Genomic DNA, 55773 nt, shown 5'->3' on the forward strand with positions numbered 1-55773 from the left:
CCGTAGCCCACAACGAATGCGTCGGGAATGGTGAAACCGATCCAATCGGCGGTCACCTCGGCCTCGCGGCGTGAAGGCTTATCCAAAAGGGCGATGGTGCGCAGTTTGGCGGGCTGCCGGTTGCGCAGGAGCGTCAGCACATGGGCCAGTGTGTGACCGGTATCCACGATGTCTTCGACGACGAGAACGTCGCGCCCTTCAATATCGCCGCGCAAATCCTTGAGGATGCGCACCTCGCGGCTGGATTCGGTGCTGTTGCCGTAAGACGAGGTTTCAATGAAGTCCACCTCAACCTCCATATCCAGCCGCCGCACCAGATCGGCGATGAAGATGAAGGAGCCGCGCAAAAGCCCGACGACCACCAGCTTTCGGGTGTCTTGAAACTCTGATTTGATCTCTTGTGCCAGTTCTTCGATCCGGGAGGCAATCTCCGCGCTGCCGATCATCTGGTCGATTACATATGGCTGTTTACTCATCCCGCCCCCTTGAATTTCGCGGGCCAGTCTATGAAAAAGCCTCGGACTGTCACGCGAAAATCAAGGCCTGCTGCATCAATGCCCTCCCATTCAGAAAGCCGCCCGCTGCCTTATACGGCGCAACAGATGTATGACCTTGTGGCCGATGTGGGCAGCTACCCCAAGTTCTTGCCTTGGACAGCCGCGGCACGGGTGCGCAGCGTGACCGAACAACCCGATGGCTCGGAGGTGATGGAGGCCGATCTGGTCATCAGCTTCAAGGTCTTTCGCGAGCGGTTCGGAAGCCGGGTTGTCCTATGGCCCGAAGATCGCAAGATCGAAACCGAATACTTGGATGGGCCCTTCAAATACATGCGCTCGAACTGGCGGTTCGAGGAGGATGGCGAAGGCTGCATCGTGCATTTCGACGTGGATTTCGAATTCAAGAACATGATCCTGCAAAAAGCGGCGGGGTTGTTCTTCTATGAGGCGATGCAGCGGATCGTGCGCGCGTTTGAAGCCCGTGCGCAGGAGCTTTACGGATGAGTTTGGCCCGACAGATCGCGGCATTCGCCGTTGAGGCCCGCCCGACCGAGGCCGCGTACGGGGTCATGGCGCAATCGCTTTATGATTGGATGGTCTGTGGCATGGCAGGTGCGTCAGAGCCCGTGGCCGCGATCATGCGCGCGCAGGCGCTTGCGGATGGTGGCAGCGCGCAGGCGGTCATGTTTGGCGGCGGCCATGTACCCGCGCGCGCGGCGGCCTTGGCGAACGGGACGATTTCGCACGCTTTGGATTATGACGATACGCATTTCGCCCATATCGGGCATTTGTCTGTGGGTATCTTGCCTGCGGCAATTGCTTGTGCGCGCAAGGATGGGGCGGGACTGTTGGATGCCGCCTGTATTGGCTTTGAAGTGGCAACGCGTGTCGGCCTCTGGGTAGGGCGTGGGCATTATCAAGCCGGGTTTCACCAGACGGCCACGGCAGGGGCATTTGGAGCGACGGCCGCCGTGGCGCGTTTGCGTGGTCTTGATGCGGAGCAGGCGGCCCATGCGCTTGGATTGGCCACCACGCGGGCGGCGGGCCTAAAATCCCAATTCGGGACCATGGGTAAACCCATGAACGCCGGGCTTGCCGCTGAATGTGGTGTGATATGCGCCGACCTTGCGGCGCGCGGATTCCTGTCGAGCCCCGAGGCGCTTGATGGACCGCAGGGCTTTGGCCCGACTCATGCCGGTGAGGCGCAGGCAATAGCATGGGATGGGTTGGGTGACATTTGGAAGATGACCGAGGTATCGCACAAGCTGCACGCCTGTTGTCATGGGCTGCACGCGATGATCGAAGCCTTGAGCGCCTTGGAAACCAGCCCGGAGCGCGTCGAGCGGGTCGAAATCACCACTCATCCAAGATGGTTGAGTGTTTGCAATCAACCCGCACCGGATACCGGGCTTGGTGCCAAGTTCTCTTATGCCCATGTGGCGGGCATGGTTCTACATGGCTGGAACACCGCTGATATAGACAGTTTCTCCGATGCCTGCGCGCAGGATGCGACGCTTGTCGCATTCCGCGACAAGGTCCGTGTTGTGGCCCATGACAGCCTTGCCGAGACCGAGGCGCGCGTGAGGCTTGACCTGACGGATGGTACGCAGCTTTCAGGTCAGCATGATCTGATGGCGGCGCAAGACACAGACCAGAAGTGGCAAGCCCTGCGTCGCAAGGGAGCGGCTTTGTTGGGCGAGCGTGAGGCGCAGTTGTGGGAAGCCGTAAATCCGGAAGGCGTGCCCGATCTGGAGGCCCTTTCAGAATTGATGCAAATGGAAAGCGTCTAGTTCAGGGCCCGTTTGAGGAGCGCCAGAGCATGATCGCGTGACAGGCGGCGGACTTCTGCCCGGCCTTGTGCTCCGAACTCCTTGGTTTCGGTAAAGGTTTTAAGGCCGTTGCGGGCAAGGCCAAAGCAAACCCGTCCCTCGGGTTTGTGATCCGAAGCGCCGGGCCCTGCGATGCCAGTGATTGAGACCGCAAGATCGGCGTGGGAGTGTGACAGCGCACCCTCGGCCATTTCCCGGGCGGTCCGTTCCGAAACTGCACCTTGTGTTTCAAGGGTATCGGGGGATACGCCCAATTGCTCTTTTTTTGCGTTGTTCGAATAAGTTACGAAGCCACGTTCAAGTACATCCGAAGATCCGGGCAAATCGGTGAGAGCCGCTGATACCATGCCTCCCGTGCAGGATTCAGCGGTGGCGATCATCACGCCCTGAGCACGGGCGAGATCAAGAATTTCTTGTATGATCAAAGCCCGAAAACTCCATGCGATAGACCTGCAAATAATAACACACCGAGGGCCGCAAAGACACCGGCGATGATATCGTCAAGCATCACGCCCAACGCGTCGCCGCGACGGTCAGCCCAGCCGACCGGGCCGGGCTTCCAGATGTCGAAGAGGCGAAAGAGGACAAAGGCCGTGATCCAACCGGGCCAAAGCGCAGTGAGGGCGGCTCCGGTATGGGCGGCGCCGATGGAGACCGGCAGGAAGGCCAGCCATTGGCCCGCAACTTCGTCGATCACGATTTCCGAAGGGTCGTGATCGGATTTACCTTTTGTTTCCAACGCTGTGGCCCACCATCCTAAAGCAAATGACAGGATCACGCCAAGGGTCAGAAGGATCGGGCCGCCCAAGGCGTGCAGCCCCCAAGCCACGGGGATAGCGGCGAGAGAACCCCAAGTGCCGGGGGCTGGACGCAGGTGACCAACATAAAAAAACGTGGCTATAGAGCGGGTTACGGTCATATCTTCACCAAGCATGCACTGGCTTGGGCGGCGATGCCTTCCTCGCGGCCGGTGAAACCGAGGCGTTCAGATGTCGTGGCCTTGACGGAGATGCGGGAGGCGTCGAGGTCCATGATCTGTGATAGGGTCTCTTGCATGGCCTGTGCATGGGGCCCGATCTTGGGGCGCTCACATATAAGAGTGATGTCTACGTTGCTGATTTCAAACCCTTTTTCGCGCGTCATCTGAACCGCATGGCGCAGGAAGATGTGACTTTCGGCGCCTTTCCATTGCGGGTCACTTGGAGGGAAGTGACGGCCAATGTCCCCCAGGGCCAGCGCGCCATATATGGCGTCGGTCAGGGCGTGCATGCCAACATCTGCATCTGAATGGCCTTGCAGGCCACGGCTGTGTGGGATCTTGACGCCGCAGAGGAAAACGTGGTCGCCAGCGCCGAAACGGTGCACGTCATAACCATTGCCAAGGCGTATATCCATTTGAGATTCCAGTATTTTTTCAGCACGGGCAAAGTCGTGCGTGTGGGTGATCTTGAGGTTGTTTTCATCGCCTTCAATGATCCGCACGGGCAAGCCTGCGGTGCGGGCCACCTCGACATCATCGGCGGCGGGCGCATCATGCGCACGATGCGCTTCCAAAATGTCCCCAAAAACAAAGGCTTGCGGGGTTTGGGCGCGAAAGAGGCCAGTACGATCTTGGGTGCCTGACACCTCACCATCCTGACCGATCCAAAGCGCATCGGTGACGGGCAGAGCGGGTGCCACGGCGCGCTGTGGACCCTTGTCCAATTCGTACAAAACGTACGAAATATACGCCGGTTTCGTACAACTTCGCGCCACATCATGGATGGCAACGTACGAGTCGTACGAAAACCCGCTGTTCGACAGGTATTCGAGCCCAAGGCGTACCGAGTCGGACCGCTCCGCGCCGCCGGTTGTCACCTCGACCCCAACGGGCGGATCGTAGCGATCGAGATCGTCGGGGTGCAGAACCACGACAATGCGGCTGACCTCGGGGGTGGCTTGGAACGCGGCCACGGTCCAGTCAATCACGCGGCGCCCGGCGAGGGGTTGCCATTGCTTTGGCTGGTCCCCTCCGGCGCGAGTGCCGCGCCCGGCGGCGACGATGATGGCGGCGCTTTGCATGTCCGAAGACATAGGCGGAGGTTACGGCAAGCGCAATGCTACAGCGGGGTGCTTAATATTTAAGCATTTGCCTATCGTGTAACACGAAATCCCCTCGCAAATATTGTTGTAAACGAGGTAAACGCGTAGAGAGAAGGCATTGCACAAGGATTAAGCACAAGATGCTGCCCATCGCAGACAGACATCTGACACCACCGGTTCTACTGGCCCCGCTGGCGGGAATCACCGATTTGCCGTTTCGTAACCTCGTGGCGCGGTTCGGTGCCGGGCTGGTGGTCAGCGAAATGGTTGCCAGTCAGGAAATGGTGCAGGCCAAGCCGGGCGTGCGCGAACGGGCCGAACTGGGCTTTGGCGTGGAAAACACGTCCGTGCAACTGGCGGGTCGTGAGGCGCATTGGATGGCAGAGGCCGCGCGTATGGTCGAGGCCAATGGCGCACGACTGATTGATATCAACATGGGCTGTCCCGCCAAGAAAGTGACCAGCAGCAGCGGGGCCGGGGCCAGCGGCTCGGCGCTGATGAAAGATCTGGATCATGCGCTGAGCCTGATCGAGGCGGTGGTGGGCGCGGTTGACGTGCCTGTCACGCTCAAGACGCGGCTGGGATGGGATGAACAGCTTATGAATGCGCCGGAGCTGGCGAAGCGCGCCGAAGCGGTGGGCATCCAGATGATCACAATTCACGGCCGCACGCGCTGTCAGTTTTATAAGGGCCATGCCGATTGGAAGGCCATTCGTTCAGTCAAGGACGCGGTGAATATACCCGTGGTGGCCAATGGCGATATCGTGGATGGCGCAACGGCGCGTCAAGCGCTGGAGCAAAGCGGAGCCGATGGTGTGATGATCGGGCGCGGCGCGCAGGGTCGGCCATGGCTTTTGGCACAGGTGGCGGCCGAGCTTTGGGGCGCGCCCGCACCGCAGGTGCCGCAGGGTGGAGAGTTCGAGGATATGGTGGCGGAGCATTACGAAGACATGCTGCGATTCTACGGCCCGGAGTTGGGCAACCGTGTCTCGCGCAAGCATCTGGGGTGGTACCTGGACGTGGCCGGGACAGGTATAGAGATGCGCAAGCGGGTCTTGACCAGCCGGGATTGCGCCGAGGTATTGCGCCTGATTCCGCAGGCCATTCGTGACGGTGAAAGGATGGCGGCATGAGTGACGAGGCGATCTGGTCATCCTTGCCGGTGCCGGCGCTTGTCTTGGACGCCATGGACCGTATCCACCGGGTGAACCCGGCGGCAGAGGGTTTCTTGATGTCATCCTCCAAGGCGCTTCATGGGCAGCCTGTTTGGGACAAGCTGGCGGTGGATGCCCCGCTTGAGGAGGCCTTTGAGCGGGCGCGGCACAACGATGCGCCGCTGTTCGTGAATGATGTGGACGTCGGGACAGGCGACCGTGCACCGTTGCATTGCAACCTGCAAATCGCGCCCTTGGCGGGGGAGGCAGGGCATATGCTGCTCTTGATCTCGCCGCGGGAATTGGCAGGGCGGGTGACGCAGGGCCAATCGGTAAAATCGGCGGCGAAATCAGCGATCGGCATGGCCGAAATGCTGGCACATGAGATCAAGAACCCGCTGGCCGGGATAACCGGCGCGGCACAGCTTTTGTCGATGAACCTTGAGCCGCAGGATTTGGAACTGACCGATTTGATTGTCAGCGAAAGCCGCCGGATCGTGGGCCTGCTGGAGCAGGTCGAGCAATTCGGCAATGTCAGCGCGCCCAAGATTCAGGCGGTGAACCTGCATGATGTTCTGGACCGTGCGCGGCGCTCGGCCATCGTGGGCGTGGCGGCCGACATGACGATCATCGAGGATTACGACCCCTCGCTGCCCTTGGCACAGGGTGACCCGGACCAATTGTTGCAGGTCATTCAGAACCTTTTGAAGAACGCGGCGCAAGCGGCGGGCGAAGGCGGCGGGGTGATCCGCCTGCACACTTATTATGAGCAAAGCCTGCGGGTGCGGCGCGATGGCGGCGGCAAGAGCCTGCCATTGCAGATCGAGGTGATCGACGATGGCCCGGGCCTGCCCGAGGAGATCGCCGGTGATATTTTCGACCCCTTTGTTTCGGGGCGTGAGAACGGCACGGGGCTGGGCTTGGCCCTCGCGGCCAAGATCATTTCCGAACATGACGGCTGGATTTCCGTCAACTCGGTGCCCGGGCGCACGGTGTTTCGGATTTCCCTGCCACGGGCAGGCAAGGAATTGGAGGAAAGCTGATGGATGGCACCGTACTGGTCGCCGACGACGACCGCACGATCCGAACGGTTTTGACGCAGGCTCTGACGCGGGCGGGCTGCAAGGTGCATGCCACCTCGTCCTTGCATACGCTGATGCGGTGGGTCGGCGAGGGCAAGGGCGATGCGGTGATCACCGATGTGATGATGCCCGATGGCAATGGCCTTGAGATGCTGCCGAAGATCGCCGCTGACAGGCCGGGGCTTCCGGTGATCGTGATCTCGGCGCAGAACACGATCATGACGGCGATTCAGGCCGAAGAGGCGGATGCCTTTGATTATCTGCCGAAACCCTTTGATTTGCCCGACCTGATGAAGCGCACCTCGCGTGCCTTGGATGCAGGCGCGCGGCAGCCTGCGCCTGCACCCGCCGACGACCGGCCCGAGGAACTGCCGCTGATTGGGCGCACGCCTGCGATGCAGGGGCTTTACCGGGTGGTGGCGCGGTTGATGAACACCGATTTGCCGGTTCTGATCACCGGTGAGTCAGGGACGGGAAAGAGCCTGATTGCGCGGGCTGTGCATGATTTTTCCGACAGGCGGACCTTGCCCTTTGTGACCGTCACGCCGTCGGACCTGTCGGACCTGGAAGGGCCGGCCAAGGTGATGGCGCGGGCCAAGGGCGGGACGATCGTTCTGGACGAAGTCGGCGATCTGGACGCCGAGGCGCAGGCGCGCGTGGTGCGAATGATGGATGCGCCGGGCGATCACGTGCCGCGCTTCATGGCGACAAGTCAGGGGCGCTTGGCCGAAAAGCTGGAAAACGAGGGGTTCCGCGAGGATCTTTATTACCGGCTGTCGGGGGCTGTGATTGCCGTGCCGAGCCTGCGGGACCGCGTGGATGACGTGCCGCTGCTGGTCGAGCATTTCCTTTTGCGGGCCGAACGCGAAGGGCAGCCGCCGCGCCGGTTGTCGGACGACGCCTTGGAATTGATGCGGGCCTATAGCTGGCCCGGTAACGTGCGGCAGCTGGAAAATGCCGTGCGGCGGATCGGGTTGACCGCGCGCAACGAAGAGGTCAACCGCACCGAGGTCGAGGCCGTCCTGGGCAACCAGCCCGCCGCGCAGCCGGTGTTGAAACAAGGATCGGGGGAGACGCTGTCGGCGTCGGTCGAGCGGCACTTGCGGCGGTATTTTGATCTGCATGGCAATGTGATGCCGCCACCGGGCCTGTACAGCCGGATCTTGCGCGAGGTGGAGCTTCCGCTGATCGAAATCGCCTTGGATGCGACCGGTGGAAACCAAGCAAAATGCGCCGACCTTCTGGGCATTAACCGCAATACCTTGCGAAAGAAAATCACCGAGTTGGATATTCACGTGACACGCCGCCGCAAGTTGATGTAAAACTGCAACATCAGTGTGGCTTTTGGGGGCTGCCGCCCCAATCATGGCCATATCTTGCGGAGGCGCCCAAGGGCGCCACAACCTGATGGGGGACATGGGTGGCAACCCGGACACGTATACCGTCCATATTGACCTGGGAGGGCCTGACTCGGGTGCGGCGCAAGCGCCGGTTCCAGACCTTTGCCACGCTGGGCCTTGTGACTCTTGGGCCGATTCTTGCCGTTGTGACCTTTCTTGTGATGGGGCCGTTGGATCAGGGCGCGTCAAGCCGGGTGCTGCGCGGTGTGATGCTTCTGGACCTGGTCTATGTCATCATCGTCGCGGCCTTGGTCCTGCAACGGGTGGCGCGGATGGTTGCGGCACGGCGCAGGCGTTCGGCCGGGTCGCGCCTGCACCTGCGACTGACCGGGGTGTTCACCATCATGGCCCTGTTGCCCACGGTTGCGGTCGCGGTGTTTGCCACGCTTTCGGTCAACATGGGTCTTGAGGCGTGGTTTTCCGACCGCGTTGGCCGCGTGGTCGACAGTTCGGTGGCCGCAGCCCAGGCCTATGAGGAAGAACATCGCCGTGATCTGATCACCGACGCCCGGGCGCTGGCCTCAGTCATCAACGCCACCAAGCGGGCGGCGGTATTCATTGACGATGGCGACATCCGGCAAGTCCTGTCGCGTGGACAACGCGAAATTCAACGCGGGTTGCGCGAGGCATTCGTGATTGATGGAACCGGGGATTTGCGGTCGCGCGGCGAACGCTCCTACCTGTTCGACTATGAAAAACCGACCCCCGAGCAGATCGCCGAAGCACAAGAAGAGGGCGTGCTTGTCATTCAAGATTGGGACAACAACGAGTTTCGGGCCTTGATGCCGCTGCGGGAGCTTCCTGACCGCTATCTTTATGTCAGCCGCAATGTGGATGGCGATATCCTGAACCTTTTGGATGAAACGCAGGAAACGGCCGATTTCTACAAGCAGCGCGAAAGCGAGCGTGGTCGTGTCCTTTTCGAATTCGGCCTGCTCTACATCGGCTTTGCCCTGATCCTGATACTGGCCTCGATCTGGTTGGGGCTGTGGTTCGCGGAACGTCTGTCGCGGCCTGTGGGGCGGCTGACCAGTGCCGCGCGACGCGTGGGCGAAGGCGATCTGGACGTGCGCGTGCGCGAAGAGGAGGGCGATGACGAGATCGCCATGCTGTCCACCTACTTCAACCAGATGACCCACCAACTGAAAGGGCAGCGCGAGGCCCTTTTGGCCAATACCCGGCAAATCGAGCGCCGCCGGCGGCTGTTCGATTCCGTGCTTGGGTCGGTCTCATCCGGAGTTGTCGGCTTGGATGCGAAGGGGCGCGTGACCTTCGTCAATCGCTCTGCCGAGCGGCTATTGGATTGGCAGGATGATCAGCAATCGCTGGATATAAGCGTCGCGGTGCCCGAATTCGGAGCCTTGTTCCAGAGATTGCGTGTCTCGCCGGGGGGCTTTGTCCAAGAAGAAATTCGCGTGGCGCGGGCAGGACGGGTCGAGAACCTTCTGGTCCGGATGTCGACGCGGCACAGCGAGGAAGGCCGCCGCGAGGGCTATGTTGTGGCCTTTGACGATGTGACCGACCTGGTCACGGCGCAGCGCATGGCGGCCTGGGGCGATGTGGCGCGGCGCATCGCGCATGAGATCAAGAATCCGCTTACGCCGATTCAGTTGTCAGCCGAGCGCATCAAGCGCAAGTTCTCGCGCCAACTGGAGGCGGATCAGGCGCAATCGCTTGAGGAATTGACCGATGTCGTGGTGCGTCAGACCAACGACCTGCGGCGCATCGTCGATGAGTTCTCCAAGTTCGCGCGTATGCCCGAGCCGGAGACCAAGGAAGAAGACCTTGGCCAGATCCTGCGCGAAGCTGTCCTTCTTCAGGAGGCGGGCCAGCCCGAGGTGCGTTTCAACACCACGCTGACCAATGACGCGATGCCGGCGGATGTGGACGCCACGATGATCAGTCAGGCCCTGACCAACCTGATCAAGAACGCGGGCGAGGCGATCGAAAGCCTTCAGGAGGCCGGGGCGCCCGAAGGCCACAGCCCCGAGATCAGGATCGAGAGCCAGATCGACGGCGATAGCGCCATTATTCGGATTTGCGATAATGGCATTGGCCTGCCCGAGGACCGCACAAGGCTTTTCGAGCCATATGTGACGACACGTGAGAAGGGTACCGGCCTTGGCCTGCCCATCGTGAAGAAGATCATCGAAGAACACGGTGGGTCATTGGAATTGGACGATTCACCCGGTTTTGGAGAAGACGGGCATCGCGGGGCGATGGCCGTGGTGCGTCTGCCCTTGAAGGTGACAGGCGAGAGTACGAGTGACATGGAGCAACAGGCGGTATGAGGATAAAATGAGTGATATTCTGATTGTCGATGACGAACGGGACATTCGGGAACTGATTGCGGATATCCTTGAAGATGAAGGGTTTGGCACGCGGCTCGCGGGAAACTCGGACGAGTGCATGGCGCAATTCGCGGAGTCCCCGCCTGCGCTGTTGATCCTCGATATCTGGCTGAAAGACAGCCAGATGGACGGGATCGACATCCTGAAAACCGTCAAGCGCGATTACCCTGACGTGCCGGTGGTGATCATCTCCGGCCATGGCAATATCGAGATCGCCGTGGCGGCGATAAAGCAGGGGGCCTACGATTTCATCGAAAAGCCGTTCAATATCGACCAACTTCTGGTGGTCATCCGGCGCGGCATGGAAACCAGCCGGTTGCGGCGCGAGAACCAGCAACTCAAGCGGCGTGAAACCGGGCCGATGGAGATGCTGGGCGATAGCCCCGCGTTCCGGACCCTTGTCGGCCAATTGGACAAGGTCACCAAATCCAACGGTCGGGTGATGCTGAGCGGGCCGGCGGGATGCGGCAAGGAATTGGCCGCGCGGTACATCCATGCCAACTCGAACCGGGCCGAGGCACCATTTGTCACGGTAAGCTGTGCGGCGGTGGAGCCGGACCGGATGGAAGAGGTCCTGTTCGGTCGCGAGGGCGAAGACGGTGTGCAGCCGGGCCTTTTGGAAGAGGCCAATGGCGGGGTTCTCTATTTCGACGAGGTGGCGGATATGCCGCTTGGCACCCAGTCGAAAATCCTGCGGGTGCTGGTGGATCAGACCTTCTTGCGCGTGGGCGGCAGTGGCAAGGTGCAGGTGGATTTGCGCGTGATCTCTTCGACCTCGCGAGATCTGGAGGGTGAGATCGCCGCCGACAAGTTCCGGCGTGAGTTGTATCACCGCCTCAACGTGGTGCCGATCGACGTGCCGGGTCTGGAAGAGAGGCGTGAGGATATTCCGGCCTTGGCGGCGCATTTCATAGAAGGGCTGAACCGGACGCAGGGCCTGCCGCTGCGCGAGTTGAGCGATGAAGCGGCGGCGCTTTTGCAAACCATGCGCTGGCCGGGAAATGTGCGCCAACTGCGCAACGTGATTGAACGCGTGTTGATCCTTGGCGACAGCAGCGGTGAGATCGAAGCGCGCGAACTGCCGGGCGAAACCCAGGGTGCCACGGCCGAGGAGGGCCGCGTGGTACTGTCGGGGACGGTGGCCACCATGCCCCTGCGCGAGGCGCGCGAGGCCTTTGAGCGCGAATACCTGATGACCCAGATCAACCGCTTTGGGGGCAATATCAGCCGCACGGCGGAATTCGTCGGCATGGAGCGCAGCGCGTTGCACCGCAAGCTGAAGTCCTTGGGTGTTGTCACCGGGGCCAAGGCGGGGACGAAGACCAACGCCGAGGATGAAGAAACCGCGGCGGGGTGATCAACTTGCCAGTTTTGCCTGCGCCGCGAAGGGGCTGAGGCCAAGCCAGGACTGCATATTGTCGACCAGCACCCTGTCCCCGACCAACACGAGGGCATCGCTGTCGACGGCACTGGCGACACTTCTCAGGCCCATCCAGATTTCCGTCATCGTGCGCAGATCGACGGTGGCATAGAGGTCCACGTCGAACCCCGGGTCGATGTGGCACAGGTCGACCGTGCGGTCCGGTTCCACGATCAGCCACCACCTGCGTTGGGAACTGGGCAACTCGGGATAGATGAATTCGATCACCCTGCGCTGACGTGGCACGGGGTCGGTGTTCAGGTTGCGCCGCATGTCCCACATCAAGAGCTCGGGGTCGAGGTTTTCCAGCGAAGGCTCGGTTTCGACCCATTTTTGCCCCCACATGCCGATGGATTCCACCACGGGCTGTAGATCGCGCCCTGCCTTTGTCAGGCGGTAGGCGTCGATTTCGGGCGGGCCCGGGATGCGGTTGCGTTCGACGATGCCGGCGGTTTCCAATTCACTCAAGCGTTTGGAAAGCAAGGCGGGCGACATGCGCGGCACACCTCGGCGCAACTCGTTGAACCGTGTCGATCCGGCGATCAACTCGCGCAGAAGAACGATTGTCCATCGGGTGCACAGAACCTCGGCCGCCATGGCGACGGGGCAGAACTGTTTGTAGCTGGCGTTTGTCATGCTGGCCTCCTTTCTTAAAGGCAGGCCCAGTGTGCCACGCCCGGCCCGCATGCGGCCAGTTCAGATACTGTATCACCTTGGTTCACTTCGTGAACTGGCCCGACCGCTGCGCCATCTGTCAGCCTGTTCAGGCATCGGATGAAACCGGTGTTCAACGCAACCGATTGCAAAGAAAGGATAAATCAATGCCTCTTGTTGATATTCAACTCATCGAGGGTGTCTTTGACGACAGCCAGAAACAGAAAATGATCCACGACGTGACCGAGGCCATGATCGGCGTCGAGGGCGAGGCCATGCGCAGCGTGACATGGGTTAGGGTCCAGGAGGTTGCCAGTGGTGAGTGGGCGATTGGCGGCAAACCCCTGAGCGCTGCCGATGTCAGGGCGGTGCAAGCCGAACCCGCGTGACTGCACCGACGTCAAAACACCCAGAAAACTGAAAGGAGCGCGCGATGGCGCAATCACTTGCAAAAGACCTGTGCACGGTATCCTTGTTTGAACGGCTTGGCGGGGCGGCGGGAATTCGGCAGATCGTCGATGGTGCCGTTGCGGCGCATATGCGCAACCCAGTCATCAAGGACCGCTTTACGCCCTACGAGGACCAGCCGGACCGCGTTGAAGAGATCAAGCAGCACACCTGCGATTTCTTCGCCGCAGGCAGCGGAGGGCCTGACAGGTACCAAGGCCGCAGCATGGCCGACGCTCATCGCGACATGGATATCGACCCGGCGGAATACGAGGCCGCCTGTGACGATATCCTGACGACGATGCAGGCGCTCAACTACCGACGGGATGTCCGCGACGAGGTGCAAGGGATTTTACAGTCCTTGCAGGCCGAGATCATCCACAAGTAGCCCGGCAAGACAAAGGGAGGGCAGCCCTGTGACACCGCACGATTATTCGAGGCCATGATGCCTATGTTGAGGGCGTGGAACGGATTGAACTTATCCTGTTCGAAGCCCCCGCCGGGCCTCACTGACACGGCCTGACCAAACAGGTTGCGCGGGCATGTCCGGGGCCGCCTGCTACCCGGCTCCCGGTGTCACGATCTTCCAGCGGCCCGATTTCAGGCGGATGGCGCATGAGCTTTCGGTGAGCGGCGGGAAGGTTCGTGTCGCACTCAAGGGGCGGGCGGCGGCGACTTGTGCGGAGTCGCATTGCTTGATGCTGACTTTCTCGAAGCCCGCCCCGGCCATGCAAAGCCTCTCGGTTTTGAAGCGCAGGTTTTCGTTGGCATCGTAGCTTTCGTAGCGACCGGGGGTGATGATGCGCTGAAAGGTATAGCAATGGCCATTGGCATCGCAGCGGGTGTAAGGTGCTGTTGTCGGCGGAATATACCGCGTCAGGATACGCGGCGGCACCTTGCGCAGGGCCGTGATCTTGCAGTCGTTGAGGGTCTGCTCCATCGCGGCGACCGAGGCCCCTTGCTTGTAATAGACCGTCAATGGCGCACAGGCAGCCAAAAGCACGAACATGGCCCCGAGAAGGGCAGGGAGACCGTAGCGTTTCAGTGTCATAGCCTCAGTCTACAGGCATGCGGGCCAAGGACAAAGCAATTGACCAACCATAACCAACCTGTCATGCAACATTTTCGAGACAAGATGAGGCGCAAGACCCATGAAAGTCATCATCTGCGGGGCCGGTCAGGTTGGCTGGCAGATCGCCCGCCACCTGTCGGGCGAAAAGAACGATGTCACGGTGGTGGACAACAACCCCGATCTGGTGCGGCGGGCCACCGATACGCTGGACGTGCAGGGCTTGGCCGGCTTTGCCAGCTATCCCGACATTCTGGACCGGGCGGGTGCGCGCGATGCCGATATGATCATCGCCGCCACCTATTCCGACGAGGTGAACATGGTCACCTGTCAGGTGGCGCATTCGGTCTTTGCCATTCCGCGCAAGATCGCGCGGTTGCGCAGCCAATCCTATTTGGATGCGATTTATTCCGACCTTTACCGGCGCGATCACATGCCGATCGACGTGGTGATCAGCCCCGAGCGCGAGGTGGCCGAGGCCGCATTGCAGCGTTTGGCGGCACCTGCGGCTTTCGATACCGAGCAATTCCTTGGCGGACGAGCGCAGCTTATGGGCCTGCGGCTGGACGAGGAATGCCCGGTGGTCAACACGCCGCTGCGGCAGTTGAGCGATCTGTTTTCCACCCTTCGCGTGGTGGTCTTGGCCATCCGGCGCGAGGGGCACTTGTTCGCACCCGAGGCCGGCGACCAGTTGTTCGTCGGCGACGAAGCCTATGTTTTCGCCCCGCGCGACGATATTCCCCGCACGCTGGAGGTGTTTGGCAAGCGGCAGGACAAACAGGAACGTCTGGTCATTGTCGGCGGCGGCAATATCGGGTTGGCTGTGGCGCAGTCCTTGGAAGAGCATCGCACCGGCACCCGCACCAAGATTATCGAACGCGACCGCCGCTGCGCCGAGCGGGCCGCGGATGCCTTGGAACGAACCATCGTTCTGAATGGTGATGGCCTTGAGACCAGCCTGTTGAAAGAGGCGGGAATCGCACGTGCCGACGCGGTGCTTTGCGTGACAGACGACGACAAGACCAACATGCTGACCGCCGTGCGAGCCAAGGCGGCGGGGTGCCCCTATGCGATCGCCCTGATCAACGATCCGACATTGTCCGCGCTGATGGAGCCACTGGGGATCGACGCCTTCATCAATCCGCGCGCCACGACCGTGAGTTCGATCCTGCGCCATATCCGCCATGGTCGTGTGAAATCGGTCTATTCCATCGGTGACGCCGAGGCCGAGGTGATCGAGGCCGAGATCATGTCGACCTCCTCCATCGCGGGCAAGGCGATCCGTGATATCGACTTTCCGGAAGGGGTTTTGGTCGGGGCCGTGCGCAAGGGCGAGGAGATCCGCAAACCCTCTGGCGGCCTCAAGATCGAGGCGGGCGATGTGGTGGTGCTTTTTGCCTTGGCGGCGGATGTGGGCCGGGTGGAGCAATTGCTTCAGGTCTCGATTGATTTCTTCTGAGCCATGATTGCCCGGCTGCTCACCTTCCCTTTGATTTTGGTGCTCTGGGGCTTTTCCGCCTTGGCGATGCTTCTGCCGGCCCTGCACGCCCTGATGCTGGACGATCACAGCGTGGCACAGGCGTTTTTCTATTCCAGCGCGCTTGGCCTGACATTCGTGGTGATTATCGGCTTGGCGATGTCCGGGCGGCAAACCGGAGAGGCCACGGATATTCAACACCTTGGCGCGCTTTTCCTCGCCTATACCGCGCTGCCGCTCTATCTGGCCGTGCCGTTTTACGAAGGGTTGGAAACCACCCGCTTTCTCAACGCCTTTTTCGAAATGGTGTCATGCCTCACCACGACCGGGGCCACCTTGTTTGACAATCCGGGCCGCGTGCCGGAGCCCTTGCACCTGTGGCGCGGGCTTGTCGGCTGGTTCGGCGGCTTGATGATCTGGGTGGCGGCCTCGGCCATTCTGGCACCTTTGAACCTTGGCGGCTTCGAGGTGACGGCAAGCGCCGAACCCGGACAGGACGCGGCAGGGTTTCAAAGGTTCGAACGCGCGACGGCCACGAAACGGTTGCACCAGATGACCGGAGCACTGGCACCGGTGTATCTTGGCCTGACGGCGGTCTTGTGCCTGTTGCTCATGGTCAATGGCGAGCGCGCCTTCGTGGCGCTGATCCATGCCATGTCGACCATGGCAACCAGCGGCATTTCCCCCATCGGTGGCATTCATAACGGGGCGGCGGGCTATGGTGGTGAGGTGGTGCTGTTCCTGTTTATGCTGTTCGCGCTGTCCCGGCTGACTTTTTCGGCCGACACCTTGACCACCGGGCGACAAAGCCTGCTTGAAGATCCTGAATTCCGGCTGGGGCTGCTTTTGGTGCTTGGCGTGCCGCTCCTGCTGTTTTCCCGGCACTTCATTGGTGCATTCGACGTGGACGAAATGGAAAACCTGTCGCAAGCGGTCGGGGCGCTTTGGGGGGGGATGTTCACGGTCCTGTCGTTTTTGTCGACGACCGGCTTCGAAAGCCAGGCATGGGAAGCGGCGCGCGGGTGGTCCGGCCTTGGAACCCCCGGTTTGATCCTTTTGGGGCTGGCGCTTGTGGGAGGCGGCGTTGCGACCACGGCGGGCGGGGTAAAGTTGCTTCGGGTCTATGCGCTGTACCTGAACGGGCGGCGCGAGATGGAGCGGTTGGTTCATCCCTCGTCGGTTGGGCGCGCGACGGCGGGCAGTCGACGCTTGCGACGGCAGGGCGCCTTCATCGCATGGATATTCTTCATGCTGTTCGCACTCTCGCTGGCCTTGGTCACGGTTCTGATGGCTGCGCTTGGACAGAGCTTTCAGAACTCCATCATTTTGGCCATATCGGCGCTCAGTACCACCGGCCCATTGACGCAATCGGCCGCCGAGGTTCCGATTGACTTGCTCTCGATGAGCGCGCCTGCCAAACTCGTGCTGTGCGCGGCCATGGTTCTGGGGCGACTGGAAACGCTTGCCATTATCGCGCTTGCCAATCCGGGCCTTTGGCGCGATTGAAGCGGCCTGCAAGCGGCACCCTGCAAGGATTTGATTTTTGGGGTGGAAATGCACGCGTGACCGCTCCATACTCTGCCAGAGGGAGAGACCGTGCCGATCCGCGGCCAACGCAAGAACAAAGGTTTTCAATACCATGGCATCAGACCGACAGAATCTTCAGGACGCATTTCTCAATCAGGTCCGTAAAACAAAAATTCCGGTGACAATCTTCCTTATCAACGGTGTGAAGCTGCAAGGTGTCATCACTTGGTTCGATAATTTCTGCATCCTCCTGCGTCGCGACGGGCAATCACAACTTGTTTACAAGCATGCCGTGTCCACCATCATGCCGTCGCAGCCCCTGAGCCTTTACGAAGGCGACGAGCAAGGGTGACATCCCCGACGACGACGGAACGCGAAGACACCCGGGCCTGGGTGTTGCACCCAGACATTCGCGGCCACGAGGCCGCGCGTGACGCCGAGCTTGCCTTGGAAGAGGCGATCTCGCTTGCCCATGCGCTGCCCGGACTTGACGTTGTCGGCAGTGAAGTCGTGCGCCTGCCCCGACCGCACCCCGGGATGCTGTTCGGCAAAGGCAAGCTGGAGGAGCTGAAAGAGCGGTTGGCGGCGCATGACGTGGGCCTTGTACTGGTCGATGGGCCGGTCAGCCCCGTGCAACAGCGTAATCTGGAAAAGGCCTTGGGCGTCAAACTCCTTGACCGCACCGGGCTGATCCTTGAAATCTTCAGCGAACGCGCCGCGACCCGTGAGGGTGTTCTTCAGGTCGAGATGGCGGCGCTTTCCTATCAGCGCACGCGGCTGGTGCGGGCCTGGACCCACCTTGAACGTCAGCGGGGCGGGCTGGGATTCGTTGGCGGACCTGGGGAAACCCAGATCGAGGCTGACCGCCGCGCCATTGACGAACAGTTGGTGCGCTTGCGCCGTCAACTCGACAAGGTGGTGAAAACCCGCGAATTGCACCGCGCCTCGCGGGCTAAGGTGCCTTTTCCGATTGTCGCCTTGGTCGGCTATACCAATGCGGGCAAATCGACACTGTTCAACCGGATGACCGGGGCCAAGGTCATGGCCAAGGACATGCTTTTCGCCACGCTGGACCCCACGATGCGGCGCATCGAACTGCCCGGCGGCGGGCCCGAGGTGATCCTGTCGGACACGGTGGGCTTTATTTCCGATTTGCCCACTGAACTGGTCGCCGCCTTCCGCGCCACGCTTGAGGAGGTGCTGGCCGCCGATCTGATCGTGCATGTGCGCGATATCTCGCACCCCGAAACCGAGGAACAGGCCGAGGATGTGCGCGCCATCATGGACAGCCTTGGAGTGTCCGAGGACACGCCGCAAATCGAGGTCTGGAACAAGATCGACCGGCTGGATAAGGCTGACCGTGACGCAGTGGTGACCCGCGCCGCGCGCCTGGATCACGTGCAGGCGCTTTCGGCTTGGACCGGCGAAGGCATGGACTCGCTGATCGAGGCGATCACCGAAGGCATCACCGAGGCCACACATGAAACGCACCTTTCGCTTGGCTTCGACGAGGGACGCAAGCGCGCATGGTTGTTCGAAAAAGGCGTCGTCGAGGATGAACGCCAGACCGAAACGGGATTCGACCTGACCGTGCGCTGGAGCGCCAAGCAACAGGCGCAGTTCGAACAGCTTTAGGCCGGGATTCTAATGCGGTGTGGTGTTCGAGAACAGTTGAATTATCACGATTCCGCCCAGAATCATCCCAGTGCCGATGATTGCCGGCATGTCCAGTTTCTGACCGAACATCGCGAAACCGATAATCGCGATAAAGACGATCCCCAAACCGGACCAGACCGCATAGGCGACCCCAACGGGAATATACTTGAGCGTCAGCCCGAGAAGATAAAGTGCGACGGCATAGCCGACGACGGCCAAAAGGGTCGGCCCCAGCCGCGTGAACTGTTGGCTGGCCTGTAGCGCCGAGGTGCCCACGGTTTCAGCGGCAATTGCGAAGATCAGCAGAAGATACACATTGGTCATGGGCTTGGTCCTTTCGCGTTTCAACGCCTTGCTACGCGCTTCGTTCTACCGGGGCAATGCGCAAGAAACGGGTCGCTTGAAGGGGGGCGCTCGGGTTGCATGACGGCAAGGAGATGCCGCCATGTCCCAAACCCTGATCGCGCTTGTTCTGTTCCTTTTCCCCTTGGCCTATAGCCCCGGGCCGGGGAACCTGTTTTTCGCGGCCAATGGCGCGCGTTTCGGCTTTCGCTCAACACTCAGGGCGACTGCGGGGTATCATTTGGCCACCTGGGCCGTGACAGCCTTGATCGGGTTTGGCCTTCTGGGCGCGCTTGAACTCGTGCCGGGGGCGTTTCGCGCCTTGCAACTGGCGGGGGCGGGTTATGTCTTGTGGATCGCTTGGAGGATGCTGCGGGCCGGCGTACTGGAACAAGGGGGCAAGGCGCGCCCGGCCTCATTCATGGATGGGGTCATCCTGCTTTTGCTCAACCCCAAGGCTTATGTGATCATCACGCTGATGTTCACACAGTTTCTGACCCCCAGCGCGGTCAACCATGTGGTTCTGGTGCTGTTGATCACCACGATTTTCACCCTCAACAACCTGATTGCCTTTAGCCTTTGGACCTTGGCAGGTGACAGGCTGGCGGCCCTTTTCGCCCAAGACAGCAGCGCGCGGCGGCTGAACCTGCTTTTCGGCGGGATGCTGGCGGCGGTGGCCGTCTGGATGGCTTTGGCCTAGGCTAATGGCAAACGCGGGAGAAACGCCATGAGAACCGGACGATGCGAATGTGGCCAAGTGGCCTTTGAGGTTGACGAGGTCCGAGACACGGTGACCATATGCCATTGCAGCCAATGCCGTCGGACGAGCGGCCATTTGTGGGGGTCCACCCATGCGCCATTCGCCGCGCTCCGGTTGACACGGGACGACGGGCTTCGGTGGTATGCCTCATCCGAGATCGCCAAGCGGGGCTTTTGTCAGTTCTGCGGGTCCAGCCTTTTTTACCGGATGAACGGTGAAGACGGTATCGGCATCGCCACGGGCTGTTTGGATGACACGCGAGGCCTGGCTGTCAGCAAGCATATCTTCACCGACGACAGGGGTGATTATTATGATCTGGCTGAGGCTCCGGAAACCTAAGCGTATTCCTCGGCCCTTTCGAGCCGCGTCATCAGCAGCCGCGCCACGCAAACGGCCAGCAAAACGCCCGTCAACAAGGGCAGGGGCGTGCCGTCAAAGGCCAGACCCACGGGGATCGTCAGGATGACCGAGCCGACGGTCGCCAAGGCCCCCACGACACTGGCCGCCATGCCCGCCACATGGCCCAAGGGTTCCATCGCCAGCGCGTTGATATTGCCCAGTGTCAGGGCCGCTTGAAAAAAGATCGTGGTTTGCCAAACAAGATAGACCGGAAAGCGCAGCCCTTCGGGCAGACCGACAAGGAAAAGGCCAAGCACCAGCGCGGTAAACCCGATTTGCAGGCCCAAGGTGACCGAGATCATCCGGCGCATGCCCAAGCGCATCACAAGTGCCGCGTTCAGAAGGCTGCCCGTGCCCGCACAGATCGCCATCATGAAGAACCAAAGCGGGAATTGATCGGCCCGGTCGAAGGTGACTTCGAAAAGCTGCTGGATTGAGCTGATCGAGCTGAAAAGCGTGGTCAGGCAGAGGGTCTGCACGGCGATGGAGATGCGCACCACCCTGGGGGCCAAAACCGCGCGCAGGGCCTCGATCAAGGCCTTTATGCGAAACGGGCGACGGGCCTCGGCTGGCAGGGGTTCGGCCAGTCGCAGGGTGAGCCAAATACTTGTGATCGTTGCGAAAATCAGGAAGCTGGCGAAAATCCCGCGCCAACCGGTAAGCGCGATGATCCCGCTGCCCACCAAGGGGGCCACGGCGGGGGCGAGGGTGAACACCATCATCACGAAGCTGACGATCCGGGCCATTTCGCGGCCTGAATAGAGGTCACGGATAATGGCCAGCGGCACCACCCGCGCGGTGGCCGCGCCCAGCCCCTGAAGCACCCGGGCGGCCAGAATCAATTCCAGCGTCGGGGCCATGGCGGCCAGCGCCGCACCGGCCATGTAAACCGCGGCCCCCCAAAGGATGACCCGTTTGCGCCCGAAGCTGTCCGACAGCGGCCCGGTAAAAAACGTGCCCACACCAAGACCAAGGATGAAGGAGGTGATGATCAATTGCGCGCGGTTCAGCGCGTCGGGTGTCAATTCCTGCCCGATGCGGGGCATGGCGGGCAGCATGGCGTCAATGGAAAAGGCCACCGTGGCCACCAGCATCGCCATGAGGGCCACGAATTCGACGCGGCCCGGGGTTTGGGCGCTCATCGCTCGGAGCTTTCGGGCGTGTCGGGGTCGTTGGCGGCTTCGGGCTCGGCCTCATGGTCCGGGTGGCGATGGCCCAACCGCGCGATGAGCCATTCGGTATGCTCCTCGCGCTTGCGCACCGCGAAAGCACCAAACTGCTGGATTGCCACGGCGAAGATGCCAAGTCCCACGAGAATAAAAACCGTGGTGCCGATCTTGCCCATCGGCGTGGCGGGAACCAATTCGCCGTACCCAACGGTGGAAAGGGTCACGACCGTGAAGAAATAGCTGTCGAGCCACGACCAGCCCTCGACATGGTGAAAAAACACCGTGCCTCCGGCGATGATCAACACCAGCATCCCCAGAAGGGTCAGGGCTTTGGCTCCGCGCATGGGGTTAGCCTTCCTCGGTCATTTGGCCGGTGATCTCGTCGATCACCTTGATCCACAAGTCAGGGTCCTGCGCCCCGGGTACCGCATGTTGACCATTGACGATGAAGGTGGGGACCGAGGTAATGCCCATCTCGCGGAATTGCTTGTCGCGCTCAAGAATTGCCTGCTCATCAGCATCGCTGTCCAGAAGGCGGCGCACCACGGCGGCGTCCATTTCCAACCCATCGGCAAGATCGGCCAGAACATCGCGGTCGCCAATATCGCGGCCTTGCTCGAAATAGGCTTTGAACAGCGCCACGGCCATGGCCATTTGCCGGTCTTCGATGCCTGCCCAATGGATCAGGCGGTGCGCGTCCAGCGTGTTGGGCGTGCGTGCGATACCTTCGAAATTGATGTCGAGGCCCGCCTCCTTGGCTTTTTCCACCACCGGCAGATAGGCCTGCACCGCGCCGTCCTGCCCGCCGAACTTGGCCTCTAGGTATTCGCGGCGGTCCATGCCCTCGCGCGGCATGTCGGGGTTGAGCTGAAAGGGGTGCCATTCAATGGTGAAGGGGTGATTGGGGCGCTCGGCAAGCGCCTTGTCCAAAAGGGTTTTCCCGATGTAGCACCAAGGGCAGATCGGGTCGGAGATGATATCAAGTTTGACCATGTTGGGCCTTGTAGATCGGCCGCAATGCGCGACGCAGGAGTTTTCCGTTGGCGCCGGTCGGCAGCGCATCGAGGTGGTAAAAGCCGCGCGGGCGTTTGTAGGCGGCAAGGTTTTGGGTGACGTAGTCCTCAAGCGCGGCGGGATCAACCGGGTCGGGCGCGGTGTAGAAAGCCATGATCACGCGGGCGTCCTGTTTGACCTCGATGTCGGTCACTGCCGCTTGGGTGATGCCGGGGAAGGCATTGAGCACCGCTTCGACCTCCAGCGGAGAAACCCGAAAGCCGCCCGCATTCATCATATCGTCGGCGCGGCCCAGATAGGTGATGTCGCCTTGCGCATCCATCATACCTTGGTCGCCGGTGAGGAACCATTCGCCCTGAAACTTGTCGCGGGTGGCGTCTTCGGCCTTGAGGTAGCCCAGCATCAGGCCCGGATCGGTTTGATGGACCGCAATCGTGCCTTCCTCGCCAATCTCAACCGGGCCATTGTCACCGATCACGGCCACGCGCCGTCCCGGTTGCGGGCGGCCCAAAGTGCCGGGGGTGGCCGGATGGTCGGGGCTGGCCGAAATGAAGGTGGAACATTCCGACATCCCGTAAGCCTCGTGAATGGCGGTGCCTGTGGCCTTCTCCCAGTGCTGGCGGATGGTGTCGGAGAGTTTTTCACCGGCGGCCAAGCCATGCCGCAGTTTCGGCAGCGACAGGGGATTGCCCGTCAGCATTTTGCGGTAAACGCCGGGAGCGGCGGCAAAGATCGTCGCGTCATGGCGTTTGAGCAGCAGGGGCAGTTGCGCAGGTTCGATCCCCGCCTCAGGGATCAGGGCCGTGGCGCCCATCGTCCAAGGGTCCATCAACCCCGTGCCCAGCGTATAGGTCCAGTTGAAGGCCCCGGCGTGCAAAAGGCGATCCTCAGCGCGCAACCCGTACCAGCCCTGCATCATCATCTGCCGCGCCCAGATCGCGCGATGCGCGTGGCACACGGCGCGCGGCACGCCCGAGGTGCCGGAGGTATAGATGATATAGGCAAGGCGGTTGGGGTCGCCCATGTCGAAACCGGCGGGAGGCAGGTCGCGCATCGCCTCGAGGTCGGCTTGGTCGAGGATCGGCACATCCGTGTCGGGGCAGGCGATGCCGGGGCCACGCAGGATAAGCGCAGGCTCCAGCGTATCAATCATCTTGGCCACTTCCGGCGCGGTCAGCTGGCTTGAGGTGGGCACCGGCACGAGGCCCACGGCAATCGCGCCCAGGTAAGCGATGGGAAACTCCACCGTATTGCCAAGCCGCATCAGGACCCGGTCACCGGGTTTGAGGCCCATCTGCAAAAGCCCGGTGCCGGTGCCAAGCACAGCCGCCTTCAGGCGCGCATAGCTCCAGCGCTCCGAGCCACTCAGCCGCAAAACGGCCAGAGCGATCTTGTCAGGCGCGTCATCGGCCCGGCCCAGCACATGCGCGGCCAGATTGAAGGGCGCGGGGCAGGGGGGAAGAACATCGGAATGGCTTTCAGACAGCATGCCCATGGCTTAGGCCGCGTGTCCCTGAGTTGCAAGTGGCCCGGCCTCTGCGTATAGGGTTGAACATGCAGAAAACGACGCCCGAAAACCTGATCCGTGTCGCCCGTGAAAACGGCCAACAGGAAGCGGCTGAACCGCTCAACCTTGGCGAGCGGGTGCGCGAGTTGCGCACCGCGCGTGGCTGGACACTGGAACAGGCGGCCAAACAAGCGGGGCTGGCGCGCTCGACCCTGTCCAAAATCGAAAACGGGCAGATGTCTCCTACCTACGAGGCGCTGAAAAAGCTGGCCGTGGGTTTGGAGATTTCCGTACCGCAGCTTTTCACCCCGCCGCAGCGCGAACAGGTCAATGGCCGAATGTCGGTGACCAAGGCGGGCGAGGGCACGCATCAGGCCACCGCCACCTATGAGCACGAATTGCTGGGCGAGGCTCTGACCAAGAAGCAGATGCTCCCTTATCGCGCCCGCATCCGCGCCCGCGATATCGCCGAATTCGACGGCTGGGTGCGCCATGACGGCGAAGAGTTTCTTTATGTCCTCACCGGGGTCGTGCGGCTTTATACGGAATTTTACGAACCCATCGAGATGCGCCGCGGCGACAGCGCCTATTACGACGCCACCATGGGGCATAACGTGATCTCGGTCAGCGACGAGGACGCGACGATCCTCTGGGTGACCTCGCTGGTGTGAGGCGCGCAAGGGCTTTGCAAAGCCCTTGGCCCTGTTGCAACCGGTATGTTTACCGCCCCGGGATCAGACCCCGAGGGCTGAACCGCAGCACCAGCAGCAAGATCACCCCCATGGTCAGCAGGCGCATATGCGCCGCACTTTCCAGAAGGTGTTCTTTCAGGGCGCTGCCCTCGGACAAGGGGGCGGTGACAGTTTGCAAGACCCACAGGCCCATCGGCTCCACCTGCACCCAGAGAAACCAGATCAGGAAACCGCCCAGCACCGCCCCGAAATTGTTGCCCGATCCGCCGACAATCACCATTACCCAGATCAGGAAGGTGAAGCGCAGCGGTTGGTAGGATGTCGGGATGAACTGCCCGTCCAACGTGGTCATCATCGCGCCGGCGATCCCACAGACCGCACTGCCAAGGATGAACACCTGCAAGTGCCGGCGGGTGACGTCCTTGCCCATGGCCCGCGCGGCGGTTTCATTGTCGCGGATGGCGCGCATCATCCGGCCCCACGGGCTATTCAGGGCCAATTGCGCAAGAAGCAGGATCACGATGAGCACCACGGCAAAAAGCGCCGCATAGCCCAGTTTCACACTCAGCGACGAGGCGGTCACGGGGTCAAACCCCAGTCCCGTCACCCGATCCACGAAGCCGGGATCGTTCTGCAAATCGACCTCGTAAGGGACCGGGCGCGGCAACCCGTTGACGTTCTTCACGCCGCGCGCCAACCAATCCTCGTTTTTCAGAACGGCAAGGATGATCTCGGCAATCCCGAGCGTCGCAATCGCCAGGTAATCACTGCGCAGCCCGAGGGCCGCCTTGCCGATGATCCAAGCGGCCCCCGCGGCCAAAAGCCCGCCCACCGGCCAGGCCATCAAGACCGGCAGGCCAAGCCCGCCAAGATATCCCGTGGCGGCCGGGTTCACGTCCTCGACCGCCTCGACACCAAGGTCGAACACTCCGCGATAGGCAAAGAAACCGCCAACCAGGATGACGAGCATCACAAGAACGCGCAGGCGTCCGGCGGCCATACGATTGTAGGCCAGCCCCGCCGCCACGATCACCGCCGCGCCAAGCAGCAAGCCGGCGAGGACGTTGATACCTCCCGCCGCCCAGGCCTCGGGCACCGGCGGCATCGAGACCAGAACCGCCGCCAGACCGCCAAGCGCCACGAAGCCCATGACACCGACGTTGAACAACCCGGCAAATCCCCATTGCAGGTTCAGGCCCAGCGACATGATCGCGGAAATCAGCCCCATGTTCAGGATCAACAGCGCCGTGTTCCAGCTTTGCACAAAACCGGTGCCGACGATCAAAAGCGCCACCAGCGCGAAGAGGCCCGTGTTTTTCACGCTCTCGCTCATACCGCTTTCCCCCTGAAAAGGCCCGTCGGGCGGAACAGAAGCACGATCAGCAGGATCACGAAGCTGACCGCGAATTTATAGTTGGTCGACAAAAGCTGCACCAGACCATCCGGCTCCAGCGCCTCGGGTGTCAGATAGGTCAGCACCTTTTTCCACGCATAAGTGATCATCACTTCCGAAAAGGCGATGACGTAGCCACCGGCAATGGCGCCCAAGGGGCTGCCCAACCCCCCAACGATCGCCGCGGCAAAGACCGGCAGAAGTAGCTGGAAATAGGTGAAGGGCTTGAAACTCTTGTCCAGCCCGTAAAGTGCACCCGCCACCGTGGCCAAAGCGGCCACGATCAGCCAGGTCACCATCACCACCCGGTCAGGGTTGATCCCCGACAAAAGCGCCAGATCCTCGTTGTCGGAATAGGCCCGCATGCTCTTGCCCGTCCGCGTGCGGTTGAGAAACCAGAACAACAGCGCCACGACGATCACCGCCGTCACCACGGTGATGCCTTGGGTGGTTTTCAGGGCCAGCCCCTCGCGCAGCCCTGTCATCTCCTTGAAATCCCGGGCCGAAATGATGAAGCGTTCGCCATCGGCGAACCGCTGGTCCCCGGGGCCGATGATGAACCGGACAAGGCCATTCATGATGAACATGACCCCGATCGAGACGATCACGAAGATCACCGGCTTGGCTTTCTGATCGCGGTAGAAGCGATAGACCAGCCGGTCGGTCACCAGAACCAGAGCCATACAGGCCATGATGCCGAAGGGCAGGGCCAAAAGCGCCGTGGGCAGCGGGCCGAAACTCACGCCCCCGGCTTGCAACCCCCATGTCACGAGGATCGTCACCATGGTGCCGAAGGCCATGGTGTCGCCATGGGCGAAATTGGAAAACCGCAGGATGCCGTAAATCAACGTCACGCCAAGCGCGCCAAGCGCCAACTGGCTGCCATAAGTCACCGCCGGGACCAGCACAAAGTTCGAAAGCGCCACGATGGCGTTCAGAAAATCGATCATTTCCGGCATTCCCCATGATATCGCATCACAATTCCCCCTGACAGCGACCGCTGTAGCGCTTGCCGCGATTACCCCGATACAAGAAGGCTCCGTCGGCCTGCACGATCATCTCATGACGTTCGAACAAGGGCAGGGTCAGCCGTGTCTCATGCGCCCTGTGCGCAAGCTCGGCCCGATATGGCCCCTGCCGATCGATCCACATGTCCACCCATGCGCCGCGCCGCTTGGCGACGATCGAAAGGGACGAGGGGGCACACATCCGCTCGGCATCGCCTCGGCATTGCGTCTCGGCCACGCAGGTCAGCGCCATGACGGGCCCGGCGACCGAAACCGCCACCAATACGGCGGGGATATGAAATCCACCTCTCATCCGCCAAGGAAACTCTGGCGGACCTCGGCATCGGCCAAGAGTTCCTTGCCCGATCCCGTATGCGCATTGCGCCCCTGCACCAGAACATAGCCCTTGTCGGCAATCTCCAGCGCCTGACGCGCGTTCTGTTCCACCATCAACACCGGCAAGCCGGTGCGCGCCACCTCGATGATGCGGTCAAAAAGCTCATCCATCACGATGGGGCTCACCCCGGCGGTGGGCTCATCCAGCATCAGGACCTTTGGCTGGGTCATCAGCGCCCGGCCGACGGCCACCTGTTGCCGTTGCCCGCCCGAAAGCTCGCCCGCCGCCTGCGCGCGTTTGTCGCGCAATATCGGGAACAGCTCGAAGACCTGCTCCATGGTCCCCGAAATGTCGTCCTCGCGAATGAAGGCCCCCATCTCAAGGTTCTCCTCCACCGTCATCGAGGTGAAGATATTACTGGTCTGCGGCACAAACCCCATGCCATGGCGCACCCGCTCCTGCGGGCTCAGCGCGGTGATGTCCTGCCCATCCAGCCGCACCTGCCCCTCGCGCAGGTCAAGCATGCCGAAAACCGCCTTCATCGCGGTGGATTTGCCCGCCCCATTCGGTCCGACAATCACGGCGATCTCGCCACGATCCACGGCAATCGTGCAGTCATGCAGGATATCCGGCCCACCCCGGCCATAGCCACCGGTCATCGACTCACCGATCAAGAAGGGATCACTCACGGCCCATCCCTTCTTCTTCTGTTCTGAAATATCCCGGGGTGTTTGAGGGGCAGAGCCCCTCATTCCAACAAACCTGAGTGGCGCAGCCACGCCTTTGGATCACATCGCTCACGCGCCCACCTGTTCTTTATTCTTCAGTCCCGTGCCCAGATAGGCCTCGATCACCGCCTCGTTGGCCTTGATCTCCTCCAACGTGCCCTCGGCCAGAACCTTGCCCTCGGCCATGCAGATCACCGGATCACAAAGCCGGCCGATGAAATCCATGTCGTGTTCGATCACCACGAAGGTATAGCCGCGCTCGCGGTTCAGCTGCTGGATCGCTTCACCGATGGTCTTCAAAAGCGTGCGGTTCACACCCGCGCCAACCTCGTCCAGAAACACGATCCGGGCATCCACCATCATCGTCCGGCCCAGTTCCAACAGCTTCTTCTGACCGCCCGAAACCTCGCCCGCCTTGTGGTCGGCCAGATGCTCGATGGTCAGGAATTCCAGAACCTCGTCGGCCTTGGCCTTCAACGCGCGCTCTTCGTCGGCAATCCGCTTGCGCCCGAACCATGTGTTCCAAAGCCGCTCACCCGATTGCCCGCCCGGCACCATCATCAGGTTCTCCCGGCAGCTCATCGAGGCGAATTCATGCGCAATCTGGAAAGTGCGCAAGAGCCCCTTGTGAAACAATTCATGCGGCGGCAGCCCGGTGATGTCCTCGCCCGCCATGGTCACCCGGCCCGAGGTGGGCGGCAAAACCCCGGCAATCACGTTGAACAGCGTCGTCTTGCCCGCGCCATTGGGGCCGATCAACCCGGTGATCGTGCCTTCCTCGATGCGCAGGCTCGCGCCATCCACGGCGTGAAACCCGCCGAAATGCTTGTGCAGATCTTCGACGACGATCATGCAAGTCCCCCCACAACGGCCATATTGGCCGCCATTTATCGTTGGAACGGCCCCGCATATCCTACGGGGCCGCCCGATACCTCAGCTTTAAAAGTCGATCAACGGTATTTGACCGTTTCGATCTTGCCGTCTTCGAAAATGATCTCGCGGTAGTTGCCCGCCGATTCACCCGGGCCAATCAGTTCCACCGCAGTGGCGCCGACGTAATCGACGTCACCACCAGCCGCGATGATCTCCAGCGCCTTGCCCAACTCGCCGGGATAGATCTTTTCACCGGGCGCATTCGCCACATCCATCACGTGGTCTTTGTAATCCCCCGGTTCGACCGACCCGGCGGCCTGCATCGCCATCATGATGAGGGCGGCGGCGTCATAGCTTTCCGGCGCGAAGGGCGAGGTGGCTTCGAAACTGTCGCCGACCATTTCCTGGAACTTGGCCACGCCGGGGCTGTCGGTGCCCGGGTGCTGGCCGGTCGACCCGTCAATCTCGTCGCCGAAGTTTTCCTCCAGGGCGGTGCCGATCATCCCGTCGGGGAAATGGAAGGTATCGAATGCGCCTGAATCCAGCGCCGAGCGGACGATCCCGCTGCCGCCCTGATCGACGTAACCGGCTACCACAAGCAGATCGCCACCGCCCGAGGCCAGCGCGCCCACTTCAGCCGAATAGTCGGCCTTGCCATCCTCATGCGCGGCATTGATGGTGATCGTGCCGCCCTTGTCCTCATAGGCCTTGGCGAAACTGTCGGCCAGACCCTTGCCATAGTCGTTGTTGGTATAGGTCAACGCGACTTCTTCCATGCCGCGCTCCATCAGGATCGTCGCCATGACCTCACCCTGCCGGGCATCCGACGGGGCGGTACGGAAAAACAGGCCGTTGTCCTCGGCTGTCGACAAGGCGGGCGAGGTCGCCGAAGGCGATACCATGACAACGCCATTCGGCACCGCCACGTTCGACAGGATCGCGCCGGTCACGCCCGAGCAATCCGCGCCCATGATACCCTTCACCCCTTCCGAGGTGATCAGGCGTTCCGCGGCGGCGCTTGCAGCACCGGCGTCGATACAGGTGCTGTCGGCCCGCACCGGCATGACACTCATTCCATCCAGCAGCTTGCCGCTCTCGGTGACCTCGCTCATGGCCATTTCGGCCCCGGCCGCCATATGCGGCGTCAGCGATTCGATCGGCCCCGTGAAGCCAAGGATGATGCCCAGCTTCACCTCGTGATCATCGGCCTGTGCAGTCCCGGCCAAAAGCGCGGCAGCGGCGGTTGCGGTCAAAAGTTTTTTCATGTCGTTATCTCCCTGTGGAACGCTTTTCCACAGGGCAGCGTATGAGTTGCGCGTCAAAACGCAAGTGGATTCAAAATCACCGCGCCGTCTTGCGTGATTTGACCTTGGGTCACCGCGACCCCATCTTCAAAGGCATGTTTCGGTTTCAAAAGGACATCACCATGCCCCGCATCGCCCCGGTCATTGCCCTCGTGCTTGGTTTCAGCCTCGGCACCACAGCGCAGGCCATGGATAGCAGCGCAGGCCCGCTCGAAGTCACGCCGATCGCAACCGGGCTCGACACCCCCTGGGCGGTGGACACCCTGCCAAATGGCGCGATCCTGATCACCGAACGCAGCGGTCGGCTGCTCGTGGTCCACGACGGTCAAGCCCGGGATGTCCCCGGCGTCGGTCGCATCGCCGCACGCGGGCAGGGCGGCTTGCTCGATATCCTCGTTCCCAGGGATTTCGCCAAAACGCGAGAGTTGCTCTTCACCTTTTCGAAGCCACAACAGGGCGGAGCAGGCACCGCCCTGGCTCGCGCGACGCTCTCCGATGATCTTGCCCGTCTCACCGATTGGCGCGTACTGTGGGAGTTGACACCCGGTTCCGCCGGTGGGCGACACTTCGGCTCGCGTCTGGTCGAAGCGCCGGACGGCACCCTGTTTCTGACCGTGGGCGACCGCGGCGACCGTCCCTCGGCCCAGGACCTTACCCGCGAGAACGGCTCGGTCCTGCGCCTCAACCGTGATGGGAGCGTCCCCGCGGACAACCCCTTCACCAGCAGCCAAGCCGCGCAGCCTGAAATCTGGTCCTACGGACATCGCAACCCGCAAGGCGCGGCTCTCGGCCCGGATGGCGCGCTTTACACCGTCGAACACGGTGCACGCGGCGGCGATGAGGTCAACCGCATTACCAAAGGCGCCAATTATGGCTGGCCGGTGATTTCCTATGGCCGCCACTATTCGGGCGCCAAGATTGGCGAAGGCACCTCCAAAGAGGGCATGGAACAACCCGTTCACTATTGGGACCCTTCGATCGCGCCATCGGGCATGATGTTCCATAATGGACAGGAATTCCCCGAATGGCGCGGGGATGCCTTTATCGGATCGTTGAAGTTTGACCATATTTCACGACTGTCCGGGAACCCCCTGCGCGAGGTCGAGCGCCTGCAATCTCCCGAAACCCTGCGGGTGCGCGACGTCATCCAAGGCCCCGACGGCGCGATCTGGTTCCTGTCCGAAGGGCAGGGCGCGCTGTACCGGATCACCACACCCTGATCTTCATCTTTCCAAAAATACTCTGGGGGTGAGGCCCGTCTTGCAAGCGCTCTGGGAGAGCGATTGAGGGCCGAACGGGCGGAGCCCCGGCAAGCGCCCGAAGGGCGACGGGGGCAAAGCCCCCAATCGGAACCGGGCGGCCTTACACCGAAAGCCGCGCCGCCTGCGCGCCACGCTCGCGGTAGGGCGTGGTATTGTAATGCGCGCGGTAGCACTTCGAGAAATGCGAGGGCGAGGCAAAGCCACAGGCCAGCGCCACGTTGATCACCGTCATATCGGTCTGCATCAACAGGTTGCGGGCCTTTTGCAGGCGCAATTCCATGTAGTAGCGCTTTGGGCTGCGATTAAGATAGCGTCGGAACAGCCGCTCAAGCTGTCGCGTCGACATGCCCACATCCTTGGCCAGGATAGAGGGGCTGATCGGCTCCTCGATATTGGCTTCCATCATCTGGATCACCTGGCTCAATTTGGGGTGGCGCACACCGATTCGGGTCGGCACCGATAGCCTCTGCGTATCCTGGTCGGTGCGGATCGAGGAATAGATCAACTGATCGGCCACCGAATTGGCCAGTTTCTCACCATGGTCGTCGGCAATCAGCTTCAGCATCAGGTCAATCGAAGAGGTGCCACCAGCGGTGGTCATCCGGTTGCCATCCACCACGAAGACCGATTTGGTCAAATCGACCTCGTCGAATTCTTCCATGAAACTGTCGTGGTTTTCCCAGTGGATCGTCGCCCGCTTACCATCCAAAAGCCCGGCCCGCGCCAAGGTATAGGCAGCCGTGCACAATCCACCCAATCGCAGACCGCGCCGCGCCTCGCGTCGAACCCAATTCAGCAGTTTCTTTGTCGTGGATTTCTGGACGTCGGCGCCACCACAGATCAGGACCACGTCATCGCGGTTCAATTCGCACAAAGGCCCATCCACCTGGAAACGCGATCCGCTGGAGCACGACACCATGCCCTCGTCATCGGCGTCCCCGGTGATAAACCACTCGTAGAGGGTTTGGCCCGCCATGCGGTTGGCAATCCGCAAGCTATCGACAGCCGACGCAAAACTCAGAAGCGTGAAATTCTCAAGCAACACAAAGACAAAGCGCTTGGGCGCGCCCGGCGCCTCGAGTGCAACTGTTGATGTCTGCGTGGCCATCTGACACAACTCCCGACCGTGGACCTATGGAATCCCTAGCGCAAAGCCTGTTTCACGAACACCCCGTCTTGGCAAGGGTGAAGGCGGAAAAACGCATGAAACGGTAGACTCCACATATGGTCTCTTGTCTTTCGATTTAGTATAGACAGTTTTCGACTGTCTTTAAGCGGAGAATGACAATGAGCAAATGGCAGAAATCCGACTGGCGCAAGAAACCCCGCGTTCAGATGCCGGATTATACCGATGCGGCCGCCCTGGCAAAGGTCGAAGACCGCTTGTCTCACTATCCTCCGCTGGTTTTCGCTGGCGAGGCGCGCAAGCTCAAGCGCCAACTCGGCGCGGCGTCGCGTGGCGAGGCCTTCTTGCTGCAGGGTGGCGATTGCGCCGAAGCCTTCGATCAGTTCAGTGCCGATGCCATCCGCGACACCTTCAAGGTGATGCTGCAAATGGCCATGGTTCTGACCTACGGTGCCAAGGTTCCGGTGGTCAAAGTCGGCCGCATGGCGGGCCAATTCGCCAAACCGCGCAGTGCCCCCACCGAAACGGTCGATGGCGTGGAACTGCCCAGCTACCGGGGCGACATCATCAACGAGTTGGATTTCACGCCCGAGGCGCGCATCCCGAACCCCGAAAAGATGCTGCAAGCCTATACACAGGCGGCGGCCACGCTGAACCTGCTGCGCGCCTTTTCGACGGGCGGCTATGCCGATGTGCATCAGGTGCACCAGTGGACGCTTGGCTTTACCGAAGGTGAGAAAGCCGAACGCTACCGCGATCTGGCCAACCGGATCACCGACACACTGGATTTCATGAAGGCCGCCGGCATCGAGAGCGATCAGGCCCATACCCTGCAATCGGTCGATTTCTACACCAGCCATGAATCGCTCCTGCTGGAATACGAAGAGGCGCTTTGCCGCCTCGATTCCACCTCCGGCAACTGGCTGGCAGGCTCGGGCCACATGATCTGGATCGGCGACCGCACGCGGCAGCCCGACGGCGCGCATGTGGAATTCGCCCGTGGGGTGCTCAACCCCATCGGTCTCAAATGCGGGCCGACCATGGAAAGCGAAGACCTCAAGCGCCTCATGGCCACGCTCAACCCCGAGAACGAGGCCGGACGCCTGACCCTGATCGCGCGCTTCGGCGCGGGCAAGGTGGCAGACCACTTGCCGCGCCTGATCCGCACGGTCAAGGAAGAGGGGGCGAATGTGGTCTGGGTCTGTGACCCGATGCATGGCAACACGATCAAATCCGCCACCGGCTACAAGACGCGGCCCTTCGATAGCGTGCTGCGCGAGGTGCAGGATTTCTTCGCCGTCCACCGCTCCGAAGGCACCACCCCCGGCGGTGTGCATTTCGAGATGACCGGGCAGGACGTGACCGAATGCACCGGCGGCATGCGCGCGGTGAGCGAGGAAAACCTCTCCGATCGCTACCACACCGCCTGTGACCCACGCCTCAATGCCAGCCAATCGCTGGAACTGGCCTTCCTCGTGGCCGAGGAACTGTCGAACCTGCGCAGCAGCCGCGAAGCCGCCGCCCAGGCAGGCTGATCCAGCACCGCAGCTGACGGAAAGGCCGCGCCCAAAGCGCGGCCTTTTGTTATTTCACGATGCGCAGGTAAGGCCGTTCCGAAGGATGCGACACAGGGGCGACTGGCGCCACATTGGCCGCAAGGGAAAAACCGTCCACCCCGATTGGCCGCGTTTCAATCCCGGCAATGCGAAACCGGCGCGGCGTACGCCCAATCGGCCCTTGGACCACCAAACACCCAAGCGCACGGCTGACATCGCCCATATCGCTGCGCAACGGCAGCAAAAGCATCCGCCCGGTCAACGCGGGGCGGCCAAAACCACCCTCGGCCTCAAGCGCTACCGTAACCCGTGCGGGCCGGTCGAAAAGCTCCACCAACCCGGAGGCAAAACGTTCACGGTCTTGCGGCGCGATCAGGCAGGACAGCGGCATCGCCCGCACCTCCATGCCCATGATATCGGAAAGATGCATCCCGGCGATCCTGAGCCGTGCCATGCCCGACGCGACCCGCTCACAGACGAAGGCATTGGACAAAAACGCCTCGATTCCGCGCGGGTCGATCTGCGACCGGTAGGGGATATCGCCATCGGGGCACTTGCTGGCCCAATACCCCTCGAAACTGGTCAAGTCCGCGGTCCGCTCCGGCTCTTCCATCCGGCGAAACGGGGTCACCCCATTCAGTTCACGCAACTTGTTTTTGACATCGTCCAACATCGGCTCACCCTTGCCTTTACCTCTACGCCCCCAAGCACGGGCCCTGTCTTGGCCCCACCATTCTTTTGCCACATTTCGGTCAGAATCCCTCAAACATTCTGAACAATTGGTTAATGCCGCCGCGCCTTGCCAGCACGCGCAAGACGCTCTAGGACGTGAAAACCCAAGGCCCGGAGGACCCATGCTCAGATCAATGACCGCATTCGCCAGCGCCAAGGGCGCGACCGGGGGCTTCAGCTGGACTTGGGAATTGCGCAGCGTCAACGGCAAGGGGCTGGACCTTCGCCTGCGCGTGCCCGATTGGATCGAAGGGCTGGAAGCGGCCCTGCGCGCAGGGCTGTCAAAGGCGCTGACACGCGGCAACGTCAACCTGGCCCTCCGGGTGCAGGCCGAGGATCAGACCGGGCGCTTGGCACTCAATGCCGGACAATTGCATGACGTCCTGACCGCCATGGCCGAGGTGGAGGCCCAAGCCATGGACCGTGGCCTGTCGCTGGCACCCGCTACCGCTGCCGATATTCTGGGTCTGCGCGGGGTGCTGGATGCCGGGGCAGGGGCACAGGATACCACGGCCCTGCGCGCGGCCCTTCTGGAAGATTTCGAGGCGCTGCTTGCCGCCTTTGTCGAGATGCGCGAGACCGAAGGTGCCGCTTTGAAGGAGGTGCTGGACGACCAGTTGGATCAGATCGCCACGCTGACAGAACAGGCTGCGAAGGCCGCCGAGGCCCGCCAGCCTGAAATGCAAAAGGCCACCCGAGCGGCGCTTGTCCGGGTGATGGAAAATACCGACGGCGCGGATGAGGCGCGCGTCGCGCAGGAACTGGCGCTGATTGCCGTGAAGGCCGATGTGACCGAGGAAATCGACCGCCTGCGCGCCCATGTGCAGGCAGCCCGCGGTCTACTGGCCCAGGGCTCCCCAATCGGGCGAAAAATCGACTTTCTGTCACAAGAGTTTAATCGTGAGGCCAATACATTGTGTTCCAAGGCGCAGAATGCCGGGCTCACCAGTGTCGGGCTCGACCTCAAGGCCGTGATCGACCAGATGCGCGAGCAGGTACAGAACGTTGAATAGGCGGCAAATGCCCCGCCACGGGGGTTCCACCCCCGGACCCCCGGGGGTATTTTGGCCAAGAAAAAGCAGGAAAGACCTTAACACATGACGCGGCGCGGCCTTTTGATCATCCTCAGCTCGCCTTCGGGGGCGGGCAAATCCACCCTGACCCGGCGCTTGCGCGATTGGGATTCATCCTTGAGTTTTTCGGTCTCGGCCACCACCCGCACCCCGCGCGAGGGCGAAGTGGACGGCAAGGATTATCACTTCATGTCTCAGTCGGAATTCCAACGGCAGGTGGCCGATGGCGGCATGTTGGAACACGCCCATGTCTTCGGCAATTTCTATGGCTCGCCGCGTGGTCCGGTGGAGGAGGCGATCAACCAGGGCAATGACGTGCTTTTTGACATCGACTGGCAAGGCGCGCAGCAAATCCAGAACTCGGCCCTTGGGCAACATACCCTGTCGATCTTCATCCTGCCGCCCTCGATTCGCGAATTGCACCGGCGCTTGGTGACGCGCGGACAGGACAGTGACGAGGTGATCGCCAAGCGGATGCGCAAAAGCTGGGACGAAATCAGTCATTGGGCGGAATACGACTATGTCCTCGTCAATGACGATCTGGAGGCCACCGATAAACGGTTGAAAACCATCGTTGAGGCGGCACGCCTCAAACGCTTGCAACAACCGGGGCTGAATGCCCATGTCAAAGCCCTGCATTCTGAGTTCGAGGAAACCCAATGACCCTTTACATGCTGGATGGCCATAGCCCGAAAATCGCCCGCGACACATGGATTGCGCCTGATGCCAACCTGATTGGCAAGGTGGTGGTTGAGGAGGCCGCCTCGGTCTGGTTCGGCTGCACGCTGCGCGGCGACAACGAGGAGATATTGATCGGCGCGGGCAGCAACGTGCAGGAAAATACCGTCATGCACACCGATATGGGCTATCCGCTTGTCATCGGGGCGGGCTGCACCATTGGGCACAAGGCGATGCTGCACGGCTGTACCTTGGGTGAAAACACCCTGATCGGCATGGGCGCAACCGTTTTGAACGGCGCCAAGATTGGCAAGAACTGCCTGATTGGCGCCGGGGCCTTGGTGACCGAAGGCAAGGAAATCCCCGATGGCAGCCTTGTGATGGGCGCACCCGGCAAGGTGGTGCGCGCGCTGGACGAAAAGGCAATCGCGGGCCTGCGCGCCTCGGCCCTGCATTATCAGGAAAACATGCGTCGCTTCCGCGACGGATTACAGGCGATTTAACCCGGGATGGATCAATCCACGATCCCCGCGCTGTTGCAGGCCATTCCACTGCCCTCGGTGCTGATCGGCCGGGGGGAGCGGATTCTGGGGGCCAATCAAGCGGCACTGACACTGCTGGGGCAGGGCATCGTTGGGCGGCATTTCATCACCGCGATCCGCCAGCCCAATGTGCTGGACGCAATTGAAACGACCCTGCGCGAACGCGGCCAGCGCAGCGCGCGCTACCTCGGCGCCGACGGAGATCAGGAGACAACCTTCAACGTCACCTGCTCCAAGGTGCAGACCGATCTGGGCAGCGGGGTTCTGGTCTGTTTCGAGGATGTCACGCATCTTGAAAAGGCAAGCCAGATGCGGCGCGATTTCGTGGCCAACGTCAGCCACGAATTGCGCACGCCGCTGACCGCTTTGATGGGGTTTATCGAAACCCTGCAAGGCCCTGCAAAGGGCGATATCGCCGCCACCGAGCGGTTCCTCGGGATCATGGCGGGCGAAGCGGCGCGGATGGAGCGGCTGGTGCAGGACCTTTTGTCGCTCAGCCGGGTGGAGGCGGATGAACGGGTGCGCCCGACCGACCGGGTCGACCTTGGCGCGGTTCTGCAATCCGTGGTGCATTCCATCCGCCCGCTTGGCGAGGAGGCTAAGGTCGAGATCGCGGTCACGCTTCCCGGGGAAACCGTGATCATCCCCGCCGAGGACGATCAGATCCGGCAGGTGTTCACCAACCTCATCGAAAACGCCATCAAATACGGCGGCAGCGGCAAGACGGTTCATGTCACCCTGCGCACGCATGATCACGCGCCCTCGCTGCGCGGGCCCGGTGCCGTGGTCGAGGTGCGCGACGAAGGCCCCGGCATAGACCCCATCCACATCCCTCGGCTTACCGAACGCTTTTACCGCGTTGACAGCCACCGCTCGCGTGAAATGGGCGGCACGGGGCTTGGCTTGGCCATCGTCAAACACATCATCAGCCGCCACCGGGGCCGTCTTCGCATCGAATCGGAGCCAGGGAAAGGCAGCACGTTTCGGGTGATTCTCCCGCGGGTTGTAACAAACGCCTGACCACGCTTCACCACAGCCAAAAATGGACAAATTTCCCAGTTGTCTAATGGCCCGGTTTTCTTGGGTTTTAGCATCTTCTTTCAGCCTGTCATAAAACCGTTACAAAACTTTAACAAAAGGGTCGCGAAACGCGCCTAGCAGGCAGGGCGAGGCCATCGAGACCGGTGGCTGAAACCAGAAAAACTCAGGAGCTCTACATGTCCTTTCTGAAACTCACCGCGTCCGCGACTGCCATCGCAGCGCTTTCCACCACCGCCGCTTTCGCCCGTGACAACGTGCAGGTTGCCGGTTCGTCGACCGTTCTGCCCTACGCGTCGATCGTGGCCGAACTCTTCGGCGACAACACCGACTTCCCGACCCCGGTCGTCGAATCGGGCGGCTCCTCGGCGGGCCTCAAGCGCTTCTGCGAAGGCGTGGGTGAGAACACCATCGACGTGGCCAACGCCTCGCGCGCCATCCGCGAAAAAGAAATCAAGGCCTGCGCCGAGAACGGTGTCACCGACATCATCGAAGTGCGCATCGGCTATGACGGCATCGTCTTTGCCAGCCAACAGTCGGGCCCCGCGTTCACCGCATTCGAGCCGGCTGACATCTACAACGCCATTGGCGCCACCGTCCTGAAAGACGGCGAGTTGGTCGACAACCCCCACAACAGCTGGGCCGAGTTCAACGCCGACCTGCCCGATGCCGAGATCGCCATGTTCATCCCCGGCACCAAGCACGGCACCCGTGAAGTCTTCGAAGAAAAAGTCTTGCTGCAAGGCTGTGAAGACACCGGCGCCGTTGCCGCCATGGAAGAAAAAGGCATGGATGAAGACGCCATCGAAGACGCATGTTTCGACGTGCGCCAGGACGGCAAGTCGGTCGACATCGACGGTGACTACACCGAAACTCTGGCCCGCATCGACGCCAACACCAACGGCATCGGCGTGTTCGGTCTCGCGTTCTACGAGAACAACACCGACAAGCTGAAAGTGGCCACCATGTCGGGCGTGTCGCCTTCGACCGAAACCATCGCCTCGGGCGAATACCCGGTCTCGCGTCCGCTGTTCTTCTACGTGAAGAAAGCCCACATCGGCGTGATCCCCGGCCTGAAAGAATACGCTCAGTTCTTTACCGCTGACGAGATCGCAGGCCCCGGTGGTCCGCTGTCGAACTACGGCCTGGTTGCTGACCCGGAACTGGCCAAGACCCAAGCCAAAATCGCTGATGAAGTGACCATGGGCGAAGGCATGTAATCGAACCGATTACGGTCAGGGGGCGGCACATTCCGCCGCCCCCTTTTCCTTTTAGGACCTTTTCAATAAATCGACGGGGGGCACATGCCACTTTTCTGGCTTATCTTGATCGTGCTTGCGATTGCGGCGGGGGGCTTTCTCCTTGGGCGGCAACGCAGCTTGGCCAGTGCAGGCGGCGATAACCGCGAACTGCACTCCTTGCCCTCCTACTATGGCTGGAACGTGGCACTTAAGGCGGCGGTTCCGGCAATGCTGCTGATCGTCGTCTGGCTTCTGGTACAGCCGCTCTATGTCGGCTCGACGGTGTCGTCGATGATTCCCGATCACGCGGTGGATGATAACTCTTCTCGCGGGCTGGTCATGGCCGAGGTGCGCCGCACCGCCGAGGGCCTCGATAATGCAGTCTCCGAGGGCATCATGACCGAGGATTATGCCCGCGACCTGCGCGCCGACATCACCGATGTCACCCAACGCCTCAAGGATGCGGGCCAGATCGTCACCTCCGAGGTTACACAGCCGATCCTGAACGCCGCGCAGCGCTTCCGCGTGATGAATGCCGCCGGCAACCTCTACATGTCCATCGCGGCCATCGTGCTGGCCGCCTTGGGCGCGTTCTGGGGGCTCAAGGAAGCGCATTTCGATTTCCGCGCCCGCAATGTGGTGGAACATGGTATTCGCGCTATCCTCGTCGGCGCGGCCTCCATCGCCATCCTGACAACCGTGGGCATCGTGCTCAGCCTCGTCTTCAACACGATCGAGTTCTTCCGCCTCTATCCGGCATGGGATTTCTTCACCGGCCTCAACTGGGCGCCCAGCTTCTCTGGCCGGGGCGGCAGTTCAGATCTGGGCGTGATCCCGCTGCTCTGGGGGACCTTCTACATCTCCATCGTCGCGCTTGCCGTGGCCGTGCCGATCGGGCTGTTCTCGGCGGTTTACCTGTCTGAATACGCCAGCCGCCGGGTTCGGTCCGTCGCCAAACCGATGCTTGAAGTTCTGGCCGGTATCCCCACCATCGTCTACGGCCTTTTCGCCTTGCTCACCGTTGGCCCGCTCCTGCTGTCGGTCTTTGGCCGCGATGGGCTTGGCTGGATGCAAGCCGGGACCGCCGTTATGACCGCCGGGCTTGTCATGGGCATCATGCTCATTCCCTTCGTAAGCTCGCTGTCGGATGACATCATCAACGCCGTGCCGCAGGCCATGCGCGATGGCTCCTACGGGCTTGGTGCCACCAAGTCGGAAACCATCCGTCAGGTGGTGCTGCCCGCCGCATTGCCGGGCATCGTGGGGGCCATCCTTCTGGCCGCTTCACGGGCCATTGGCGAGACCATGATCGTGGTACTCGGGGCCGGGGCCGCCGCGAAACTCGCGCTCAACCCCTTCGAGGCCATGACGACGGTGACCGCCAAGATCGTGTCACAGCTGACTGGCGACGCCGATTTCGCCAGCCCCGAGGCGCTTGTCGCCTTCGCCCTCGGCATGACCCTCTTTGTCATCACCCTGGGCCTCAACGTTCTCGCCCTTTACATCGTGCGCAAATACCGGGAGCAGTACGAATGACCGACGCATCGCTCAACTCTTCGGACGCCCCGCGCAAAGGGTCGCTCCATGTGCAGGACGCGCAAACCACGCGCCGCAACCGCGCCGAGGCCCGCTTCAAGGGCTATGGCATCGCCGCCATCCTCGTGGGCCTCTTCTTCCTCGTGGTGCTCGCGGTCTCTATCGTGCGCTCGGGCGCGCCCGCCTTTACACGCACCGTGGTGGATGTGCAGTTCACCATGAGTTCCGCACAGGTTCAGGCCGCAGAAAACGAATTGTTCAAGACCAAGGCCTATCAAACCGCCTTCATCGACGCGCTGAAAACCCAGCTTGATGCGCGTGGTATGCAGGTCGAGTTCGACAACGCGGCCATCGAACGCCTGCTGGGCAAGATCGGTGGCGATCTGCGAACCTTCTACGCCGAAAACCCCGACCAGATCGGGCAGGAGGTCTCGTTCCAGCTTCCGGCCTCGTCGCGCGTTGATCGCTACCTCAACGGCGACCTGACCCGTGATGACATCGAAGACAGCCGTTTCCTGATGAAAGCCGACCTTGATCTGGTCGATGCACTGGAAGAGGCCGGGATCATCCGTGGCGCCTTCAACTGGACCTTCATCACCGGCACCGACTCAGGGGTGGATAACCCCGGCGGGGCAGGGCTTGGGGCCTCCGTGATCGGCTCGTTCTTCATGATGCTGGTGGTTCTGGTCCTGTCGCTGCCCATCGGCGTCGCCGCCTCGATCTATCTCGAGGAATTTGCGCCGCAAAACAAGTTCACCGACCTGATCGAGGTGAACATCTCGAACCTCGCCGCCGTGCCGTCGATCGTTTTCGGTATCCTTGGCCTTGCGGTCTTCATCCAGTTCATGCACCTGCCGCAATCCGCGCCGCTCGTGGGTGGCCTCGTGCTGACGCTGATGACCCTGCCAACGATCATCATCTCGACCCGCGCCTCGCTCAAATCCGTGCCGCCCTCCATTCGCGACGCGGCCCTTGGGGTCGGGGCCTCGAAAATGCAGGCGGTCTTCCACCACGTCCTGCCGCTCGCGATGCCCGGTATCCTGACCGGCACCATCATCGGCTTGGCCCAGGCGCTTGGCGAAACCGCGCCGCTACTACTCATCGGCATGGTCGGCTTTGTCGCCCGTGGCTACCCCGACGGCGTCATGGCCGGCTTCACCGAAGCCAACTCCGCCATGCCCGCGCAAATCTACACATGGGCCGCCCGCGCCGACGCCAGCTTCTACGAGAAAGCCTGGGGCGGGATCATCATCCTGCTGGCCTTCCTGCTCACCATGAATATCATCGCCATCATCCTGCGCCGCCGCTTCGAGCGCCGCTGGTAATCCGAGGGACAAACCCCATGTACGACGCACCAAACCTGGAGAGAACCGTGGCCCAAGACGACATCAAATTCGCCGCCCGCAAGGTGCAGGTCTACTACGGCGACACCCACGCCATCAAAGACGTGGATGTCGACATCCAAGACAAGACCGTCACCGCCTTCATCGGTCCCTCGGGCTGCGGCAAGTCGACCTTCCTGCGCTGCCTCAACCGGATGAACGACACCATCGACGTCTGCCGCGTCGAAGGCGATATCAAGCTCGACGGCGAAGACATCTACGACAAGCGCGTCGACCCGGTGCAACTGCGCGCCAAGGTGGGCATGGTCTTCCAGAAACCCAACCCTTTCCCCAAGTCGATCTACGACAACGTCGCCTACGGCCCGAAAATCCACGGCATGGCCAAGAACAAGGCCGAACTGGACGAGATCGTCGAAAAGGCCCTGCGCCGCGGCGCCATCTGGGACGAGGTGAAAGACCGCCTCGATGCCCCCGGCACCGGCTTGTCGGGCGGTCAGCAACAGCGGCTCTGCATTGCCCGCGCCGTGGCCACCGAACCCGAAGTGCTGCTGATGGACGAGCCCTGCTCGGCGCTTGACCCGATCGCCACCGCACAGGTCGAGGAACTGATTGACGAGCTGCGCCAGAACTACTCGGTCGTGATCGTCACCCACTCCATGCAACAGGCTGCACGTGTAAGCCAGAAAACCGCCTTCTTCCACCTCGGCAACCTCGTCGAATTCGGCGAAACGGGCCATATTTTCACCAACCCCGAGGATGAGCGCACCGAAAGCTACATCACCGGCCGGATCGGCTAAGGATATTTGAGATGAGCACCGACCAACACATCGCATCGGCCTTCGACCGCGACCTCGAAACCATTCAGGCCCAGATCATGAAAATGGGCGGACTGGTCGAAGAGGCGATCCTCAATGCCGCCAAATCGCTCGAAACCCGCGACGAGGAACTGGCCGAGGAGGTGCGCAAACGCGACAGCGCCATCGACCTGCTCGAAGAACAGATCAACGAGGAAGCCGCCCGCGTCATCGCCCTGCGCGCGCCCACCGCGATTGACCTGCGCCTGATCCTGTCGGTCATCAAGATTTCCGGCAATCTGGAACGTATCGGTGACTACGCCAAGAACATGGCCAAACGCACCACCGTTCTGTCCAGCATGCCGCAAATCAATGGTGCCACCGCCGCCCTGCGCCGCATGGCGCGGGAAGTCGAACGCATGCTGCGCGATGTGCTGGATGCCTATATCCAACGCGATTCCGATCTGGCACAGGACGTCATGCACCGCGATCACGACGTCGATCAGATGTACAATGCGCTGTTCCGCGAATTCATCACCTTCATGATGGAAGACCCGCGCAACATCACCCCCTGCATGCACCTGCATTTCATCGCCAAGAACACCGAGCGCATGGGCGATCACGTGACCTCCATCGCCGAACAGGTGATCTATCTGGTCACCGGCGAAATGCCCGAAGACCCGCGCCCCAAAAGCGACAAGACCTCGCTGAACCCCGAATACTCCGAGCCCAAGGCGTAATTCTCAGGAAGTCCAAGCATGTCCTCCGATCAACCCACCGTCCTGCTTGTCGAGGATGAACCGGCCCAACGCGAAGTCTTGGCCTATAACTTGGAGGCCGAAGGCTTCCGCGTTTCCCGTGCCGAAAACGGCGAGGAAGCGCTGATGCTCGTCGAGGAGGGCGCGCCCGACCTGATCGTGCTGGACTGGATGCTGCCCAATGTCTCTGGCATCGAGGTCTGCCGCCAACTCAAGACCCGCTCCGATACGCGCGGCGTGCCGATCATCATGCTCTCGGCCCGCTCCGAGGAGGTGGACCGCGTGCGCGGCTTGGAAACCGGGGCTGACGACTACGTGGTCAAACCCTATTCCGTGGTCGAACTCATGGCCCGCGTCCGCGCCCAACTGCGCCGCTCCCGGCCCAGCACCGTGGGCGAACGTCTGGAATACGAAGATATCGTGCTCGATTCCGAAACCCACCGCGTCACCCGCGACGGCAAGGATCTCAAGCTCGGCCCGACCGAATTTCGCCTGCTGTCGACCTTCATGGAAAAACCGGGCCGCGTCTGGAGCCGCGAACAATTGCTCGATCGCGTCTGGGGCCGCGACATCTATGTCGATACCCGCACCGTCGATGTCCATATCGGACGGCTGCGCAAAGCGCTCAGCAAACACGGCGGGGCCGACCCCCTGCGCACCGTGCGCGGCGCTGGCTACGCCTTGGGATAGGATTTCGTACGACTCGTACGAAGGTCCGTCATGCCGTGTGGATTCTCGTACGAAACCCTTTGGGTAGGCGTACGACTCGTACGAAAACGCGCTGACATGAATACTTCGGCAAAACTGCATAACTGGCGCGCGCCAGCATATGACTTTTTCGCAAATGCTCCTTACGGACCTCTCATGATCTGCCTTGGGGATTGGGTATTCTTGCCAAGAAAAGCCGAAGCTATTCATCTTTCCAAAAATACTCTGGGGGAGGCGCCCGCAGGGCGGCGGGGGCAAAGCCCCCAAAAAAATCCACCACCTCAATCCCTTAGCGGGGCAGGGGGTCTTCATCCTCGGTTTGGGTTGCCAGCCAATCGCGGAACTTTACCAAAGCCGCATCGCGGGATTTCTCCACCGGCCAGACAAGGTGATAGGCCCCGGGGCTTTGCGTCGGCCCGCCCCAAGCGCGCACAAGCCGCCCAGTGGCCAAATCCTGCTCGGCCAGATAGTCGGGCAGAAGCGCCACGCCCAAGCCATGCAAGGCCGCCTGCGTGATGGTCGAAAACTGGTCATAGATCGTGCCGGTCACCTGCACGCCCTCGATACCATGGGCGGCAAACCACGCGGGCCAGGCCTCGGGCCGGGTTTCGATATGTAGAAGCGGCAGGCGCAGCAGGTCTTTCGGCTCGCCCGGGCTGAAATCGCGCCGCAACTCGGGCGCACAAACCGCCACCACCGCCTCGGATTTCAGGCGCATGGCCTGCGTGCCGGGCCAATCGGCTTGGCCAAAATGTATAGCTGCATCAAAGCCTTCTGAGGCAAAGTTAAACGGCTTTAGCCGGGTGGACAGGTTGATCGTGACCTCCGGATGCCGCCGCGCGAAATCGGCCAGGCGCGGCACCAGCCAGCGCATCCCGAAGGTGGGCAGAATAGCCAGATCAAGGCTACCGCCCGCCGGGTTCACCGTCAGTTTCATCGAGGCCTGTGAGATTTTCTGCAAGGCGCCGCGCACCTCGGCGGCATAGTCGCGCGCCTCGGGCGTCAGCCACATGCGACGCCCTTCGCGAATGATTATCTCCACCCCCAACTGGCTTTCCAGCGTCTGCAACTGGCGGCTTACGGCACTTTGGCTGAGGTTCAGTTCTTCCGCCGCAGCCGTCGCACTTCCCAGACGGTCCAGCGCTTCCAGCGCGCGCAGCGCAGTGGTTGAGGGCAGGAAGCGGCGGACAGGGGGCATATATGCGTTTACCTCATAGATGGTTGCAGAATTCGCGATATTTCTTAGCTGAAAGTTAAGCTATCGTACAGAAAACACGCAATTTCCGCATAAGGAGTGTGCCGTATGAGCCTCGACGCCCCGAAACTCGCCCCGAAAGACAAGCCAGACCTTGGCTCTTTCGATTGGGCCGACCCGTTTTATCTTGAAAATCAACTGCTTGAAGAAGAGCGGATGATCGCGCAAAGCGCCCGCACTTTCGCGCAAGAAAATCTTCAGCCCCGTGTGATCCGCGCCTATGCCGAGGAACAGACCGACCCCGAGATCTTCCGCGAGATGGGCGAAATGGGCCTTTTGGGCACCACGATTCCGGAAGAATATGGTGGATTGTCAGCGGGTTACGTCAGTTACGGCCTTGTCGCGCGCGAGATCGAACGCGTCGACTCCGGCTACCGCTCCATGATGAGTGTCCAATCCTCATTGGTCATGTATCCCATCTATGCCTACGGCAGTGAAGAGCAGCGCGCTAAGTACTTGCCGGGATTGGCAAAAGGCGAGTTGATCGGCTGTTTCGGCCTCACCGAACCCGACGCCGGATCGGACCCCGCCGCGATGAAAACCCGCGCCGAGAAGGTCGACGGCGGCTATCGAATCACCGGCTCCAAGATGTGGATTTCCAACTCTCCCATCGCCGATGTTTTCGTCATCTGGGCCAAGTCCGATTCGCATGACGGCAAGATACGCGGCTTTGTTCTCGAAAAAGGAATGAAGGGGCTCAGCGCCCCGAAAATCCAAGGAAAACAAAGCCTTCGCGCCTCGATCACAGGCGAGATCGTGATCGATGGCGTCGAAGTGGGCGAGGACGCGCTTTTGCCCAATGTCGAAGGTCTCAAGGGGCCTTTCGGATGCCTTAACCGTGCGCGCTATGGCATCGCCTGGGGCGTCATGGGCAGCGCCGAATTCTGCTGGCACGCCGCAAGACAGTACGGTTTGGACCGCCAACAGTTCCGTCGCCCTCTGGCGCAAACCCAACTTTACCAGAAAAAGCTTGCCGATATGCAAACAGAGATCGCACTGGGTCTTCAGGCGGCGTTAAGGGTTGGCCGCCTCATGGATGAGGCGAATGCCGCACCCGAGATGATTTCACTGATCAAGAGGAACAATTGCGGCAAGGCGCTCGACATCGCACGACAGGCCCGAGACATGCATGGTGGTAATGGAATTTCTGAGGAATTTCAGGTCATTAGGCATATGATGAACCTGGAAACGGTCAACACCTACGAGGGCACGCACGACGTGCACGCCCTTATTTTGGGCCGTGCGCAAACAGGGTTGCAGGCGTTTTTCTGAACATGCCTCTTGCCATGGATGGCAGGGCCGATACCTTGCCGTCCAAAAGACGCACAGAGCTGTGAAATGAATAATCGCAATGCAAATTTTGCCACGAAGAGACAGCCATGAACGGGCTCGAATCCCTTTGGGCAGAAAGCACAGCCGAAAGAGTCTCGGCACAACGCTTGCGGGGCGACGATACCGCCGATCTGGCCATCATCGGAGGCGGTTTTACCGGCTGCTCCGCCGCTCTTGAAGCTGCGGGGCAGGGGGCTGACGTTGCCCTGATCGAAGCGCAAACCATCGGGTACGGCGGGTCCGGGCGTAACGTCGGTCTGGTCAATGCGGGTTTGTGGCTGCCGCCCGATGACGTTTGCAAAATTCTGGGGCCAGAGGCGGGCGAGCATCTGAACCGCGCTTTGGCCGAAGCACCCGGTGCGGTTTTTGACATTATAAACCAATACGATATCGCCTGCGAACCCAAGCGGCAGGGCACATTGCACCTGGCCCATGCGCCCTCTGCCATGGCCCAGCTTGAATCGCGATACGCGCAAATGGAGGCGCGCGGCGCGCCCGTCACCCTGTTGGATGAAAACGAGGCCCAGGCCCGCACTGGGACGCGCCAAGTCCACGGTGCGCTTCACGACGCCCGCGCCGGGACAATACAGCCCTTGGCCTACGCGCAGGGCCTCGCCCGGGCAGCGCAGGGGCAGGGCGCGCGCATCTATGAGAACACGCCCGCGCTCTCGGCCGCGCAACATGGCGGGCAGTGGGTCATTCGCACAGCCAGCGGCAAACTCCGTGCGAAACGCCTGCTGGTGGCCACCAATGCTTACCACGAGGGCATCCAGAATTTGACCATACCATCAACCTCGCGGGTGAATTTCTTCCAGTTGGCGACGGAACCCCTGGGCGACAATATCGCCAAAGATATCTTGCCAGGGGGCGAAGGATGTTGGGATACCGGGCTGATCATGTCGTCACTGCGCCGTGACAACGCCGGCCGCATCATTCTGGGCGGCATGGGCGACGACAAGGGGGTACAGGCGAACTGGGCGCGGCGCAAGCTGACCAAACTTTTCCCCGAGCTTTCCGCCGTCGAGGTCACGCATGCTTGGGCCGGACGCATCGCCATGACCTTCGATCATCTGCCGCGCATCTTGAACATTGGGTCAAACGGCTTGGCCGTCTTTGGCTATTCTGGCCGCGGCATCGCGCCAGGTACGCTTTTCGGTGCCAGTACAGCGCGCGCGCTTCTCAGCGGGGACCACCGCGGATTGCCGATCGCACCGGTAGATTATCACCGTGAACGCCTGACGGGTATGAAATCGGCGATCTTCGAGGCAGGGGCGCGGCTACGGCATATGATTGAAGGGCGGTGGTAGAGCCGATTGGCTCAACCCAAAATGCGCATAATCAGTATTATGTTGATTATTGTGCAGCCCAAGAAAGTGCCCATCACCGGAAACTTCCTCAATACCCGCAGGCCCTTAGACCAATACCCTAAAGCTCTGGACGCAGATACCCCTAACGGTCTATCACTGGAATAAAGGGATGGTGATTTATGACCTCAATTCTGATCCTCAATGGTCCGAACCTGAATTTGCTCGGCACGCGCCAGCCCGAGGTTTATGGGCAAACGACGCTTGCCGACATTCAAGCGCTCTGCGCCGAGACCGCCAAGGAGCTCGGTTGCGACATCACCTTTGAACAAAACAACTCTGAAGGCGCGCTCATTGATCTGATCCACGCCGCCCGCGAAACACACGACGGTATCATTCTCAACGCCGGGGCCTACACGCATACCTCGGTCGCCCTGATGGACGCCCTCGCCTCAGTCGAATTGCCCTGTATCGAGTTGCACCTGTCGAACATTCATGCACGCGAAGAGTTTCGCCACACCTCCTATATCTCGAAAGTGGCGCTTGGCGTGATCTGCGGGTTTGGCGCCCAAGGCTATCCGCTGGCGATCCGCGCCTTACATGGCCATCTGGGGTAACCACATGATTGATCCGGCTCGTCTCAACAATCTGCTGAACGCGCCCGGTATCGAAGCCCTCTGGGACATGCATTGCCGACAGATGGCAGAATTCGGGTTCGACCGGTTGCTATATGGCTTTACCCGTTACCGCACAGCAACAACGCTTGGAGATCCCGAGGATTTCGTCCTGCTCAGCAACCATGAGCCGGCCTATATCACAGGTTTCATCGAAGACCGGCTCTATGCCGATGCGCCGATGGTGAAATGGGCGCTGGAAAACGATGGCGCGTGCTCATGGTCGTGGATCCAGTCACTTGACCTGACACCCGCAGAACAAAACGTCTTGGCCTTCAACAAGGCGCATGACGTCACGGCGGGCTATTCCGTCAGCTTCAAAAGCGTCTCACCACGCGCCAAGGGCGCCATCGCACTCACGGCTACGCCTGATCTCGACCAGCAAGCGGTGGATGAGCTCTGGGCCGAACAAGGGGAAATCATCACTGCGCTCAATACCGTTGTCCATCTGCGCATCCTGTCCCTGCCCTATAATCCGCCCGGCCGCGCCTTGACGAAACGCCAGCGCGAGGTTCTGGAATGGGTCGGCGACGGAAAAACCGTGCAGGACACCGCACTCTTGATGGAACTGACCCCGGCCACCGTCGAAAAGCACCTCCGCTTGGCCCGCGAGGCGCTCAGCGTCGAGACCACCGCACAGGCGGTTCTGAAGGCGGCGTTTCACAATCAGATGTTCATCGTCGAACGCTGACCGAACCACGGCCCAATCTGCCGCTCGGAACTGCCTGGGACATGGGTCCGAAACCCTCTTTATACCTGGGGGGTAAGGAATCCCTGACTTACATTACCTAAGGTAAACAGAGCAAAGTGACAGCGTTCCGTGAGTGGTGGCTTTAGCCTGGGAACATAAGGGATGCATTACCCCGGTATTTCGCGGCTCTGCATCTCTCGTCCTACTTGGACATCTGGTCGTCGGTTCTATTTTTCGAACCGGCGGTCAGGGTCACGACCGGCCCACTCATCCCCAAATACGGGCAGGTCAAAAATTAAGGTGCCGCCAAAACTGGCGGCACCTTTTTCTTTTTCAATTAGGAAGAAGAGCTTAGCCTTGAGCGGCCTTGGCGACCTCAGCGGCGAAATCTTCTTCTTTTTTCTCGATGCCTTCGCCCACTTCAAGGCGAATGTATCCGATGATCTCGGCACCCGCTTCCTTGGCCGCAGCCTCGACCGTCAGGTCGGGGTTGATGACAAAGGACTGGCCCAGAAGCGTGACTTCCGACATGAACTTCTTCATGCGACCAACGATCATCTTTTCGATCACGTTGTCGGGCTTGCCGGATTCCTTCGCGATGTCGATCTGAACCTGACGCTCTTTCTCGACCACGGCGGGATCCAGCGAGGCCTCGTCCAGCGCGGCGGGGTTGGTCGCCGCGATATGCATGGCAACCTGCTTGCCAAAGGATTCGTCACCACCTTTCAGGGCCACCAGAACGCCGATCTTGCCCATGCCGTCGGCCATGGCGTTGTGCACGTAGCTGACAACGGTCTCGCCTTCGACTTTCGCCATTCGGCGCACGGACATGTTTTCGCCGATGGTGGCGATCTTGTCGGTGATGGTATCGGCCACGCTCTTGCCACCAAGGTCAGCAGCGGTCAGCCCCTCCATGTCGTCAACGCCAAGTGCGGCGTTGGCGATGTCGCCAACCATGCTCTGGAACTCGGCGTTCTTGGCAACAAAGTCGGTCTCGGCGTTCACCTCGACGGCCACACCTGTGCCGCCGTCCACCTTGACGGCCACAAGGCCCTCGGCAGCGGTCCGGTCAGATTTCTTGGCGGCCTTGGCAAGGCCCTTGGTGCGCAGCCAATCGGTGGCGGCTTCCATGTCGCCATCGTTCTCGGACAATGCTTTTTTCGCGTCCATCATGCCTGCGCCCGTCGCGTCGCGCAGTTCTTTCACCATTGCAGCTGTGATCGCCATATCGGCTCTCCTTGAAAGTCAGGGAATGCGGGGCGTGGTATGCCCACGCCCCATGTCAAATTCGTGAAAGCGGATCAGCTTTCCGCAGGGGCTTCAGTCGCGGCCTCTTCGGCGGCTTCCTCGGCAGGCGCTTCCGCCATCGCGCCGACGTCGACACCAGCAGCGCCAAGTTGCGCGGCGGTCCCGTCCAGCGCGGCACGGCTCACCAGATCGCAGTAAAGCGAGATGGCGCGCGCGGCGTCGTCGTTGCCGGGGATGATATAGTCGATGCCATCGGGCGAGCAGTTGGTGTCAACCACGGCGACAACCGGGATGCCCAGCTTGTTGGCTTCAGCCACAGCCAGAGCCTCTTTCTTGACGTCGATCACGAACAGCATGTCCGGCACGCCACCCATCTCGCGGATACCGCCAAGGCTGGCTTGCAGTTTCTCTTGGTCACGCTCGATGCCCAGACGCTCTTTCTTGGTCAGACCCTCACCACCTGCGGCCAGGATCTCGTCGATCTCGTTCAGGCGCTTGATCGACTGCGAAACGGTTTTCCAGTTGGTCAGCGTACCGCCCAGCCAGCGGTGGTTCATGTAGTATTGCGCGCATTTCTCGGCGGCTTCGGCGACCGGGCCGCTGGCCTGCCGCTTGGTGCCGACAAACAAAAGGCGGCCACCCTTGGCAACACATTCCCGCACGGCATTCAGCGCCGCGTCCATCATCGGGACGGTCTGCGTCAGGTCGACAATGTGGATGCCGTTGCGCGCACCATAAATGAACTCGCCCATACGGGGGTTCCAGCGCTGCGTTTGGTGACCAAAGTGAACGCCAGCTTCCAACAGCTGACGCATGGAGAATTCGGGAAGACCCATGTCGTTTTCCTTTTCCGGTTTTCGCCTCGGCACGGGGTGAGAAGCGGATGCTTCAACCGGTGGACCGCCGGGGATGTCTCCCCCGATCAGCCCGCCCATACCTGCGGATTGAATGCCGCGCGTATAGACCTATTCCCCGCCCCGCGCAACCCCCCTGCCCTTGAGGGCTTCATAAGGCCAAATGCGGGGTGCGTGCCGCATGACCACCCCTACCAGAATTTCCCTCTAGAGCCCCAAAAGACCAGACACCTCCTTTGCCAGCGCGCGCACTTCATCCGTCGCCGCCGCCGACCGCTTCGCTTCCATCACCCCCAGACCGCGCCCCAAGGCTTCGGCATAGACCACCCGATTGGCCAGCGTCGCCTGCAAGGGCTTGGCCTCAAGGCCGGCCACCGATTTTGCCACATCCTCGCCAACCCGCGTGCCGGTGCGTGTCCGGTTCATGACAATATGCGTCGGTGTCCCAACCCGGTCCGCCAAGTCCAAAACATCATGGGTGGCCCAGACATCCGCCTGACTGGCGGATACAGGGATCAGCACCAAATCCGCCTCGCGCAAGACCTGCCGTATATCGCTATCGGCCTTGGGCGGCGTATCGACCAAAATGACATCGGCCACATCCCCCACCCCTCTGAGGGCGCGCGAAATGCCATAGGCCGTCGCGGTCGCAAAGCGCAGGTTGTCATCCTCTCCCAAAGCCTCTTCACGAATATCCAGCCATTTGCCAAGACTGCCTTGCGGGTCAGTGTCCAAGAGACCAACGCGCTTGCCCTCCGCCAGATACGCGATTGCCAAATTGGACACGAGCGTCGTCTTCCCCGCGCCACCTTTCTGTTGCGCCACGCAGATGATTTGACTGCTCATGTTTCGATCCTCCAGATACCATTCTGCAGTGCAGCATATATTGTCTGGGGCATAAAGGCGATAGCTCCGTCGGAGTGTGACTTAAAGGCGAACCCGCCGTGGCTCTATCTGACGCAGTTGATGCGACCTCGCCGCTTTTCGCCGCAAGCCGGTTACCTGCTCCATCCACGTCCACCAACGTACGAAACACCCGTACAAAACGTACGAAAGTGGCCGCGCGGCGTGTTAACCTTGCGGTATTCGGGAAGAAATACCGACGCAATACCGACGTTTTACCGATGTGATGCAGACTGGGGTTTTTCCTGTTAATCAAGGGCTTAGTGCCGATTCGCGCCTCATTCGCAAAAGGACACCGCCGTGACCCGCATCTTCACACCCAGCCCTGAGGTGCAAGAGGCCCTCACCCATGACCGCCCCGTGGTGGCGCTGGAATCCACCATCATCACCCATGGCATGCCCTATCCCGACAACCTCCAAACCGCGCAACAGGTCGAAGAAGATGTACGCCAAGCCGGGGCGATACCGGCGACAATCGCCGTGATAGACGGTGATCTGCGCATAGGGCTTGAAGCCCAAACCCTTGAAAAACTGGCCAAATCCAAAAGCGCCGCCAAGCTCTCGCGCGCCGATCTGGCGGTGTGCATGGCCCGGGGCGGCACCGGCTCCACCACCGTATCCGCCACCATGATTGCCGCCCATCTGGCCGGTATCAAGGTCTTCGCCACCGGCGGCATCGGCGGTGTGCATCAAGGGGCCGAGCAAACCTTCGACATCTCCGCCGACCTGCAAGAACTGGCGCAAACCCCCGTCACCGTGGTCTGCGCCGGGGCCAAGGCCATTCTGGACCTGCCCAAGACCTTGGAAACATTGGAAACTCTGGGCGTGCCTGTTATCGCCTATGGCCAAGATGCCCTGCCCGCCTTCTGGTCGCGTGACAGCGGCTTGCCCGCGCCTCTTCGCCTTGATGATCCGGCGCAGATCGCCAAGGCACAGCTCATGCGCGCGCACCTCGGTCTGCCCGGTGGTCAGCTTGTCGCTAACCCGATCCCGCCGCGCGATGAAATACACTCCAGAATTCTTGCGCCACTGATTGCGCAGGCCCAATCCGAAGCCGCCGCGCAAGGTCTCAGCGGCAAGAGTGTGACCCCTTTCCTCCTGCAAAGGCTTTTCGAGCTAACCAATGGCCAATCCCTCACGGCAAATATCGCGCTTATCCGCAACAATGCCCGCCTCGCCGCCGGGATCGCCATGGAATTGACCGCCCAAAGCCCGGCCTGACCCATCCCGATTGCATATTTTACAAGCAAAAGCCCCATTATTTCGCGGCGGGTGACCTCGGCCCATTGTGACCTTCCGCGTTTCTGCTTAGATACGCCTGAAATTCACAGGCTCGTATCGCCCCATGAACACCCCATTCGACGAAGAACCACAGCACACCCGCAAACCCGGCATGTTGGCCGGCCTACGCGCCAGCTTCCTGACAGGGATTGTCGTCATCGCTCCGGTGGCGCTGACCGTATGGTTCGTCTGGGCGCTCATGGGCTGGGTCGACAGCGTGGTTTTGCCGCTGATTCCCTCCAGCTTCCGCCCGGAGCATTATATCGGCATTAACCTTCGCGGCGTAGGCGTGATCATCTTTCTGGTGTTCACCATTGTCGTGGGTTGGATCGCCAAGGGCCTGATCGGCAAATCGCTGATTCTTTTCGCGGAATCGCTGGTGGACCGCATGCCGGTCGTTCGCTCGATCTATTCGGGCGTCAAACAAATCGCCGAAACGGTCTTCGCGCAAAGCGAACGCAGTTTCGAAAAGGCCTGCCTGATCCAGTATCCACGCAAGGATATCTGGGCCATCGGCTTCATTTCCACCTCCGCCAGAGGCGAGGTGAATGCAAAGGCCGAATCCGGTTCGGACCTTCTGAGTGTCTTCGTGCCGACCACGCCAAACCCAACCAGCGGCTTTTTGTTGTTCTTTCCCAAGGAAGATGTGATCGAACTGGACATGAGTGTCGAAGATGCCGCCAAGCTGGTGATCTCGGCCGGGCTCGTCTACCCCGGCCAGGTAGACCCAAACGACCCGCGCCTGAAATCCAAGGGTAAAGGCTAACAAAATCTCAATTTGAGATAGATCAATGCGGCCCGCATGGAATCACATTCCATTTTAAATATGTGATTCCATTTGCCTAGCGGGGTGCGCCCATGATCAGAGCGATTGTTTTTATAGGGCTCACGTCCCTCGCCTCCCCTGTTTTCGCCCAAGACACCGCCCCCGGAGTCCCCGGCTCGGGCAGCACCGCAGACCATTCCAAATTCGAAGTCCTGCAAAAGGAATTCTCTTCCGGTCCCGAGGTGACCAAGGCCTGCCTGTCATGCCACACCGAAGCCGATGACCAAGTCATGCATTCCATCCATTTCAAATGGGAATTCGAGCATCCGGAAACCGGGCAGAGTTTAGGAAAACGCAACGTCATCAATGCCTTCTGCGGTGCCGTCGCCGGGAATGAGCCGCGCTGCACCTCCTGTCATGCGGGCTACGGCTGGGAGGATATGCAGCAATCCTCTGCACAGGCGCAGGCCACCCCGGATTGCCTTGTCTGCCACGACACATCGGGACAATACACCAAAACCGCCACCGGCGCGGGCCACCCGCCGCTTGATCCGGTGCCGCCCAATTCGAAAACCATCACAGGTGCCAAATCATGGCCCGTCGACCTTGGCAAAGCCGCGCGCAGCGTCGGAGAGCCGACCCGTGCCAACTGTGGCAACTGCCATTTCTACGGCGGCGGCGGCGATAACGTGAAGCACGGTGATCTGTCCTCGGCCCTCTATAATCCTGCCCGCGCCGTCGATGTCCACATGTCCCCCGAGGGCGAGGATTTCACCTGCTCCACCTGCCATGTCAGCGACCAACACGACTGGGCCGGTTCGCGTTACCTCATGCAGGCCAGTGATCCGCATGGGCAGGGCAAACCCGGCGCGGCCCGAAATGCCGCCACCTGCGAAAGCTGCCACGGC

General features: G+C 61.1%; 58 protein-coding genes (1 of these 58 only partly in view). 35 read left to right on the forward strand and 23 right to left on the reverse strand.

Annotation, left to right across the window (positions count from 1 at the left end):
• On the reverse strand, positions 1–476 hold a 476-nt coding region (hpt, locus tag QZ498_RS08855), incomplete at its 3' end, for a hypoxanthine phosphoribosyltransferase (RefSeq protein WP_294621523.1).
• Between the two features lie 78 nt (positions 477–554).
• Here hpt and QZ498_RS08860 point away from each other — a divergent pair.
• Both QZ498_RS08860 and QZ498_RS08865 read left to right on the forward strand, forming a co-directional pair.
• Complete coding sequence (locus tag QZ498_RS08860) at positions 555–1001, forward strand: type II toxin-antitoxin system RatA family toxin (RefSeq protein ID WP_294621524.1); 447 nt, start codon at positions 555–557, stop codon at positions 999–1001.
• On the forward strand, positions 998–2287 hold the full coding sequence (locus QZ498_RS08865; protein ID WP_294621525.1) for an MmgE/PrpD family protein: 1290 nt from the start codon (positions 998–1000) through the stop codon (positions 2285–2287). The genes QZ498_RS08860 and QZ498_RS08865 overlap by 4 nt, the downstream gene beginning before the upstream one ends.
• Here the strand turns inward: QZ498_RS08865 and QZ498_RS08870 are convergent.
• Genes QZ498_RS08870 through QZ498_RS08880 form a run of 3 tightly spaced genes read right to left on the reverse strand, consistent with a single transcriptional unit; the run spans position 2284 to position 4387 of the window.
• A complete protein-coding gene (locus QZ498_RS08870) occupies positions 2284–2751 on the reverse strand; it encodes a CinA family protein (RefSeq protein ID WP_294621526.1) in 468 nt (155 codons plus the stop codon). The genes QZ498_RS08865 and QZ498_RS08870 overlap by 4 nt on opposite strands.
• Complete coding sequence (locus tag QZ498_RS08875; protein ID WP_294621527.1) at positions 2748–3245, reverse strand: phosphatidylglycerophosphatase A; 498 nt, start codon at positions 3243–3245, stop codon at positions 2748–2750. Before QZ498_RS08875 ends, QZ498_RS08870 begins: the two co-directional genes overlap by 4 nt.
• Positions 3242–4387, reverse strand: coding sequence for a bifunctional 2-C-methyl-D-erythritol 4-phosphate cytidylyltransferase/2-C-methyl-D-erythritol 2,4-cyclodiphosphate synthase (locus QZ498_RS08880; RefSeq protein ID WP_294621528.1), 1146 nt, complete (start codon positions 4385–4387; stop codon positions 3242–3244). Before QZ498_RS08880 ends, QZ498_RS08875 begins: the two co-directional genes overlap by 4 nt.
• Before the next feature lie 161 nt (positions 4388–4548).
• On the opposite strand from QZ498_RS08880, the gene dusB reads away from it, so the two are divergent.
• The 5 genes from dusB to QZ498_RS08905 all read left to right on the forward strand — a co-directional run bounded on the left by dusB (position 4549) and on the right by QZ498_RS08905 (position 11752).
• Complete coding sequence (dusB, locus tag QZ498_RS08885; RefSeq protein WP_294621529.1) at positions 4549–5541, forward strand: tRNA dihydrouridine synthase DusB; 993 nt, start codon at positions 4549–4551, stop codon at positions 5539–5541.
• Positions 5538–6605 carry an ATP-binding protein gene (locus QZ498_RS08890; protein WP_294621530.1) on the forward strand — a complete coding sequence of 356 codons (1068 nt, stop codon included), beginning with the start codon at positions 5538–5540 and terminating at the stop codon, positions 6603–6605. Before dusB ends, QZ498_RS08890 begins: the two co-directional genes overlap by 4 nt.
• Positions 6605–7966, forward strand: coding sequence for a response regulator (locus QZ498_RS08895; protein WP_294621531.1), 1362 nt, complete (start codon positions 6605–6607; stop codon positions 7964–7966). Before QZ498_RS08890 ends, QZ498_RS08895 begins: the two co-directional genes overlap by 1 nt.
• A 98-nt stretch (positions 7967–8064) precedes the next feature.
• Positions 8065–10335, forward strand: coding sequence for a PAS domain-containing sensor histidine kinase (locus tag QZ498_RS08900; protein ID WP_294621532.1), 2271 nt, complete (start codon positions 8065–8067; stop codon positions 10333–10335).
• 7 nt (positions 10336–10342) lie between these two features.
• Positions 10343–11752: a sigma-54 dependent transcriptional regulator gene (locus QZ498_RS08905; RefSeq protein WP_294621534.1), complete on the forward strand. Its 1410-nt coding sequence runs from the start codon at positions 10343–10345 to the stop codon at positions 11750–11752.
• Here QZ498_RS08905 and QZ498_RS08910 read toward each other — a convergent pair whose 3' ends face one another.
• The gene (locus QZ498_RS08910; RefSeq protein WP_294621535.1) at positions 11753–12451 is read right to left on the reverse strand and encodes a helix-turn-helix domain-containing protein; all 699 of its coding nucleotides are present in this window, start codon (positions 12449–12451) and stop codon (positions 11753–11755) included.
• 185 nt (positions 12452–12636) lie between these two features.
• Here QZ498_RS08910 and QZ498_RS08915 point away from each other — a divergent pair, with 185 nt between their 5' ends.
• Positions 12637–12858: a tautomerase family protein gene (locus QZ498_RS08915; RefSeq protein ID WP_294621536.1), complete on the forward strand. Its 222-nt coding sequence runs from the start codon at positions 12637–12639 to the stop codon at positions 12856–12858.
• A gap of 44 nt (positions 12859–12902) precedes the next feature.
• Positions 12903–13304 carry a group 1 truncated hemoglobin gene (locus tag QZ498_RS08920; RefSeq protein WP_294621537.1) on the forward strand — a complete coding sequence of 134 codons (402 nt, stop codon included), beginning with the start codon at positions 12903–12905 and terminating at the stop codon, positions 13302–13304.
• Positions 13305–13475: 171 nt separating this feature from the next.
• Here the strand turns inward: QZ498_RS08920 and QZ498_RS08925 are convergent, their stop codons facing one another.
• Positions 13476–13967, reverse strand: coding sequence for a hypothetical protein (locus tag QZ498_RS08925; protein ID WP_294621538.1), 492 nt, complete (start codon positions 13965–13967; stop codon positions 13476–13478).
• A gap of 100 nt (positions 13968–14067) precedes the next feature.
• Here QZ498_RS08925 and trkA point away from each other — a divergent pair, with 100 nt between their 5' ends.
• The 4 genes from trkA (at position 14068) to hflX (ending at position 18624) form a co-directional block, all read left to right on the forward strand.
• The gene (trkA, locus tag QZ498_RS08930) at positions 14068–15444 is read left to right on the forward strand and encodes a Trk system potassium transporter TrkA (RefSeq protein WP_294621539.1); all 1377 of its coding nucleotides are present in this window, start codon (positions 14068–14070) and stop codon (positions 15442–15444) included.
• 3 nt (positions 15445–15447) lie between these two features.
• A complete protein-coding gene (locus tag QZ498_RS08935) occupies positions 15448–16968 on the forward strand; it encodes a TrkH family potassium uptake protein (RefSeq protein ID WP_294621541.1) in 1521 nt (506 codons plus the stop codon).
• 133 nt (positions 16969–17101) lie between these two features.
• Positions 17102–17341 (forward strand): RNA chaperone Hfq, encoded by a 240-nt coding sequence (gene hfq / locus QZ498_RS08940; RefSeq protein ID WP_294621542.1) that lies wholly within the window; start codon positions 17102–17104, stop codon positions 17339–17341.
• Entirely contained in the window at positions 17338–18624 is a 1287-nt protein-coding gene (hflX, locus tag QZ498_RS08945) for a GTPase HflX (protein ID WP_294621544.1), read from the forward strand. The genes hfq and hflX overlap by 4 nt, the downstream gene beginning before the upstream one ends.
• A gap of 9 nt (positions 18625–18633) precedes the next feature.
• Here the strand turns inward: hflX and QZ498_RS08950 are convergent, their stop codons facing one another.
• Positions 18634–18969, reverse strand: coding sequence for an SMR family transporter (locus QZ498_RS08950; RefSeq protein WP_294621546.1), 336 nt, complete (start codon positions 18967–18969; stop codon positions 18634–18636).
• 121 nt (positions 18970–19090) lie between these two features.
• Between QZ498_RS08950 and QZ498_RS08955 the strand changes: the two genes are divergently transcribed.
• Entirely contained in the window at positions 19091–19687 is a 597-nt protein-coding gene (locus tag QZ498_RS08955; protein ID WP_294621547.1) for a LysE family translocator, read from the forward strand.
• A gap of 27 nt (positions 19688–19714) precedes the next feature.
• A complete protein-coding gene (locus QZ498_RS08960) occupies positions 19715–20086 on the forward strand; it encodes a GFA family protein (protein WP_294621548.1) in 372 nt (123 codons plus the stop codon).
• Here the strand turns inward: QZ498_RS08960 and QZ498_RS08965 are convergent.
• Genes QZ498_RS08965 through QZ498_RS08980 form a run of 4 tightly spaced genes read right to left on the reverse strand, consistent with a single transcriptional unit; the run spans position 20083 to position 23818 of the window.
• Positions 20083–21288, reverse strand: coding sequence for an MFS transporter (locus QZ498_RS08965; protein ID WP_294621549.1), 1206 nt, complete (start codon positions 21286–21288; stop codon positions 20083–20085). The genes QZ498_RS08960 and QZ498_RS08965 overlap by 4 nt on opposite strands.
• Positions 21285–21659 carry a potassium channel family protein gene (locus tag QZ498_RS08970; RefSeq protein WP_294621551.1) on the reverse strand — a complete coding sequence of 125 codons (375 nt, stop codon included), beginning with the start codon at positions 21657–21659 and terminating at the stop codon, positions 21285–21287. Before QZ498_RS08970 ends, QZ498_RS08965 begins: the two co-directional genes overlap by 4 nt.
• A 4-nt stretch (positions 21660–21663) precedes the next feature.
• Positions 21664–22308, reverse strand: a complete 645-nt coding sequence (locus tag QZ498_RS08975) for a DsbA family oxidoreductase (protein ID WP_294621552.1) — start codon at positions 22306–22308, stop codon at positions 21664–21666.
• Positions 22295–23818, reverse strand: a complete 1524-nt coding sequence (locus QZ498_RS08980; protein WP_294621602.1) for a class I adenylate-forming enzyme family protein — start codon at positions 23816–23818, stop codon at positions 22295–22297. Before QZ498_RS08980 ends, QZ498_RS08975 begins: the two co-directional genes overlap by 14 nt.
• A 65-nt stretch (positions 23819–23883) precedes the next feature.
• Here QZ498_RS08980 and QZ498_RS08985 point away from each other — a divergent pair, with 65 nt between their 5' ends.
• Positions 23884–24507, forward strand: a complete 624-nt coding sequence (locus tag QZ498_RS08985) for an XRE family transcriptional regulator (RefSeq protein WP_294621553.1) — start codon at positions 23884–23886, stop codon at positions 24505–24507.
• Positions 24508–24556: 49 nt separating this feature from the next.
• Here QZ498_RS08985 and QZ498_RS08990 read toward each other — a convergent pair whose 3' ends face one another.
• From QZ498_RS08990 to QZ498_RS09015, 6 genes are all read right to left on the reverse strand, one after another.
• A complete protein-coding gene (locus QZ498_RS08990) occupies positions 24557–25861 on the reverse strand; it encodes a branched-chain amino acid ABC transporter permease (RefSeq protein WP_294621554.1) in 1305 nt (434 codons plus the stop codon).
• On the reverse strand, positions 25858–26868 hold the full coding sequence (locus QZ498_RS08995; RefSeq protein ID WP_294621603.1) for a branched-chain amino acid ABC transporter permease: 1011 nt from the start codon (positions 26866–26868) through the stop codon (positions 25858–25860). Before QZ498_RS08995 ends, QZ498_RS08990 begins: the two co-directional genes overlap by 4 nt.
• 28 nt (positions 26869–26896) lie before the next feature.
• A complete protein-coding gene (locus tag QZ498_RS09000; protein WP_294621555.1) occupies positions 26897–27241 on the reverse strand; it encodes a hypothetical protein in 345 nt (114 codons plus the stop codon).
• Positions 27238–27924: an ABC transporter ATP-binding protein gene (locus QZ498_RS09005; RefSeq protein WP_294621604.1), complete on the reverse strand. Its 687-nt coding sequence runs from the start codon at positions 27922–27924 to the stop codon at positions 27238–27240. The genes QZ498_RS09000 and QZ498_RS09005 overlap by 4 nt, the downstream gene beginning before the upstream one ends.
• 138 nt (positions 27925–28062) lie before the next feature.
• A complete protein-coding gene (locus tag QZ498_RS09010; protein WP_294621556.1) occupies positions 28063–28845 on the reverse strand; it encodes an ABC transporter ATP-binding protein in 783 nt (260 codons plus the stop codon).
• 98 nt (positions 28846–28943) lie between these two features.
• Positions 28944–30131 (reverse strand): ABC transporter substrate-binding protein, encoded by a 1188-nt coding sequence (locus tag QZ498_RS09015; RefSeq protein ID WP_294621558.1) that lies wholly within the window; start codon positions 30129–30131, stop codon positions 28944–28946.
• Positions 30132–30292: 161 nt separating this feature from the next.
• Between QZ498_RS09015 and QZ498_RS09020 the strand changes: the two genes are divergently transcribed.
• Entirely contained in the window at positions 30293–31390 is a 1098-nt protein-coding gene (locus QZ498_RS09020; protein WP_294621559.1) for a PQQ-dependent sugar dehydrogenase, read from the forward strand.
• A gap of 142 nt (positions 31391–31532) precedes the next feature.
• Here QZ498_RS09020 and QZ498_RS09025 read toward each other — a convergent pair whose 3' ends face one another.
• Complete coding sequence (locus QZ498_RS09025) at positions 31533–32540, reverse strand: GlxA family transcriptional regulator (protein ID WP_294621560.1); 1008 nt, start codon at positions 32538–32540, stop codon at positions 31533–31535.
• 179 nt (positions 32541–32719) lie between these two features.
• On the opposite strand from QZ498_RS09025, the gene QZ498_RS09030 reads away from it, so the two are divergent.
• Complete coding sequence (locus QZ498_RS09030) at positions 32720–34093, forward strand: class II 3-deoxy-7-phosphoheptulonate synthase (RefSeq protein ID WP_294621561.1); 1374 nt, start codon at positions 32720–32722, stop codon at positions 34091–34093.
• Between the two features lie 49 nt (positions 34094–34142).
• On the opposite strand, the gene QZ498_RS09035 is transcribed toward QZ498_RS09030, so the two are convergent.
• Positions 34143–34787, reverse strand: a complete 645-nt coding sequence (locus QZ498_RS09035) for a PAS domain-containing protein (RefSeq protein WP_294621562.1) — start codon at positions 34785–34787, stop codon at positions 34143–34145.
• A 181-nt stretch (positions 34788–34968) separates the two neighbouring features.
• Between QZ498_RS09035 and QZ498_RS09040 the strand changes: the two genes are divergently transcribed.
• The 10 genes from QZ498_RS09040 (at position 34969) to phoB (ending at position 44539) form a co-directional block, all read left to right on the forward strand.
• Complete coding sequence (locus QZ498_RS09040) at positions 34969–35859, forward strand: YicC/YloC family endoribonuclease (RefSeq protein ID WP_294621563.1); 891 nt, start codon at positions 34969–34971, stop codon at positions 35857–35859.
• A gap of 84 nt (positions 35860–35943) precedes the next feature.
• Positions 35944–36582 carry a guanylate kinase gene (gene gmk, locus QZ498_RS09045; RefSeq protein ID WP_294621565.1) on the forward strand — a complete coding sequence of 213 codons (639 nt, stop codon included), beginning with the start codon at positions 35944–35946 and terminating at the stop codon, positions 36580–36582.
• Positions 36579–37100: a gamma carbonic anhydrase family protein gene (locus QZ498_RS09050; RefSeq protein WP_294621566.1), complete on the forward strand. Its 522-nt coding sequence runs from the start codon at positions 36579–36581 to the stop codon at positions 37098–37100. Before gmk ends, QZ498_RS09050 begins: the two co-directional genes overlap by 4 nt.
• Positions 37101–37106: 6 nt before the next feature.
• Positions 37107–38159 carry an ATP-binding protein gene (locus QZ498_RS09055; protein WP_294621567.1) on the forward strand — a complete coding sequence of 351 codons (1053 nt, stop codon included), beginning with the start codon at positions 37107–37109 and terminating at the stop codon, positions 38157–38159.
• Between the two features lie 197 nt (positions 38160–38356).
• A complete protein-coding gene (locus QZ498_RS09060) occupies positions 38357–39397 on the forward strand; it encodes a substrate-binding domain-containing protein (RefSeq protein WP_294621605.1) in 1041 nt (346 codons plus the stop codon).
• 84 nt (positions 39398–39481) lie between these two features.
• Positions 39482–40954 carry a phosphate ABC transporter permease subunit PstC gene (gene pstC / locus QZ498_RS09065; protein ID WP_294621568.1) on the forward strand — a complete coding sequence of 491 codons (1473 nt, stop codon included), beginning with the start codon at positions 39482–39484 and terminating at the stop codon, positions 40952–40954.
• On the forward strand, positions 40951–42279 hold the full coding sequence (gene pstA / locus QZ498_RS09070) for a phosphate ABC transporter permease PstA (RefSeq protein ID WP_294621569.1): 1329 nt from the start codon (positions 40951–40953) through the stop codon (positions 42277–42279). The genes pstC and pstA overlap by 4 nt, the downstream gene beginning before the upstream one ends.
• A 17-nt stretch (positions 42280–42296) precedes the next feature.
• Complete coding sequence (gene pstB / locus QZ498_RS09075; protein ID WP_294621570.1) at positions 42297–43094, forward strand: phosphate ABC transporter ATP-binding protein PstB; 798 nt, start codon at positions 42297–42299, stop codon at positions 43092–43094.
• An 11-nt stretch (positions 43095–43105) separates the two neighbouring features.
• Positions 43106–43831: a phosphate signaling complex protein PhoU gene (gene phoU / locus QZ498_RS09080; RefSeq protein WP_294621572.1), complete on the forward strand. Its 726-nt coding sequence runs from the start codon at positions 43106–43108 to the stop codon at positions 43829–43831.
• Positions 43832–43849: 18 nt separating this feature from the next.
• A complete protein-coding gene (phoB, locus tag QZ498_RS09085; protein WP_294621573.1) occupies positions 43850–44539 on the forward strand; it encodes a phosphate regulon transcriptional regulator PhoB in 690 nt (229 codons plus the stop codon).
• 307 nt (positions 44540–44846) lie between these two features.
• Here the strand turns inward: phoB and QZ498_RS09090 are convergent, their stop codons facing one another.
• Positions 44847–45755 carry a LysR family transcriptional regulator gene (locus QZ498_RS09090; protein ID WP_294621574.1) on the reverse strand — a complete coding sequence of 303 codons (909 nt, stop codon included), beginning with the start codon at positions 45753–45755 and terminating at the stop codon, positions 44847–44849.
• 105 nt (positions 45756–45860) lie between these two features.
• Between QZ498_RS09090 and QZ498_RS09095 the strand changes: the two genes are divergently transcribed.
• The 4 genes from QZ498_RS09095 (at position 45861) to QZ498_RS09110 (ending at position 49813) form a co-directional block, all read left to right on the forward strand.
• Positions 45861–47084, forward strand: a complete 1224-nt coding sequence (locus QZ498_RS09095; RefSeq protein WP_294621575.1) for an acyl-CoA dehydrogenase — start codon at positions 45861–45863, stop codon at positions 47082–47084.
• Positions 47085–47191: 107 nt separating this feature from the next.
• On the forward strand, positions 47192–48451 hold the full coding sequence (locus tag QZ498_RS09100; RefSeq protein WP_294621576.1) for an FAD-binding oxidoreductase: 1260 nt from the start codon (positions 47192–47194) through the stop codon (positions 48449–48451).
• A 179-nt stretch (positions 48452–48630) separates the two neighbouring features.
• Positions 48631–49065, forward strand: coding sequence for a type II 3-dehydroquinate dehydratase (gene aroQ / locus QZ498_RS09105; RefSeq protein WP_294621577.1), 435 nt, complete (start codon positions 48631–48633; stop codon positions 49063–49065).
• A 4-nt stretch (positions 49066–49069) separates the two neighbouring features.
• Positions 49070–49813 (forward strand): LuxR family transcriptional regulator, encoded by a 744-nt coding sequence (locus QZ498_RS09110; protein ID WP_294621579.1) that lies wholly within the window; start codon positions 49070–49072, stop codon positions 49811–49813.
• Positions 49814–50164: 351 nt separating this feature from the next.
• Here QZ498_RS09110 and tsf read toward each other — a convergent pair whose 3' ends face one another.
• The 3 genes from tsf to parA form a co-directional block, all read right to left on the reverse strand.
• Positions 50165–51040: a translation elongation factor Ts gene (tsf, locus tag QZ498_RS09115; RefSeq protein ID WP_294621580.1), complete on the reverse strand. Its 876-nt coding sequence runs from the start codon at positions 51038–51040 to the stop codon at positions 50165–50167.
• A 74-nt stretch (positions 51041–51114) separates the two neighbouring features.
• A complete protein-coding gene (gene rpsB, locus QZ498_RS09120) occupies positions 51115–51897 on the reverse strand; it encodes a 30S ribosomal protein S2 (protein ID WP_294621581.1) in 783 nt (260 codons plus the stop codon).
• Positions 51898–52122: 225 nt separating this feature from the next.
• Positions 52123–52761, reverse strand: coding sequence for a ParA family partition ATPase (parA, locus tag QZ498_RS09125; protein ID WP_294621582.1), 639 nt, complete (start codon positions 52759–52761; stop codon positions 52123–52125).
• 357 nt (positions 52762–53118) lie between these two features.
• Here parA and QZ498_RS09130 point away from each other — a divergent pair, with 357 nt between their 5' ends.
• The 3 genes from QZ498_RS09130 to QZ498_RS09140 form a co-directional block, all read left to right on the forward strand.
• Positions 53119–54039 (forward strand): pseudouridine-5'-phosphate glycosidase, encoded by a 921-nt coding sequence (locus tag QZ498_RS09130; RefSeq protein ID WP_294621583.1) that lies wholly within the window; start codon positions 53119–53121, stop codon positions 54037–54039.
• Positions 54040–54163: 124 nt separating this feature from the next.
• The gene (locus QZ498_RS09135; protein ID WP_294621584.1) at positions 54164–54865 is read left to right on the forward strand and encodes a DUF502 domain-containing protein; all 702 of its coding nucleotides are present in this window, start codon (positions 54164–54166) and stop codon (positions 54863–54865) included.
• A 92-nt stretch (positions 54866–54957) separates the two neighbouring features.
• Positions 54958–55773 carry the 5' portion of a tetrathionate reductase family octaheme c-type cytochrome gene (locus QZ498_RS09140; RefSeq protein WP_294621585.1) on the forward strand. It continues 804 nt past the right edge of the window, so only the first 816 of its 1620 coding nucleotides appear in the window; the start codon lies at positions 54958–54960; its stop codon lies beyond the right edge, outside the window.

Origin of the sequence: uncultured Roseovarius sp., from assembly GCF_913057115.1 — a bacterium.
Lineage (GTDB): Bacteria > Pseudomonadota > Alphaproteobacteria > Rhodobacterales > Rhodobacteraceae > Roseovarius.

Bases quoted from the DNA above. Each gene is read 5' to 3' on its own strand.
- QZ498_RS08910 (WP_294621535.1), bottom strand. From the start codon at position 12,451: ATGACAAACGCCAGCTACAAACAGTTCTGCCCCGTCGCCATGGCGGCC.
- QZ498_RS09055 (WP_294621567.1), top strand. From the start codon at position 37,107: ATGGATCAATCCACGATCCCCGCGCTGTTGCAGGCCATTCCACTGCCC.
- trkA (WP_294621539.1), top strand. From the start codon at position 14,068: ATGAAAGTCATCATCTGCGGGGCCGGTCAGGTTGGCTGGCAGATCGCC.
- QZ498_RS08925 (WP_294621538.1), bottom strand. From the start codon at position 13,967: ATGACACTGAAACGCTACGGTCTCCCTGCCCTTCTCGGGGCCATGTTC.
- gmk (WP_294621565.1), top strand. From the start codon at position 35,944: ATGACGCGGCGCGGCCTTTTGATCATCCTCAGCTCGCCTTCGGGGGCG.
- QZ498_RS08980 (WP_294621602.1), bottom strand. From the start codon at position 23,818: ATGCTGTCTGAAAGCCATTCCGATGTTCTTCCCCCCTGCCCCGCGCCC.
- phoB (WP_294621573.1), top strand. From the start codon at position 43,850: ATGTCCTCCGATCAACCCACCGTCCTGCTTGTCGAGGATGAACCGGCC.
- pstA (WP_294621569.1), top strand. From the start codon at position 40,951: ATGACCGACGCATCGCTCAACTCTTCGGACGCCCCGCGCAAAGGGTCG.
- QZ498_RS09040 (WP_294621563.1), top strand. From the start codon at position 34,969: ATGCTCAGATCAATGACCGCATTCGCCAGCGCCAAGGGCGCGACCGGG.
- QZ498_RS08865 (WP_294621525.1), top strand. From the start codon at position 998: ATGAGTTTGGCCCGACAGATCGCGGCATTCGCCGTTGAGGCCCGCCCG.
- QZ498_RS08935 (WP_294621541.1), top strand. From the start codon at position 15,448: ATGATTGCCCGGCTGCTCACCTTCCCTTTGATTTTGGTGCTCTGGGGC.
- QZ498_RS09035 (WP_294621562.1), bottom strand. From the start codon at position 34,787: ATGTTGGACGATGTCAAAAACAAGTTGCGTGAACTGAATGGGGTGACC.
- QZ498_RS08880 (WP_294621528.1), bottom strand. From the start codon at position 4,387: ATGCAAAGCGCCGCCATCATCGTCGCCGCCGGGCGCGGCACTCGCGCC.
- QZ498_RS08895 (WP_294621531.1), top strand. From the start codon at position 6,605: ATGGATGGCACCGTACTGGTCGCCGACGACGACCGCACGATCCGAACG.
- hfq (WP_294621542.1), top strand. From the start codon at position 17,102: ATGGCATCAGACCGACAGAATCTTCAGGACGCATTTCTCAATCAGGTC.
- QZ498_RS09050 (WP_294621566.1), top strand. From the start codon at position 36,579: ATGACCCTTTACATGCTGGATGGCCATAGCCCGAAAATCGCCCGCGAC.
- QZ498_RS09100 (WP_294621576.1), top strand. From the start codon at position 47,192: ATGAACGGGCTCGAATCCCTTTGGGCAGAAAGCACAGCCGAAAGAGTC.
- QZ498_RS09010 (WP_294621556.1), bottom strand. From the start codon at position 28,845: ATGATCGTCGTCGAAGATCTGCACAAGCATTTCGGCGGGTTTCACGCC.
- QZ498_RS08990 (WP_294621554.1), bottom strand. From the start codon at position 25,861: ATGAGCGAGAGCGTGAAAAACACGGGCCTCTTCGCGCTGGTGGCGCTT.
- tsf (WP_294621580.1), bottom strand. From the start codon at position 51,040: ATGGCGATCACAGCTGCAATGGTGAAAGAACTGCGCGACGCGACGGGC.
- QZ498_RS09090 (WP_294621574.1), bottom strand. From the start codon at position 45,755: ATGCCCCCTGTCCGCCGCTTCCTGCCCTCAACCACTGCGCTGCGCGCG.
- QZ498_RS09030 (WP_294621561.1), top strand. From the start codon at position 32,720: ATGAGCAAATGGCAGAAATCCGACTGGCGCAAGAAACCCCGCGTTCAG.
- QZ498_RS09025 (WP_294621560.1), bottom strand. From the start codon at position 32,540: ATGGCCACGCAGACATCAACAGTTGCACTCGAGGCGCCGGGCGCGCCC.
- pstB (WP_294621570.1), top strand. From the start codon at position 42,297: ATGTACGACGCACCAAACCTGGAGAGAACCGTGGCCCAAGACGACATC.
- QZ498_RS08915 (WP_294621536.1), top strand. From the start codon at position 12,637: ATGCCTCTTGTTGATATTCAACTCATCGAGGGTGTCTTTGACGACAGC.
- pstC (WP_294621568.1), top strand. From the start codon at position 39,482: ATGCCACTTTTCTGGCTTATCTTGATCGTGCTTGCGATTGCGGCGGGG.
- QZ498_RS08860 (WP_294621524.1), top strand. From the start codon at position 555: ATGCCCTCCCATTCAGAAAGCCGCCCGCTGCCTTATACGGCGCAACAG.
- QZ498_RS09110 (WP_294621579.1), top strand. From the start codon at position 49,070: ATGATTGATCCGGCTCGTCTCAACAATCTGCTGAACGCGCCCGGTATC.
- QZ498_RS08950 (WP_294621546.1), bottom strand. From the start codon at position 18,969: ATGACCAATGTGTATCTTCTGCTGATCTTCGCAATTGCCGCTGAAACC.
- QZ498_RS09020 (WP_294621559.1), top strand. From the start codon at position 30,293: ATGCCCCGCATCGCCCCGGTCATTGCCCTCGTGCTTGGTTTCAGCCTC.
- QZ498_RS08955 (WP_294621547.1), top strand. From the start codon at position 19,091: ATGTCCCAAACCCTGATCGCGCTTGTTCTGTTCCTTTTCCCCTTGGCC.
- QZ498_RS08965 (WP_294621549.1), bottom strand. From the start codon at position 21,288: ATGAGCGCCCAAACCCCGGGCCGCGTCGAATTCGTGGCCCTCATGGCG.
- QZ498_RS09095 (WP_294621575.1), top strand. From the start codon at position 45,861: ATGAGCCTCGACGCCCCGAAACTCGCCCCGAAAGACAAGCCAGACCTT.
- dusB (WP_294621529.1), top strand. From the start codon at position 4,549: ATGCTGCCCATCGCAGACAGACATCTGACACCACCGGTTCTACTGGCC.
- phoU (WP_294621572.1), top strand. From the start codon at position 43,106: ATGAGCACCGACCAACACATCGCATCGGCCTTCGACCGCGACCTCGAA.
- QZ498_RS08890 (WP_294621530.1), top strand. From the start codon at position 5,538: ATGAGTGACGAGGCGATCTGGTCATCCTTGCCGGTGCCGGCGCTTGTC.
- QZ498_RS09015 (WP_294621558.1), bottom strand. From the start codon at position 30,131: ATGAAAAAACTTTTGACCGCAACCGCCGCTGCCGCGCTTTTGGCCGGG.
- QZ498_RS08875 (WP_294621527.1), bottom strand. From the start codon at position 3,245: ATGACCGTAACCCGCTCTATAGCCACGTTTTTTTATGTTGGTCACCTG.
- QZ498_RS08970 (WP_294621551.1), bottom strand. From the start codon at position 21,659: ATGCGCGGAGCCAAAGCCCTGACCCTTCTGGGGATGCTGGTGTTGATC.
- QZ498_RS08975 (WP_294621552.1), bottom strand. From the start codon at position 22,308: ATGGTCAAACTTGATATCATCTCCGACCCGATCTGCCCTTGGTGCTAC.
- QZ498_RS08960 (WP_294621548.1), top strand. From the start codon at position 19,715: ATGAGAACCGGACGATGCGAATGTGGCCAAGTGGCCTTTGAGGTTGAC.
- QZ498_RS08920 (WP_294621537.1), top strand. From the start codon at position 12,903: ATGGCGCAATCACTTGCAAAAGACCTGTGCACGGTATCCTTGTTTGAA.
- QZ498_RS09000 (WP_294621555.1), bottom strand. From the start codon at position 27,241: ATGAGAGGTGGATTTCATATCCCCGCCGTATTGGTGGCGGTTTCGGTC.
- QZ498_RS09005 (WP_294621604.1), bottom strand. From the start codon at position 27,924: ATGACCGGTGGCTATGGCCGGGGTGGGCCGGATATCCTGCATGACTGC.
- parA (WP_294621582.1), bottom strand. From the start codon at position 52,761: ATGAGCAGTCAAATCATCTGCGTGGCGCAACAGAAAGGTGGCGCGGGG.
- QZ498_RS09135 (WP_294621584.1), top strand. From the start codon at position 54,164: ATGAACACCCCATTCGACGAAGAACCACAGCACACCCGCAAACCCGGC.
- rpsB (WP_294621581.1), bottom strand. From the start codon at position 51,897: ATGGGTCTTCCCGAATTCTCCATGCGTCAGCTGTTGGAAGCTGGCGTT.
- QZ498_RS08905 (WP_294621534.1), top strand. From the start codon at position 10,343: ATGAGTGATATTCTGATTGTCGATGACGAACGGGACATTCGGGAACTG.
- QZ498_RS08985 (WP_294621553.1), top strand. From the start codon at position 23,884: ATGCAGAAAACGACGCCCGAAAACCTGATCCGTGTCGCCCGTGAAAAC.
- QZ498_RS09060 (WP_294621605.1), top strand. From the start codon at position 38,357: ATGTCCTTTCTGAAACTCACCGCGTCCGCGACTGCCATCGCAGCGCTT.
- aroQ (WP_294621577.1), top strand. From the start codon at position 48,631: ATGACCTCAATTCTGATCCTCAATGGTCCGAACCTGAATTTGCTCGGC.